Raw genomic sequence first — 56399 nt, 5'->3', positions numbered from 1 at the left:
ACGCGGGCAAGGGTTTTACCTTTGTCGGTCCGGACATCAACGATGTGAAGTACTTCGGTGCGGGCGCCGGTATCGCCGTGCGCAAGGGCGACAAGGCGCTGGCTGACAAGCTCAATGCCGCCATCGCTGCCATCCGCGCCAATGGTAAGTACAAGGAAGTGCAGGACAAGTACTTCAAGTTCGACGTCTACGGCGAGTAATCGCTTTTCCCTGAAAGTGGCACGGGCTCATTCCTGCGCTTTGTGCCACTTTTTCGTTGTGACGGTGCCTCTGGTCTTTTGGCTTGGGCGTGCCGCATGAGCCCGCAGAGCCTATCCTTGAATGATTCCTGCCTGTGCCGGATGGTTTTTTGCGCAGGGCAAGAAAGAAGGAGAGAAGTTTGATTACTCCATATGAGCCCATCCCTGGCGGCGCTCCATGCGTTGTCGCAGGGTTTGCCAAGGGCATCAGCATCACCGGCGTCTCGCGCCTGGTCCGGACTGTTTCCGGGCAGCCAAGCGAGTCGGAACTATTCGACCATGGGTTCATATCATGCTGAACGGCTACGGCTCGACCATTCTCGACGGTGCCTGGCTCACCTTGTCGCTGGCCCTGACCTCCATGACGCTGGCTTGCGTGCTGGGGTTGCTGGGGGCGGCGTTTCGTCTTTCGCCGATCAGGTGGCTGTCGCTGCTCGGCGAAGCTTACGCCACGGTGATTCGTGGCATTCCCGATCTGGTGCTGATCCTGTTGATTTTCTATGGCGGTCAGGATGTGGTGAACCGTGTCGCGCCGCTGCTGGGTTATGAGGATTACATCGACCTCAACCCCTTCTCCACGGGGGTGTTCACCATGGGTTTTATCTTCGGGGCCTATCTCTCCGAGACGTTCCGCGGTGCCTTCATGGCCATCCCCAAGGGCCAGGCCGAGGCGGGCGCGGCTTATGGCATGAGTGGCCTGCAGGTGTTTTTCCGGGTGCTGGTGCCGCAGATGATTCGTTTCGCCATTCCCGGCTTCACCAACAACTGGCTGGTATTGACCAAGGCGACGGCGCTGATCTCGGTGGTCGGGCTGCAGGACATGATGTTCAAGGCCAAGAGCGCGGCGGATGCCACGCATCAGCCGTTCACCTTCTACCTCACGGTAGCGGCGCTGTATCTGGTGTTGACCAGCGTTTCCCTGCTGCTATTGCGGGCTCTGGAAAAACGCTACTCGGTAGGCATGAAGGTGGCTGAACTATGATCTTCGACTTCGCTCCCATCTGGGACAACCTGCCGCTGTACTTCGGTGGCGTGTTGGTGACCCTGAAAATTCTGCTGATTTCCCTGGCGCTGGGGCTGCTGGCCGCCATTCCGCTGGGCCTGATGCGCGTCTCGCGCCAGCCGTTGGTCAACTTTCCGGCCTGGCTCTACACCTATGTGATTCGCGGCACACCGATGCTGGTGCAGCTGTTTTTGATCTACTACGGCTTGGCGCAATTCGCGGCGGTGCGCGAGAGTTTCCTCTGGCCCTATCTATCCAGCGCCACCTTCTGCGCTTGCCTGGCCTTTGCCATCAACACCAGCGCCTACAGTGCGGAAATTCTCGCCGGTAGCCTCAAGTCCACGCCGCATGGCGAGATCGAGGCGGCCAAGGCCATGGGCATGTCGCGCTTCAAGCTCTACCGGCGGATCCTGCTGCCTTCGGCATTGCGCCGCGCGCTGCCGCAGTACAGCAACGAGGTGATCATGATGCTGCACACCACCAGTCTGGCGTCGATCGTGACCCTGATCGACATCACGGGTGCGGCGAAAACCATCAACTCGCAGTTCTATCTGCCGTTCGAGGCCTATATCACTGCGGGCGCGATCTACCTGTGCCTGACCTTCGTCCTGGTGCGCCTGTTCAAGTTGGCCGAGCGCCGCTGGCTGGTCTACCTGGCGCCGCGTAAGGCTTAGGGAGACGAACATGCAACGTATCGAGCATGTATTGCCGTGGGGTTGCCCGGGTACCGAGCGGCGCCTGACGCTGTTCAGGTTTGGCAGCGGCCCGTGCAAAGCCTATATCCAGGCTTCCTTGCATGCCGATGAGCTGCCGGGCATGCGCGTTGCCGTCGAGCTCAAGCGCCGGCTCAGCGAACTGGAAGCCCAGGGGCGTCTGACCGGAGTGATCGAGTTGGTGCCGGTGGCTAACCCGATTGGCCTGGGGCAGCTGTTCCAGGCGACTCAGCAGGGCCGTTTCGAGTTCGGCAGCGGCAAGAATTTCAACCGGGATTTCTTCGAGTTGGCCGAGGTGATTGCACCGGCGCTGGAAGGTTTTCTCGGTGGCGATGGGCCGACCAATGTGCGGCTGATCCGGGCGGCGATGCGCGAAGCGCTGGATGCGCTGCCGACGGCTGGTTCGGAGTTGGAAGGCCTGCAGCGGCTATTGCTGCGCCACGCTTGCGATGCGGATGTGGTGCTCGACCTGCACTGTGATTTCGAGGCGGCGGTGCATTTTTACGCGATCCCGCAGCAGTGGTCGCAGTGGCGCTCTCTGGCGGCGCGGTTGAAGGCTGGCGCAGTGCTGCTGGCCGAGGCGTCCGGCGGTAACTCTTTCGATGAGGCCTGCTCAATGCCCTGGCTGAACCTGGCGCGGCATTTTCCGCAGGCGGCGATTCCGCTGGCCTGCCTGGCGACCACCCTGGAGCTGGGTGGCATGGCGGATACCGAGAGGGCTCAGGCCGAAGCCAGCGCCGAAGGCATTCTGGCGTTTCTCGCCGAGCAGGGTTTGATTGCCGGGGACTGGCCGGCTGCGCCGCAGGCGTGCTGCGAGGCCACGCCTTTCGAGGGCGCTGAATATGTTTATCCACCGCACGCCGGCGTGGTGAGTTTTCTTCAGCCGGTGGGTGCGCAGGTTGAGGCGGGTGATCCGCTGTTCGAGGTGATCGATCCGCTGGACGATCGCCACACCACCGTTCGTGCGACTACGACGGGTGTGCTTTACGCGCGTGAGCGCATGCGCTTTGCGCAGCCCGGCCTGTGGCTGGCCAAGGTGGCCGGCCGTGAACCCATCCGCACGGGACGTCTGCTCAGCGACTGATTCCACTGCATTCGAGAGTCGAAACCATGTACAAACTTGAAGTTCAAGACCTGCACAAACGTTATGGCACTCACGAAGTGCTCAAGGGCGTGTCCCTGGCGGCCAAGGCTGGTGACGTGATCAGCATCATCGGCTCCAGTGGCTCGGGCAAAAGCACCTTCCTGCGCTGCATCAACCTGCTGGAACAGCCCCACGGCGGCAAAATCCTGCTCAATGGCGAAGAGCTCAAGCTGGTGCCGAACAAGGAAGGCGCGCTCAAGGCCGCTGATCCAAAACAGCTGCAGCGCATGCGTTCGCGCCTGTCCATGGTGTTCCAGCACTTCAACCTGTGGTCGCACATGAGCGCCCTGGAAAACGTCATGGAAGCTCCGGTGCATGTGCTCGGCATGTCGAAGAAAGACGCGCTGGAAAAGGCCGAGCATTACCTGGCCAAGGTCGGCGTGGCACATCGCAAGGACGCCTACCCGGCGCACATGTCCGGTGGCGAGCAGCAGCGCGTGGCGATTGCCCGTGCGCTGGCGATGGAGCCGGAAGTGATGCTGTTCGACGAGCCGACCTCGGCGCTCGACCCGGAGCTGGTGGGCGAGGTGCTCAAGGTCATGCAGGACCTGGCGCTGGAAGGCCGGACCATGGTGGTGGTGACCCACGAGATGGGCTTTGCCCGCGAAGTCTCGAACCAGTTGGTGTTCCTGCACAAAGGCGTGGTCGAAGAGCGCGGTTGCCCGAAAGAAGTACTGGTCAATCCGCAGTCCGACCGTCTCAAGCAGTTCCTTTCCGGTAGCTTGAAGTAACCCCGGGCACTGAAAATACACTGATGACGCCCCATTTGGGCGCACACGGCATGTTCATCACTGCCAACAGAGCCTAGCCATGACTGCTCACCGAATTGGTTTTCTCCTCTGGCCCAACACCAAGGCAATGACTTTGGCGTTGGCGGAGGAGGCGTTGCGTGTCGCCCAGCGTGTCCATCCCGACGTGGTTTACGAGCTGCTTTTCCTGCAGGCCGAGCCGATGCCGGAGGGTGCCTGGCGCCTGCCCGGCGAGCCCTGGGCTGGCAAGCTGGAGGGCTGTCAGAAGCTCTTTCTGTTGGCCGATGAGCCGCCGACCCATCTCGCTCCAGCCTTGTCCAGTGCGCTCAAGCAGCTGGTGCGGGCGGGTTGTGTGATTGGCGCGATCTCGGCCGGGGTCTATCCGTTGGCCCAGCTCGGCTTGCTCGATGGTTATCGGGCCGCGGTGCACTGGCGCTGGCAGGACGACTTTACCGAGCGCTTTCCCAAGGTGATCGCCACCAGCCATTTGTTCGACTGGGACCGTGATCGCCTGACGGCCTGCGGCGGCCTGGCGGTGCTCGATCTGTTGCTGGCGGTGCTGGCCCGCGATCACGGGGCTGAGTTGGCCGGTGCGGTGTCGGAAGAGCTGGTGGTCGAGCGCATTCGTGAAGGCGGTGAACGCCAGCGCATTCCCCTGCAGAACCGCCTGGGTTCCAGCCATCCGAAGCTGACCCAGGCCGTGCTGCTGATGGAAGCGAATATCGAAGAACCGTTGACCACCGATGAAATCGCCCAGCATGTCTGCGTTTCGCGCCGCCAGCTGGAGCGCATCTTCAAGCAGTACCTCAATCGCGTGCCCAGCCAGTACTACCTGGAACTGCGCCTGAACAAGGCGCGCCAGCTGCTGATGCAGACCAGCAAGTCGATCATCCAGATCGGCCTGTCCTGCGGTTTTTCCTCTGGTCCGCACTTCTCCAGCGCCTACCGCAACTTCTTCGGCGCCACCCCCCGCGAAGATCGCAACCAGCGCCGCAGCAGCAGCCCCTTCGAGCTCACCTCCATGCCGGTCGAGCGCGGCTAGGAGCGGGCCATGGCCGCGAAAGGTATATCGCGGCCATGGCTCGCTCCTGCGGGTTTTGCGTTTTTCCAATGCGTGCCGTGCAACGGCTAACTCAGGCTATTGGCGAATTTTCTCTGGCCCTGCCTAACTGTGCCGAACAGCGTTTAAACTGCCGCTTCCAGCTCGTGTGAAAACTACGGCAAGTTTTACTCGCAGCGCTCTCGCGCAGTCTGATCGCGATGCTTTCTGTCGCATTTCCATAAGCGCTGGAATTCCCCGGGTTGGCGCTATAAGAAGTTGTCGCATGACGGCAATGCCCACTCCAATTCAGTCCCTACAATTCATTTCATCGCCAGCCGTTCAGGCCGGCGGTTCTTGTCAGGAGAGCTTCGATGTCCGTTGAGCATGTACAGGTAGAACGCGCCGATTTCGATAAGGTGATGGTTCCCAACTACGCCCCTGCAGCCTTCATCCCGGTGCGCGGCGAGGGTTCCCGCGTCTGGGATCAGAGCGGTCGCGAACTGATCGACTTCGCCGGCGGCATCGCCGTGACGTCCCTGGGACATGCGCATCCGGTATTGGTCAAAGCCTTGACTGAACAGGCGCAGCAGCTCTGGCACGTCTCCAACGCCTTCACCAACGAGCCGGCCCTGCGTCTGGCGCACAAGCTGGTCGACGCCACATTCGCCGAGCGCGTGTTCCTCGCCAACTCCGGGGCCGAGGCCAACGAAGCGGCCTTCAAGCTGGCGCGCCGCTACGCCCATGACGTTTACGGTCCGCAGAAGTTCGAGATCATCGCCGCCAGCAACAGCTTTCACGGTCGTACCCTGTTCACCGTCAACGTCGGTGGCCAGCCGAAGTATTCCGATGGTTTCGGGCCGAAGATCGCCGGCATCACCCATGTGCCGTTCAACGACCTGGAGGCACTGAAAGCCGCCATTTCCGACAAAACCTGTGCCGTGGTGCTCGAGCCGGTGCAAGGCGAGGGCGGCGTACTGCCGGCCGACAAGGCTTACCTGGAAGGCGTGCGCAAGCTGTGCGACGAGCACAACGCATTGCTGGTCTTCGACGAAGTACAAAGTGGCATGGGCCGCAGCGGCGAACTGTTCGCCTATATGCATTACGGCGTGACGCCGGACATCCTCTCCAGCGCCAAGAGCCTGGGCGGCGGTTTCCCGATTGGCGCGATGCTGACCACCAGCAAGATCGCCCTGCATTTGGCCGTCGGCACCCACGGCACCACCTACGGCGGCAACCCGCTGGCGACCGCGGTGGCCGGTGCGGCGCTGGATTTGATCAATACCCCGGCGGTGCTCAATGGCGTCAAGGCCAAGCACGAGCGTTTCAAGGTGCGCCTGGATCGTATCGGCGCGCAGTACGGCATCTTCAGCGAAGTGCGCGGCCTCGGCCTGCTGATCGGTGCGGCCTTGACTGATACCTGGAAGGGTAAGGCCAAGGACGTGCTCAACGCTGCCGAGAAGGAAGGCGTCATGGTGCTGCAGGCTGGCCCGGACGTGGTGCGGTTTGCCCCGAGCCTGGTGATTCCGGATGCGGATATCGACGAAGGCCTGGATCGTTTCGAGCGTGCCGTAGCCAAGTTGACCCAGGCCTGACGGCTGTACCGGGACGCTGAAGCTTCTTCCGTTGTTGAGGGAGGGGCTTTAGCCGCGAGCTCTTGATCTTGAAGAGCTCGCGGCTAAAGCCGCTCCTACAGGGTTGTAGTGTCGGCGCTCCATTTTTCCAATACCGAATTTTTTAAGGAGTAACACCATGCTGGTGATGCGCCCTGCGCAAATGGCTGATCTGGCCGACGTGCAACGTCTGGCCGCGGACAGCCCGGTTGGTGTTACTTCGCTGCCGGACGATGCCGAGCGCCTGAGCGACAAGATCGTCGCTTCCGAGGCCTCGTTCGCGGCCGAGGTCAGCTTCAATGGCGAGGAGAGCTACTTCTTCGTCCTCGAAGACACCGAGAGCGGGCGCCTGGTCGGCTGCTCCGGCATCGTTGCATCGGCCGGTTATTCCGAGCCGTTCTACAGCTTTCGCAACGAAACCTTCGTGCATGCCTCGCGCTCGCTGTCGATCCACAACAAGATCCACGTGCTTTCGCTCTGCCACGACCTGACCGGCAACAGCTTGCTGACCAGCTTCTACGTCGAACCGTCGTTGGTGAACTCACCCTGGGCCGAGCTCAACTCCCGTGGCCGCCTGCTGTTCGTCGGCAGCCACCCGGAGCGCTTCGCCGATGCGGTGGTGGTGGAGATAGTCGGGCACAGCGATGAAAACGGCGATTCGCCGTTCTGGGACGCGGTGGGGCGCAACTTCTTCGACCTCAATTACGCCGAGGCCGAGCGCCTTTGCGGCCTGAAAAGCCGCACCTTCCTCGCGGAACTGATGCCGCATTACCCGATCTACGTGCCGTTGTTGCCGGACGCCGCCCAGGAAGCCATGGGCCAGGTCCATCCGCGAGCGCAGATCACCTTCGACATCCTCATGCGTGAAGGTTTCGAGACCGATCATTACATCGACATTTTCGACGGCGGGCCGACCCTGCATGCGCGCACCTCGGGCATTCGCTCGATCGCCCAGAGCCGTGTCGTACCGGTACGGATCGGCGACCCCGGCAAAGGCGGGCGCCCCTACCTGGTGGCCAACGGCCAATTGCAGGACTTCCGTGCGATTGTCGTCGAGCTGGATTGGGTGCCGGGCAAACCGGTCACCCTGAGTCTTGAAGCCGCCGAGGCCTTGGGCGTCGGCGAGGGTGCCAGCGTGCGCCTGGTTGCGGTTTAAGAGGATTTCCTATGATCGTTCGTCCAGTCCGCAGTGCCGATTTACCGGCCCTCATCACTCTCGCGCGCAGCACCGGCGCCGGCCTGACCACGTTGCCGGCCAACGAAGAGCGCCTGGCGCACCGCGTCGGCTGGGCGGAGAAAGCCTTCCGTGGCGAGGCCGAACGCGCCGATGCCGACTACCTGTTCGTCCTCGAGGATGACGACGGCCAGGTGGTCGGCATCTCGGCGGTCGCCGGCGCCGTCGGCCTGCGCGAGCCTTGGTACAACTATCGCCTGGGGCTGACTGTCAGCGCCTCGCAGGAACTGAATATCTACCGCGAGATCCCCACGCTGTTCCTCGCCAACGACCTGACCGGCAATTCCGAGCTGTGCTCGCTGTTCCTGCAGGCGGACCATCGCACCGGGCTGAACGGTCGCCTGCTGTCGAAGGCACGCTTTCTGTTCATCGCCGAGTTCCCGCAGCTGTTCGGCAGCAAGGTGATCGCCGAGATGCGCGGCATGTCCGATGAGAATGGCCGTTCGCCATTCTGGGAAAGCCTCGGCCGGCACTTCTTCAAGATGGAGTTCTCCCGCGCCGATTACCTGACCGGGGTCGGCAACAAGGCCTTCATCGCCGAGTTGATGCCGAAGTTTCCGCTCTACACCTGCTTCCTCTCGGAAGAGGCACGCAACATTATTGGCCGTGTCCATCCCGATACCGAGCCGGCGCTGGCCATGCTCAAGACCGAAGGTTTCAGCTACCAGGGTTATGTCGATATCTTCGATGCCGGCCCGGCCATCGAAGCCGAGACCGCGAAGATCCGCGCCGTGCGCGACAGCCAGGCGCTGGTGCTGGCGATCGGCACGCCCGGCGATGACGCCACGCCGTTTCTGATCCATAACCGCAAGCGCGAGAACTGCCGCATCACCGCCGCCCCGGCGCGAATGGCGGCCGGCACTCTGGTGGTCGACCCTTTGACCGCCAAGCGCCTGCAACTCACCGCCGGCGAGCAAGTGCGTGCGGTGCCGCTGTCGGCCTCGGCGCCAGCGAACAAGGAGCTGATCTGATGAATACCCATTACATTGCCGGCACCTGGCAAGCTGGTCAGGGCGAGGCGCTGAAGTCGTTGAACCCGGTGACCCAGGCCGAGGTCTGGGCTGGCCTGGCGGCCACGGCGGCGCAAGTGGAGGCGGCGGTACAAGCCGCTCGCGCGGCGTTCCCGGCCTGGGCCAAGTGCTCGCTGGAAGAGCGCATCGCCGTGCTGGAGCGCTTTGCTGCTGCACTCAAGGCGCGCGGCGAGGAGCTGGCCCATACCATCGGCGAGGAAACCGGCAAGCCGCTGTGGGAATCCGCGACCGAAGTGACCAGTATGGTCAACAAAGTGGCCATCTCGATTCAGAGCTACCGCGAACGCACCGGCGAAAAGAGCGGCCCGCTGGCCGACGCCACGGCGATATTGCGGCACAAGCCGCATGGCGTGGTCGCGGTGTTCGGCCCCTATAACTTTCCCGGTCACCTGCCCAATGGCCATATCGTGCCGGCATTGCTGGCCGGTAACGCGGTGATCTTCAAACCCAGCGAGCTGACCCCGAAGGTCGCCGAGCTGACGGTCCAGTGCTGGATCGAAGCCGGCCTGCCGGCAGGCGTGCTCAACTTGCTGCAAGGCGCCCGCGACACGGGCGTGGCCCTGGCCGGCAACCCGGGTATCGATGGGCTGTTCTTCACCGGTTCGAGCCGCACCGGCAACCTGCTGCATCAACAGTTCGCCGGCCGCCCGGACAAGATCCTGGCGCTGGAAATGGGTGGCAATAACCCGCTGATCGTCGATCAGGTCAGGGACCTCGATGCGGCGGTCTATACCATCATCCAGTCGGCCTTCATTTCCGCCGGCCAGCGCTGCACCTGTGCCCGCCGCCTGCTGGTGCCGCAGGGCGCCTGGGGCGACATGCTGCTGGCGCGCCTGGTGGCGGTGGCCGCGAGCATTCAGGTCGGCGCCTTCGATGCGCAACCGGCACCCTTCATGGGTTCGGTGATTTCGCTGGATGCCGCGCGGCATCTGCTCAAGGCTCAGGAGCATCTGCTGGCTCAGGGGGCCACGCCCTTGCTGGCGATGACTCAGCCTCTGGACACTGCAGCCTTGCTGACGCCGGGCATCCTGGATGTCACCGCCGTGGGCGAGCGCCCCGACGAAGAGTTCTTCGGCCCGCTGCTGCAAGTGATCCGCTACGCTGATTTCGACGGCGCGATTCGCGAAGCCAACGCCACTCAATATGGCCTGGCGGCTGGCTTGCTGTCGGATTCGCGCGAGCGCTACCAACAGTTCTGGGTCGAGAGCCGTGCCGGCATCGTCAACTGGAATAAACAGCTGACGGGCGCCGCCAGCACCGCACCTTTCGGTGGCGTCGGCGCCTCCGGCAACCATCGCGCCAGCGCCTACTATGCGGCCGATTACTGCGCTTATCCGGTGGCCTCGCTGGAAAGCGAAAGCCTCAGCCTGCCTGCAACCCTGACCCCGGGAGTCAGCCTATGACTGTCAAGAATGCCTATGAAGTCAACTTCGACGGTCTAGTCGGGCCGACTCACAACTACGGTGGCCTGTCCTATGGCAACGTTGCCTCGCAGGGCAACAGCCAGCAGCTCTCCAGCCCTAAGGAAGCTGCCAAGCAAGGCCTGGCGAAGATGAAGGCGCTGATGGAGATGGGCTTCAAGCAGGGCGTGCTGGCCCCGCAGGAGCGCCCGGATGTTGCCGCGCTGCGCAGCCTGGGGTTCGGCGGTACGGATGCGCAGGTGATCGAGCAGGCGGCGAAAGACGCCATGCCATTGCTGGTTGCCAGCTGCTCGGCCTCGAGCATGTGGACCGCCAACGCGGCGACCGTCAGCCCGAGTGCCGACACCGCCGATGGCCGTGTGCATTTCACCGCCGCCAACCTCAATTGCAAATACCATCGCAGCCTTGAGCATCCGACCACCAGTCGTATTCTCGGCGCCATGTTCGCCAACCCGCAGCATTTCGCCCATCACGCGGCGCTGCCGGCGGTGGCGCAGTTCGGCGACGAAGGCGCGGCCAACCACACGCGCTTCTGCAAGAGCTACGGTGAGGCCGGCGTGGAGTTCTTCGTGTTCGGCCGCAGCGCCTTCGATAGCCGTTTCCCGGCGCCGCAGCGTTACCCGGCGCGGCAAACCCTGGAAGCCAGCCAGGCGGTCGCGCGCCTGCATGGCCTGGGCGAAGACGGCGTGGTCTACGCCCAGCAGAACCCGGCGGTGATCGATCAGGGCGTATTCCACAACGACGTGATCGCCGTGGGTAACGGCGAAGTGCTGTTCCACCACGAAGATGCCTTCCTCGACACTCAGAAGGTATTGGCCGAGCTGCACGACAAACTCGGTCGACGCGGCGGGCGTTTCAGCGCCGTGTGCGTGCCGCGCGAGGCGGTCAGCGTCGAAGACGCCGTGCACTCCTACCTGTTCAACAGCCAGCTGCTGTCGCGTGCCGACGGTTCGATGCTGTTGATCGTGCCGGAGGAGTGCCGCAACAACGAGCGCGTCTGGAATTACCTGTCGCGCCTGACCGCCGAAGATGGCCCGATCCGCGAGGTGAAGGTTTTCGATCTCAAGCAGAGCATGCAGAACGGCGGTGGCCCGGCTTGCCTGCGCCTGCGGGTGGCGCTCAACGAGGGCGAGCTGAACGCGGTGAATCCGGGTGTGATCATGACCCCGACGCTGTATGACACCCTCAACGTCTGGGTCGACAAGCACTACCGTGACCGTCTGGCCGAAACCGACCTGGCCGACCCGCAATTGCTGGTCGAATGCCGTTCGGCATTGGATGAACTGACGCAGATCCTTAAACTAGGCTCTGTGTATCCATTCCAGATCAATTAAGAGTCCTGCAACCATGTCCGATAGCCTGCAACTGATCCTCGAAGACACCGACGGCACCCAGCTGGAAACTTCCTGCACACGCTTTGCCGTGATCTGGCAGGGCAAGGAAGTCTGGATTCAACAGGATGGTCGCGGCCAGTTGATCATCGGCGTGGATGTCGAGGAGGGCGACGCCGAGTACGCCAACCTGCTGCTGCGTCCGCTGGCGACCAATCTGGTCAGCCTGGAGCTGGAAATGGAGCCGGCAGACGGTGGCGACGAGCATGTGCACGGTCCGGACTGCGGCCACGATCACTAAGCCATAACCAGTAGCGGGAAGCATCCTATGTTAGCCCTTGGCAAGTTGCTTGAACTGACCCTGGCGGGCCACGAGCCCGCTGCCAAGATTCAACTGACCGCCGAGGGTGCACGTTTGCGCTGGCTGGCCGAAGGCGCACTGGAAGTAACGCCGCCCGGCGCCACCGACAGTGGCCTGGACCTGCTGCTCTCGGCCGGCGTGCATGGCAATGAAACCGCGCCGATCGAACTGCTCGATCGCCTGCTGCAAGGTATCGCTCGCGGCGAGCTGAAACCGCGGGCTCGGATTCTGTTCCTGTTCGGCAATCCCGAGGCCATGCGCCGTGGCGAGCGCTACATCGAGCAGGACATCAACCGCCTGTTCAATGGCCGGCACGAGCTCTCCAGCGGTTTCGAAGCGCTGCGCGCTGGCGAGCTGGAGCGCCTGAGTGCGACCTTCTTCAGCAAGCCGCAACGCAGCCGCCTGCATTACGACCTGCACACCGCCATCCGTGGCTCGAAAATCGAACAGTTCGCCCTCTATCCCTGGCGCGAAGGCTGCACCCACTCGCGGCTGGAGTTGGCTCGCCTGCGGGCTGCGGGGATCGCTGCGGTACTGTTGCAGAGCAAGGGCTCGATCACCTTCAGCTCCTACACCTACGCCAAGCTGGATGCCGAGGCCTTCACCCTGGAACTGGGCAAGGCGCGGCCCTTCGGGCAGAACCAGCAGGTCAACCTCGATCAACTGGAAGTGCGCTTGCAATGCCTGATCGAGGGCCGCGAGCCGCCATTGGAGGGGGCTGACCTGGACGGTTTGCAGCTGTTCGCGGTGGCCCGCGAGGTGATCAAGCGCAGCGACAGGTTTACCCTGCATCTGCCGGCGGACATCGAGAACTTCAGCGAACTGCCGCAGGGCTATCTGCTGGCCGAGGATGTGGCCGGCACACGCTGGATAGTCGAGGAGGAGGGCGCGCGCATCATCTTCCCTAATCCGAAAGTGAAGAATGGCCTGCGCGCCGCGATTCTGGTGGTGCCGACTAGCGCCGATAGCTTGGCGTAGGCTGGGTTAGCGGCGTAAGCAAATCCGCAACAACCCACGCGAGTGCAAACGCCGCGTAACCCAGCATTGCGAGGGCATCGGCATTGGCGTATCGCTGGGTTACGGCGCGTCAGAGATTGCCGAACGGCTACGAGTCGGGGTGCGCCTAACCCAGCCTATCCTTGTCTGTCCCCTTGGGGCGCTTTAGCATCAGGCTTTTCGCCCATTCAGGAGCCCGCCCCATGTCTGTTATCGATCTGCGCAGCGACACCGTCACCCAGCCCAGCGCTGGCATGCGGCAGGCGATGCTGAGCGCGGAGGTTGGCGACGATGTGTATGGCGAAGATCCGACGGTCAATCGCCTGGAGCAGTACCTGGCTGGCCGCCTGGGCTTCGCCGCAGGCCTGTTCGTACCCACTGGCACCATGAGCAACCTGCTTGGCTTGATGGCGCACTGCGAGCGTGGCGATGAGTACATCGTCGGGCAGGAAGCACATACCTATAAATACGAGGGCGGCGGCGCGGCCGTGCTCGGGTCGATCCAGCCGCAGCCGTTGGTGGCCGAGGTCGATGGCACGCTCGACCTGGCCCGTGTGGCGGCGGCGATCAAGCCGGACGACTTCCATTTCGCCCGCACCCGCTTGCTGGCCTTGGAAAACACCATGCAGAGCAAGGTGTTGCCCTTGGCGTACCTGGCTGCCGCCCGGCAACTCACCCTTGAGCATGGCCTGGCCTTGCATCTGGACGGTGCCCGGCTGTACAACGCGGCGGTCAAGCTGGGGGTGGATGCGCGGCAGATCACCCAGCACTTCGATTCGGTTTCGGTCTGTCTCTCCAAGGGCCTGGGCGCGCCAATCGGTTCGGTGCTGTGCGGCAGCACGGAGCTGATCGGCAAGGCGCGGCGCTTGCGCAAAATGGTCGGTGGTGGCATGCGTCAATCCGGCATCCTCGCGGCGGCGGGCTTGTACGCCTTGCAGCATCAGGTCGAGCGCCTGGCCGATGACCACGCCAATGCCGCCACCCTGGCGGGCGGGCTGCAGGAGCTGGGGTATACAGTCGAGCCGGTGCAGACCAATATGGTCTACGTGCGGGTCGGTCCGCAGGCACAGGCTCTCAAGGCCTTTCTGGCCGAGCGCGGGATCAAGGTCAGCGCTGCCGAGCGTCTGCGCCTGGTGACGCACCTGGATGTTTCCAGCGCCGACATTCATCAAGTGGTCGAGGCATTCGCCGCCTTTCGTCAGCACTGAGCGGCAAACCCGTTCAATAGCGGCTAACTATCGTACAAAGACACTGTACCGAACCCTCTGGGCCGATATAATGCGGCCCTTTGCCGGCAATCCGTTGAAAACTACTGAGCCTCGGTGATGCTGGGTTAAAAACAGGGGCGGAATGCTCATTGACTGCAGTCAACTCCGCTTTCTCGCCCTGTTTTTGCCTCGCCTGACCTGCGCTCGCTACGTTTTCAATAGAGCATAAATAATCTGATCGCCGCCTTTCCCGTGGAAGAACCTATGAAAAGCGCAGAAATCCGTGAAGCCTTCCTCCGCTTCTTCGAAGAGCAGGGTCACACCCGAGTCGCCTCCAGCTCTCTGATCCCGGGCAACGACCCGACCCTGCTGTTCACCAACGCGGGGATGAACCAGTTCAAGGACTGCTTCCTGGGCCAGGAAAAGCGCGCCTACACCCGCGCCGTCAGCAGCCAGAAGTGCGTTCGCGCCGGCGGCAAGCACAACGACCTGGAAAACGTCGGTTACACCGCGCGCCACCACACGTTCTTCGAAATGTTGGGCAACTTCAGCTTCGGCGACTATTTCAAGCGCGATGCGATCAACTACGCCTGGCAGTTCCTGACTTCCGACAAGTGGCTGAACCTGCCCAAGGACAAGCTGTGGGTGACGGTCTACGCCAGCGATGACGAGGCCTACGACATCTGGACCAAGGAAGTCGGCGTGCCGGCTGAGCGCATGGTGCGGATTGGCGACAACAAAGGCGCACCGTACGCTTCCGACAACTTCTGGACCATGGGCGATACCGGCCCGTGCGGGCCTTGCACCGAGATTTTCTACGATCACGGCGCCGATATCTGGGGCGGCCCACCCGGCTCGCCGGAAGAAGACGGCGATCGTTATATCGAGATATGGAACAACGTTTTCATGCAGTTCAACCGTACCGCGGACGGCGTGCTGCACCCGCTACCGGCGCCGTCGGTGGACACCGGCATGGGCCTGGAGCGGATCAGCGCCGTGCTGCAACACGTGCATTCGAACTACGAGATCGACTTGTTCCAGAGCCTGCTGAGCGCCTGCGCCAAGGCCATTGGCTGCAGTAACGACGCCCAGCCGTCGCTGAAAGTGGTCGCCGACCACATCCGTTCCTGTGGCTTCCTGATCGCCGATGGTGTGACGCCGTCCAACGAAGGCCGTGGTTATGTGCTGCGCCGCATCGTCCGGCGCGCCTGCCGCCACGGTAACAAGCTGGGCGCCAAGGGCAGCTTCTTCTATCAGATCGTCGCCGCACTGGTGGCGGAGATGGGTGAGGCGTTCCCAGAGCTCAAGCAGCAGCAAGCGCATATCGAGCGCGTGCTGAAAACCGAAGAAGAGCAATTCGCCAAGACCCTGGAGCAGGGCCTGAAGATTCTCGAGCAGGATCTGGCCGAGTTGCAGGGTACGGTGATTCCGGGCGAAGTGATCTTCAAGCTGTATGACACCTTCGGCTTCCCGATGGACCTGACCGGTGACATCGCCCGCGAGCGCGAGCTGACCCTGGATGAAGCTGGCTTCGAGCGCGAGATGGAAGCCCAGCGCGTGCGTGCGCGCTCGGCCAGCGCCTTTGGCATGGATTACAACAGCCTGGTCAAGGTCGACAGCGAAACCCGCTTCACCGGCTACGAAGGTACTTCGGGTGCCGGCCAGATCGTTGCGCTGTTCAAGGCCGGCCAGGCCGTCGAACAACTGAACGAGGGCGAAGAGGGCGTGGTCGTTCTCGATCAAACGCCGTTCTACGCCGAGTCCGGTGGTCAGGTTGGCGATAGCGGCTACTTGCACGCCGCTGGCGTGCGTTTCGACGTGCGTGACACCACCAAAGCCGGCGGTGCCTTCCTGCATCACGGCATCGTCGCCCGGGGCGGTCTCAAGGTTGATGCGCCGCTGAGTGCGGAGGTCGACGCCGGCGTGCGTCAGGCCACCGCGTTGAATCACTCGGCCACCCACCTGCTGCACGCGGCTTTGCGCCAGGTGCTCGGCGAGCATGTGCAGCAGAAAGGCTCGTTGGTCGACAGCCAGCGCTTGCGCTTCGACTTCAGCCACTTCGAGGCGATCAAGCCCGAACAGTTGAAGGCGCTGGAAGACATCGTCAACGCCGAGATTCGCAGGAATTCCGCGGTCGAGACCGAGGAAACCGACATCGAAACCGCCAAGAACAAGGGGGCAATGGCCTTGTTTGGCGAGAAGTATGGCGACAATGTGCGCGTGCTGAGCATGGGCGGCGATTTTTCCGTCGAACTGTGCGGCGGTACCCACGTTGCCCGTACCGGTGACATCGCCCTGTTCAAGATCACCAGCGAAGGTGGTGTGGCGGCAGGCGTGCGGCGCATCGAAGCAGTCACCGGCGCGGCTGCGCTGGCGTACCTGAACGGTGCCGAAGAACAGCTGAAGGAGGCCGCGGCGCTGGTCAAGGGCAGCCGCGACAACTTGCTGGATAAGCTGGCTGGCCTGGTCGAGCGCAATCGCCAGTTGGAGAAAGAGTTGGAGCAACTGAAGGCCAAGGCTGCCAGTGCGGCCGGCGACGACATGTCCAGTTCGGCCATCGAGATCAAGGGTGTGAAAGTCCTGGCTGCGCGCCTGGACGGTCTGGACGGCAAGGCACTGTTGGCGCTGGTCGATCAACTGAAGAATAAACTCGGTCGGGCGGTGATCCTGCTCGGCGGCGTGTTGGATGACAAGGTTGTGCTGGTCGCGGGCGTCACCCAGGATCTGACCGCCCAGTTGAAAGCCGGTGAGCTGATGAAACAGGCCGCTGCGGCGGTCGGCGGCAAGGGCGGCGGTCGTCCGGACATGGCGCAGGGCGGTGGCGTTGATGCCGCGGCACTGGATGCTGCGCTGGCCTTGACCGTGCCTTTCGTCGAACAAGGTCTTTAACCGTTGGCTCGCGTGGCCCGCCCGACGCCCGGCGGGCCTTGGCGCTGAGCCGAGTTGAATGTTTAATGGGCGCCCTTCATGGGCTGAGGCGGCTTTGAAATGGCTTTGATCGTACAGAAGTTTGGAGGCACCTCCGTCGGCACCGTCGAGCGTATCGAGCAGGTGGCCGAGAAGGTCAAGAAATTCCGCGAAGCGGGCGATGATCTGGTGATTGTGTTATCCGCCATGAGTGGCGAAACCAATCGCCTGATCGACCTGGCCAAGCAGATCAGCGAACAACCGGTGCCGCGTGAGCTGGACGTGATGGTCTCCACCGGTGAGCAGGTGACCATTGCCTTGCTGACCATGGCGCTGATCAAGCGTGGCGTGCCGGCCGTTTCCTACACCGGGAACCAGGTGCGCATCCTGACGGACAGCGCGCACAACAAAGCGCGTATCCTGCAGATCGACGACCAGAAAATCCGTGCCGACCTCAAGGCCGGCCGTGTCGTGGTGGTTGCGGGTTTCCAGGGGGTGGATGAGCACGGCAATATCACCACCCTCGGGCGTGGTGGTTCAGACACCACCGGTGTGGCCCTGGCGGCCGCGCTGAAGGCCGATGAATGCCAGATCTACACCGATGTGGATGGCGTCTACACCACCGACCCGCGCGTCGTGCCGCAGGCTCAGCGTCTGGACAAGATCACCTTCGAGGAAATGCTGGAAATGGCCAGCCTCGGCTCCAAGGTGCTGCAGATCCGCTCGGTGGAGTTCGCCGGCAAGTACAACGTCCCGCTGCGCGTGCTGCACAGCTTCCAAGAGGGGCCGGGCACCCTCATTACTATTGATGAAGAGGAATCCATGGAACAGCCGATCATCTCCGGCATCGCCTTCAACCGCGACGAAGCCAAGCTGACCATCCGTGGCGTGCCGGATATCCCTGGCGTGGCCTTCAAGATCCTCGGCCCGATCAGTGCCGCGAATATCGAAGTGGACATGATCGTGCAGAATGTCGCGCACGATAACACCACGGACTTCACTTTCACCGTACACCGCAACGACTACCAGAGCGCCCAGCAGGTGCTCGAGCAGACCGCACGCGAGATCAATGCGCGGGAAGTCAGCGGCGACTTGAAGATCGCCAAGGTTTCCATTGTCGGCGTCGGTATGCGCTCCCACGCGGGCGTGGCCAGTCGCATGTTCGAAGCCTTGGCCAAGGAGAGCATCAATATCCAGATGATCTCCACCTCGGAAATCAAGGTGTCGGTGGTGATCGAAGAGAAATACCTGGAGTTGGCAGTGCGTGCATTGCACACCGCTTTTGAATTGGACGCCCCAGCCCGACAGGGTGAGTGAGGCGTTGCCCGAAAGGCGCGGTTGATCCCGCGCCTTTTGTCATTTTGGCGTAGGTAGCGGAACTTTTTTTCTGTCTACACTAGTCAATACTTGGGTGAAGGTCCCCAGCGCTTGATATTCGCGGGGGCTGCCACCATTTTAATTTTGCAGACTGTTTGTTGTCCTGAACTGTAATCCGTAAGGAGAAAGGGAATGCTGATTCTGACTCGACGGGTCGGAGAGACCCTGATGGTGGGTGACGATGTCACTGTCACCGTGCTGGGCGTGAAAGGTAATCAGGTGCGTATTGGTGTGAATGCGCCCAAGGAGGTCGCTGTACACCGCGAGGAAATCTACCAGCGCATCCAGAAAGAGAAAGACCAAGAACCAAGCCACTAATTTTTATCAATTTTTGGCTTTGCAAACGGGGAAAACATGGATATCATGCGCCCCGTGTTGCGGAGAGGTGGCCGAGTGGCCGAAGGCGCTCCCCTGCTAAGGGAGTACATCTCAAAAGGGTGTCGGGGGTTCGAATCCCCCCTTCTCCGCCATTATTCATGCCGAAGTTGATGTTTTGGTTTTTGCGGTAAGTGATTGAATTTACTGAAAAAATTAGTTGACCGTCAGATTCGAAGCTTTATAATTTAAGCAACTTTTGCACTCATAGCTCAGCTGGATAGAGTACTCGGCTACGAACCGAGCGGTCGGAGGTTCGAATCCTCCTGAGTGCACCATATTCAACGGGTGGTTTACAGCGATGTAGGTCATTCTGCTTTACCCGAGAGATGCCTAGGCGCTCTTGGGATGTTGTAACAATGCACTCATAGCTCAGCTGGATAGAGTACTCGGCTACGAACCGAGCGGTCGGAGGTTCGAATCCTCCTGAGTGCACCAAATTGAAAGGGCCTGCAGCGATGCAGGCCCTTTTTATTTGTCTAGCGTTTGCCTTTTACGCAGCCATCCTCGTCAAAGCTGACTCGGCGACTGCGGCCTTCGTTGTCGCTGTATTGGTAGCGCAGTTGGCCATTCTGGCTGCTGATTTTGTCCGGCTTGCCCAGGGCGCTCTCTACATCCGCACGGGTCATGCCGGCACGCACTTCCTTCTGGATCATCGCCGTGCGGCGGGCGTTGCCCGTAACGCGGTTGCCACAACCATCCTGTCGTTCACCCACTATCACCAGTTCGCTGTCCTTGGCTTTCTTGCCGGTTTTACCCATGCGCGTGCCCTTGGCGGTTTTTGCCAGGGGCACGGGCGCGTCGCTGCCGGGTGTTGGGTTTTCGGCGCTCTGCAGTTGCTGGGTGTGCTCGGCTGGGCAGCCGTGCAGAGTGAAGGTGATATGGCCGTTGTCGTCTTCGCAGCGGAACACGGTCGAGGCCAGCAGTAGTGGGGAAGGGCAAAGCAAAGTGGCGCAGAGCCCTGCGCTTAGCAGTCTGTGCATGTTGACGTCCTCCTTGACGGTCACCAGGCAAGCTTAGCGCGGGGTTATTTTCTGGCCAGTAGTGCCCTGCTGAATTTGCCTTGTGTCGCAGTAACAGGATTCAAAAAGTGCTGAACTATGTGATGCAAGCGCTTGTTCTTGCCAAGATTTTGTAACGTGCAAAGCTATTGAGCGGTGTTATCATTTCTCCTGTCAGCCCCGCCGGGGCTTATGGACTGCAACCATGGACTTACCCAGTAGTAACTCAGAACCTCGATTGTCCAATCATGAACTGACTGATTGACCCCTTAGCGCACTCTGCTGCTGGGGGTGGAGTGCGCTATGACTGAAGTAGAAGCAAGAAAGCCGCAAGAAAGCCTGCAGGATCGCCTGGCTCAAGTCGTTGAGCTGCTGCATCGCCACAAACTGGTCGAAGACCTGACGCATCGTCAGGAAGGCCAGCATCAGGATCGGGTGGAAAACCTGGTTCACCGGCAGAATCTCGCCGAGCTGCAACGCAAGCTCGATGACCTGCACTCAGCCGACGTTGCCCATATCCTCGAAGCTTTGCCGCTGGTGGACCGACTGACCGTCTGGCAGTTGGTCAAGGCCGAGCGCGATGGCGACATCCTCCTCGAAGTTTCGGATTCGGTACGGGAAACGCTGATCGCCGACATGGACGATCACGAGATTCTGGCGGCCGCTCGCGAGATGGACGCCGACGAGTTGGCGGACCTGGCGCCGGAACTGCCTCGCGACGTCGTCCACGAATTGATGGAGACGCTCGATGCGCAGCAGCGCGAGCGCGTGCGTTCGGCATTGTCCTATGAGGAGGACCAGGTCGGTGCCCTGATGGACTTCGAGATGGTCACCATCCGCGAAGATGTCAGCCTGGAAGTGGTGCTGCGCTACCTGCGGCGCCTGAAAGAGTTGCCCGGGCATACCGACAAGCTGTTCGTGGTCGATTACGACGGGGTGCTCAAGGGGGTGTTGCCGATCAAGCGCCTGCTGGTCAACGATCCGGATAAGCAGGTGGCTGAGGTTATGGCTGACGATCCGGTGAGTTTCCACCCGGATGAAGATGGCTACGATGCCGCCCAGGCTTTCGAGCGCTATGACTTGATTTCCGCACCGGTGGTGGACAAGAACGGCAAGCTGATCGGCCGTCTCACCATCGACGAAATGGTCGACCTGATCCGTGAGGAAAGTGAAGCCGAAGTACTGAACATGGCCGGTCTGCGCGAAGAAGAAGACATCTTCGCTTCGGTATGGAAGTCGTTGCGCAACCGCTGGGCCTGGCTGGCGATCAACCTGATCACCGCCTTTATCGCTTCGCGGGTGATTGGCTTGTTCGAGGGCTCGATCGAGAAACTGGTGGCATTGGCTGCACTGATGCCCATCGTTGCCGGTATCGGCGGCAACTCCGGCAACCAGACGATCACCATGATCGTGCGAGCAATGGCGCTGGATCAGGTAAGTACCGGTAATACCTCGCGTCTGATGCGCAAGGAGTTGGCGGTGTCGTTGTTCAATGGCGTGGTCTGGGGTGGGGTCATCGGTGTTGTTGCCTACATGCTCTACGGCAGTTGGTCGTTGGGGGTGGTTATGACTGGCGCGATGATCCTGAACCTACTGTTGGCGGCATTGATGGGCGTTTTGATCCCGATGACGCTGGTGCGCATGGGGCGCGATCCGGCGTTGGGTTCCAGTGTGATGATTACCGCAGTGACCGACAGCGGTGGTTTCTTCATCTTTCTCGGGTTGGCGACACTTTTCCTGCTTTGAATGAAATGGGTAGCCGATAAAAAACCGCCTCTGGGCGGTTTTTTATCGGCTATGTCTAACTTGCTCGCAAAAAAGCCAGCACTTGGCTGGCCTTTTTGTACCTTGGCGCTTGATTAAGCTTCTTCTGCGCTCAATTCCGCGTCATGGGCGATCAGGGCAACCAGGGCATTCTGCTGGCGCCGCGACAGTTGGCGGAAGCGTTGCAGCAGTTCGCGTTCATGCAGGGACAGTTCGGGCCTGTCCAGGCGCATGCTGAGGTCTTCATCCAGCGAGCCTTCCTGAAGCATGCTCTGCTCAAGGCGCGCAATGATCTCGGAGTTCATGCTGCGGTGGTGGTTGCGTGCGACATCGGCGATGCGTTCACGCATGCCGTCGGGCAAGCGAACGACGAACTTGTCAGCCGTACGGCTGGAGTAAATAGCCTGTTTCATAGGACGCATACATTTAAACCGGTTAGTTCAGGGGAGCGATGCTGGCACTTAGCTGCATGATTGTCACCGGTTTGACCATCATTAGCACTAGCCGTTCAACCAAGATCACTGTTTATGCTTCTACGACCGCACGATCATGTGTAGCAATTATTTGACGCCAATTCTGTGTCGTATTTTCGCCCTGATACCGGCTTTTTGCCAGTACCTGTTGTCAGAAATGCGCGCTACTGTGCAAAGCCAGTTTTCCAGTGTGCCTGCTGCATGAAAATTCAAGCGGCCGGTCAGCTTGGCGTCACGCCCAATCAATACCGCTGACACCGGCTTTGCTTGCCATGATGAGCGACAGCACCCTCTGCAAGGGTAGCCCATGAACGCAATGCCCTGCGTCGAGAGCCTGAACAATAGGTCCGGTTGCAGGATTTGCCGTTGTGCGGGCCGTCGGGTGTGCTGGGTTTCGCTCCCCGGCGGGGCCTAGGGGTATGATTTACTGAGGCTATTGGCGTCGACAGTTGGGGGTGGCCCGCTGGACCATGGCGAGACTCGCATCGGCCTGCGGGTGGGACTGCTGCAGGCTGGGAGAGGCTGGCGGGGCGGTGCTGATCCAGCAGGTTAGGCCTCAAGGCAAAAGGGTGTTCTGAGCATGGGCAAGCTGATTTATTTGATCGGCCCTTCGGGGGCAGGCAAGGACAGCCTGCTGCAGGCTGCCCGCGCGACGCTTGAGGCGCGCGGCTGTCGGATCGTGCGGCGGGTGATCACCCGCTCGGCCGAAGCGGTTGGCGAAGAGGCCGAGGCCGTGACGCCCGAGCAGTTCGATCGATTGGAGGCTGAGGGCGCGTTTGCCATGAGCTGGCGCGCCAATGGCCTGGCGTATGGCATCCCCAGGCAGATCGACGATTGGCTGGCGGCCGGGCATGACGTGCTGGTCAACGGCTCGCGGGCTTATCTGCCGCAGGCGCGCCAGCTCTACCCGGATTTACTCGCGATCCTGCTCCGCGTGGATAGCGCGGTGTTGCGTCAGCGCTTGCTGGCGCGGGGGCGCGAGGCCGTCGAAGAGATCGAGGCCCGGTTGGCTCGTAACGCGCAATTCGAAGCCGGTGCGAACTCGCAAGACGAGGGCTGTGGTCAGCTGCATGTCCTCGACAACTCCGAGCACTTTGAGCAAACCGTGGCAAGCCTGCTCGATCTGATCGGCGCGAGCCGCGTATGCGCCTGACCCTGCTCGGCACTGGCGATGCGTGCCTGGAATGCGCTTAGGGTTGTCACTGTCTAGTGTGCGACCGGGCCATGGTTTCTCTGCAGCACCGTCGCAGGCCTTGGTGGCGCTGGAGTCGTTCTGGCTGAATCTAGGTTGCTGAGTGCCGCGCAGCGCCGATCTTTTGCGCTTTGCGGCGGCTTAATCCAGCGGCAGCTCAGTGGTGCGCTTGACCTCGCTCATGGCGATGTTCGAGTGCGCTTCCTGCACGTGCGGGCGTTGCAGCAACTGGTCGCGCAGAAAGCGTTCATAGCCCGCGATGTCCTTGGCCACCACTTTGAGCAGGTAGTCCGAGCCGCCGGCCATGGTGTAACACTCCAGCACCTCGGGGTAGCCGACGATGGCCTGCTCGAATTCCTCCAGGTTGCTGCGACCATGGGCAGACAGCTTGATGTTGACGAACACCGTGATGCTGAAGCCGAGCAGTTTGGGATTGAGCAGCGCGACCTTGCGTTCGATCAGGCCATCTTGCTGCATGCGATGAATCCGCCGCCAGCAGGGTGATTGGGACAGTTCTACCCGTTCCGCGACCTCGGCCGCCGAGAGGTCGGCGTTGTGTTGCAGCAGGCGGAGAATCTTGCGGTCGATGGGGCTTAATGGGTTTTGCATGAATGATTCCCATATTTTGTTTTTATTGGAAGGTTCATGTGCAGTATTGGTGTTTGAGGCCCAAATTAGAAATAAAAAATCCATCCCGAACCGTCATATTCTTAGCCAGCCGTCCCGCGCAGCGATCCTGTGCGGGGCCAAATAACGATGGCATTAACCGTTGCCATCCGAGGTCGCCAAAACAATAAAAGGAGCGCCCACATGTCACTGGCCGAGATCCGCCTGGATGACAAGTACCGACTCGCAACCGGTCATCTTTACCTCACCGGCACCCAGGCACTGACTCGCCTGCCGATGCTGCAAAAGCAGCGTGACACGGCCCACGGGCTGAACACCGCCTGCTTCATTTCCGGTTATCGCGGCTCGCCCCTGGGCAACCTCGACAAGAGCCTCTGGGAGGCCAAGCCCTTCCTTCAGGAAAACGCCATCCACTTCCAGCCCGGGGTCAACGAAGAGCTCGCCGCCACCGCCGTGTGGGGCAGCCAGCAGACCAGCCTGTTCCCTGGGGCGCGCTATGACGGCGTGTTCTCCATGTGGTACGGCAAGGGCCCTGGCGTGGACCGCTGCGGCGACGTGTTCAAGCATGGCAACTCCGCCGGTGTGTCGGCCCATGGCGGCGTCTTGCTATTGGCCGGTGACGACCACGGCTGCAAATCCTCGAGCATCGCCAACCAGAGCGAGCACGCCTTCATTGCTGCGTCGATTCCGGTGCTGAACCCGTCCAACGTCCAGGAAATCCTCGACTACGGCATCATCGGCTGGGAGTTGTCGCGTTACAGCGGTTGCTGGGTGGCGCTGAAGACGATCGCCGAGAATGTCGATTCCTCCGCTGTGGTCGATGTCGATCCGCTGCGCGTCGAGGTGAAGATTCCCGAAGACTTCGAGCTGCCGGAAGACGGTGTGCACATCCGTTGGCCGGATCCGCCGCTGGCCCAGGAAAAGCGCCTCAACATCTACAAGATCTATGCCGCCCGCGCCTTCGCCCGCGCCAACAACCTGAACCAGGTGATGCTCGACTCGCCCAGTCCGCGCCTGGGTATCATCACCACTGGCAAGTCTTACCTCGACGTGCGCCAGGCACTGGTCGATCTCGGCCTGGACGATGCACTGTGCGCCCAGGTCGGCCTGCGTGTACTCAAGGTCGGCATGAGCTGGCCGCTGGAGCCGGTCTCGGTGCATGAGTTCGCCGAGGGCCTGGATGAAATCCTCGTCGTCGAAGAAAAACGCAGCATCATTGAAGACCAGCTAACCGGTCAGCTGTACAACTGGCCGGTGGGCAAGCGTCCACGGGTGGTCGGTGAGTTCGACGAAACCGGCGTTTCGCTGCTGCCGAACCTCAGTGAGCTGACTCCGGCGATGATTGCCCGCGCCATCGCCAAGCGTCTGGCGCCGATCTACAGCAGCGAGCAGATCGAGTCGCGTCTGGCCTTTCTTGCCGCCAAGGAAAAAGCCTTGGCCGCGCCCAAGCACACCACCGTGCGCACGCCGCATTTCTGTTCCGGTTGCCCGCACAACACTTCGACCAAACTGCCGGAAGGCAGCCGTGCCCAGGGTGGCATCGGTTGCCACTACATGACCCAGTGGATGGACCGTAACACCGACACGTTCACCCAGATGGGCGGCGAGGGCGCGACCTGGATCGGCCAGGCACCGTTCACCGACACCCCGCATATCTTCCAGAACCTCGGTGACGGCACTTACTTCCATTCCGGCCAGTTGGCCCTGCGTGCGGCGGTCGCTTCCGGGGTGAATATCACCTACAAGATCCTCTACAACGATGCGGTGGCCATGACCGGCGGCCAGCCGATCGACGGCGAACTGCGCGTCGATCAGCTCAGCCAGCAGGTGTTCGCCGAGGGTGTGAAGCGGATTGCGGTGGTCACCGATGAGCCGGAGAAGTACCCGACCCGCGATACCTTTGCGCCGATCGTCAGTTTTCACCATCGCCGTGAGTTGGATGCCGTGCAGCGTGAGCTGCGCGAGTTCAAGGGCGCCTCGGTGATCATCTACGACCAGACCTGCGCCACCGAGAAGCGCCGTCGGCGCAAGCGCGGCAAGCTGGTCGATCCGGCCAAGCGTGCCTTCATCAATCCGGCGGTGTGCGAGGGCTGCGGCGATTGCAGCGTGAAGTCCAACTGCCTGTCGGTGCTGCCGTTGGAGACCGAGCTCGGGCGCAAGCGCGAGATCGATCAGAACTCCTGCAACAAGGATTTCAGCTGCGTCGATGGCTTCTGCCCGAGCTTCGTCACCGTGCATGGCGGCAGCCTGCGCAAGCCGGAAGCGGTAGGGGTTGGTGCAGTATTCGCGGCACTGCCGGAGCCGACCCAGCCCACCCTTGAGCGGCCGTGGAATATTCTCCTGCCGGGTGTCGGCGGCAGCGGCGTGACCACTGTCGGCGCGCTGCTGGGCATGGCCGCGCACATCGAAGGCAAAGGCTGCAGCGTGCTCGACCAAGCCGGTCTGGCGCAGAAGTTCGGTCCGGTGATTACCCACATCCGTATTGCCGCCAAGCAGGACGACATCTTCGCCGTGCGCATCGCCGCCGGCGAGACCGACCTGCTGCTCGGCTGCGACCTGGTGGTAGCCGCCAGTGAAGAAGCGCTGGCCAAGCTCAACGAGCGCATCGCCACCGCCGTGGTGAACAGCCATGAGGCGGCTACCGCCGAGTTCACCCGCAACCCAGATGCCCAAGTGCCGGGGCAGGCCATGCAGGAGGCGCTGATCGAGGCGGTGGGCCGTGACAAGACCCACTTCATCGATGCCACGCGCCTGGCCACGCGCCTGCTCGGCGACAGCATCGCCACCAACCTGTTCATGCTTGGCTACGCCTATCAGCGTGGACTGGTGCCGGTATCCGCCGCCGCCATCGAACAGGCCATCACGCTCAACGGCGTGGCGGTGAAACTCAACTGCGAGGCCTTCCTCTGGGGGCGCCGCGCCGCCCATGACCTGTCCGGGGTGGAAAAACTGGCCGCCCCGGCGGAGCCGCTTGCGCCGAGTTGCGAGAGCCTGGAGGAAGTCATCCAGTTCCGCATCGACTACCTCACCGCCTACCAGGACGCCGCCTACGCCAAGCGCTACAGCGAGCTGGTCGAGCGCGTGCGGCGGGTCGACAGCGATGCCGATCGGCAACTGACCGAGGCCGTGGCGCGTTACTACTTCAAAGTGCTGGCCTACAAGGACGAGTACGAAGTGGCGCGGCTCTACAGCAACGGTGATTTCCGCAAGCAACTGCAAGCGCAGTTCAGCGGTGACTACCACCTGGAGTTCCACCTGGCGCCGTCCTGGCTGGCCAAGCGCGATCCGCTTACCGGCGAGCCGCGCAAGCGCCAGTTCGGCCCTTGGATGCTGAGCGCCTTCGGCCTGTTGGCGAAGTTCAAGTTCCTGCGTGGCGGCGTCTTTGACGTGTTCGCCTACAGTGAAGAGCGTCGTCAGGAGCGCGAGCTGATCGGCCGCTACGAGGACAGCATCGAAGCGCTGCTTGCCCATCTGCGTGCCGACAACTACCAGACAGCGGTAGCTATCGCCGAGCTGCCCGAGCAGATCCGCGGCTACGGCCACGTCAAGGAGCGCGCCATGGCCAAGGCTCGCGAGCATGAAGCGCAGCTGCGTACCCGGCTGCTGGCCGGTGAGCTCAAGGTCGTGCAGCTCTACGAGTCAGCCGCCTGACGTTCAAGCAACCCCATTACCTGCAAGCCTCTCTCCCGTTTACGGGGGAGAGCTGGGGAGAGGGCATCCGCCGTTCCCCACTTCAACCCTGACAAGAAACCCCGAGGTACCCGCATGTCCGTTTTCTCCCACGTTGAATTCGCTGGTCACGAGCAGGTCGTCTACGGCCACGACAAGGCTTCCGGCCTGAAAGCCATCATTGCCATTCATAACACCAATCTTGGCCCGGCCCTCGGCGGTTGCCGCATGTGGCCCTACACCAATGACGAACAGGCCCTGCGCGACGTGCTGCGCCTGTCCCGTGGCATGACCTACAAGTCGGCCCTGGCCAACCTGCCATTGGGCGGCGGCAAAGCAGTGATCATCGGCGACCCGCATACCGGCAAGAGCGAGGCGCTGTTCCAGGCCATGGGCGATTTCGTCGACAGCCTGGGCGGACGCTACATCACCGCCGCCGACTCCGGCACGGGCGTGGCGGAAATGCAGATCATGGCCGAGCGCTCCCGCCATGTGGCCGGCGCTGGGCAACGCGAAGCTTTCGATGGCGGTATCCGTAATGGCGATCCGTCGCCGTCTACCGCCTACGGTGTGTTCATCGGCATTCAGGTGGCGGTGAAGCATCGCCTGCACCGCGATGACCTGCGTGGCCTCAAAGTGGCGATCCAGGGCGTCGGTCAGGTCGGCTTCAGCCTTGCCCGGCACCTGAAAGAGGCCGGTGCCGAGCTGTGGGTGACCGATATCGTCGATGCCAACGTGCGCCGCGCGGTTGAGCAACTGGGCGCCAAAGCGGTGAGCCAGAACGAAATCTACGGGCTGGATGTGGACGTCTTCGCGCCTTGCGCCATGGGCGGCATCATCAATCTGCACACCCTCGAAGCGCTGCGTGCGCCGATCATCGCCGGGGCGGCGAACAATCAACTGGCCGACGCACAACTGGCCGAGGAGCTGAAACGCAACGGCTGCCTGTATGCGCCGGACTACGCGATCAACGCCGGCGGCATCATCGATGTGTATTTCGAGCGCAGTGGCGGCAGCGCCGCCGAGCTGAAGGCGCATATCGAAGGCATCGGCAATACCCTGCAGCAGATCTTCGTTCGCGCCGATCAGGAAGGCCGCACCACCACGGCCGTGGCCGATCGCCTGGCCGAGGAGCGCTTCGGTTTGAAGTAAGGGTCAATCCAGGGATAGTGCCAAGCTGATGCCGTGCGGCTGAAAGCCCAGCGTCGCGTAAAAACGATGCGCGGCCTCGCGGTTCTGGCTGGTGGATAGCACCAGCTTGTAACAACCCCAGGCGCGGGCGCGCTCGGTGGCTTTTGCGATCAGCGCCTGACCGATGCCGAGGCCGCGCAGCTGGCTGTCCACCACCACGTCTTCGAGCACCGCCGAGCGCGCGAAGTTGTGCGCCAGGTGCTCGATCAGGTTGAGCGTGCAGGTGCCAAGCAGCAACCCGTCGCGTTCGGCCACCAGCACTTCGCGGCTGGCCGGCAGCTCGGCCAGGCGCAAGGCCAGCAGGGTCGGGTCCGGGCGTGGGTCATCGCTGCCCAGTTGTTGCAACAGGTTGGCGAGCTTGGCGGCGTCCGCGCTGCAGGCGGCACGCAGGCTGAAGGTGGCGAACGGCGAGTCGGGTAACTGAGCGGCTTTGGGGGCGTTTGACATGGCGGCGCTCCTGCGAGGTTCAGTTGAGTATGGGTAACGCGGATTGCTACGGCATGACAAAAATCTCGCCGGCCGTTAACATGCCGCCCGGTTGTCCTGTCGCGCACTGCTTAGCACGATAGTCGGCAGATTTCCGTTGCTCAACTGGATGGAGCAACTCTGTGATGGGAAGGGTGGATGGTTCTACTGGACATCCCTCTACCGCACATTGGAAACGGGTAGAATCCGCCTCGGTTTCACCGCTTGTCTCCACCGCTTGTCTCCTTAGTTCAATGGATAGAATAAGCCCCTCCTAAGGGCTAGATGCTGGTTCGACTCCAGCAGGGGACACCATCATTTCTGGCTTCTTCGTCATGCTGAAGTCGCCACTGGACCTTATCGGCCCGTTCGTGTGTGCCTTGGTTCGAACTGACAGACAACTCGTCAGGCGGTCCCTCTCCCAATCGTTCTTCCACCGGGCTTCTCATGCCCGAATGACGCCTACCGCATGGCCCTGTCATTAATCAGTTGCTTGTCCGGCCGCGGATGCCCGAGCGGGTGCGGTTCGATCATATGTAGGGATTTACTACATATGCGTTAATCCGTATATTCGATTTCTCATATGTAAGCGAAGGCATTTGCCATGGCCGATCACTTGACACCCACGACCGTATTCAAATGCCTGGCTGATGAAACCCGCGTGCGTTTGATGCTGCTGGTCGCCCGCGAGCAAGAATTGTGCGTTTGCGAGCTGACCTGCGCCCTGGATGAGAGCCAGCCCAAGGTTTCCCGCCACCTGGCGCAACTGCGCAATTGCGGGTTGCTGGCGGACCGTAGGCAAGGGCAGTGGGTGTACTACCGCCTGCACCCCGACTTGCCGGACTGGGTGCGCGTCATCCTGGCGACCGTGCTCGATGCCAACAAGCACTGGCTCAGCCCAAGCTCGAAACGCCTCGACACCATGGGTGATCGGCCGGAACGGCTTGCCACCTGCTGCTGAGCCGTTCGCGCATGTTTCGCATCCGGCCCAGGCCGGGTCGGCCAACCTCTCAACTAAAAGCAGACTCAAGAGAACGAGTACATGTCCATCAAAGTAGGCATCAACGGTTTCGGCCGCATCGGTCGCCTGGCCCTGCGCGCCGCCTGGGGCTGGCCGGAATTCGAGTTCGTGCAGATCAACGATCCGGCCGGCGATGCGGCAACCCACGCGCATCTGCTGAACTTCGATTCGGTGCATGGCCGCTGGCAGCATGAGGCTAGCGCCGAAGGCGACTGCGTGGTGATCGGCGGCAAGCGGGTCAGGGTCACGGCGAACAAGGTGATTGCCGATACCGATTGGTCGGGTTGCGATCTGGTGATCGAGGCCAGCGGCAAGATGAAAACCGTCGCCGTGCTGCAGGGCTATCTGGATCAGGGGGTGAAGCGCGTGGTGGTCAGCGCCCCGGTGAAGGAGGAGGGCGCGCTGAACGTGGTCATGGGGGTCAACCAGCAGTTGTTCGATCCGGCTCGGCACCGGATCGTCACGGCGGCATCCTGCACCACCAATTGCCTGGCGCCGGTGGTCAAGGTGATCCACGAAAACCTCGGCATCCGTCATGGCTCGATCACCACCATCCACGACCTGACCAACACCCAGAGCATCCTCGACCAGCCGCACAAGGACCTGCGCCGTGCCCGCGCCTCGGGCATGAGCCTGATCCCGACCAGCACCGGCTCGGCCACCGCCATTGCGGAAATATTCCCCGAGTTGCGCGGGCGCTTGAACGGCCACGCCGTGCGTGTGCCGCTGGCCAACGCCTCACTGACCGACTGCGTGTTCGAGGTGGAGCGTGCAACCACGCTGGAAGAGGTCAACCAACTGCTCAAGGCCGCCGCCGAAGGCGAGCTGGCGGGCATTCTCGGTTATGAGGAGCGACCGCTGGTGTCCATCGATTACCGCACAGATCCACGTTCTTCGATCATCGATGCGCTATCGACCCTGGTCATCAACGGCACCCAGGTGAAGCTCTATGCCTGGTACGACAACGAGTGGGGCTACGCCAACCGCACTGTCGAATTGGCCCGATTGGTCGGCCTGGCTGGTTGAGATCCCGGCTGTAGGCGCGGGCCATGCCCGCGACCAACCCCCGCACGGCGGCCGAGCGGGTGCCTTCGCGGCCCTGGGCCGCTCCTACGGATGTAGTAACGGGCTCTGCACGCGTATAGCACCCCGATGAAGACAGGAAGCGCTGATGCAAGCCCTGACCCGCCTGGCCCCGCCAGTCCGCCAATATCTACTGGTGACCGGCAACTATTGGGCATTCACCCTCACCGACGGCGCGCTGCGCATGTTGGTGGTGTTGCACTTTCATGCATTGGGCTACAGCCCGTTGCAGATTGCGGCGCTGTTTCTGTTCTACGAAGTTTTCGGCGTCATCACCAACCTGATTGGCGGCTACCTCGGCGCCCGACTGGGCTTGAACCGCACCATGAATATCGGCCTGGGCCTGCAGGTCCTGGCCCTGCTGATGCTCACGCTGCCGGCGGCCTGGCTGAGCATTGCGTGGGTGATGGGCGCCCAGGCGCTGTCGGGCATCGCCAAGGACCTGAACAAAATGAGTGCCAAGAGCTCGATCAAGCTCCTGGTGCCGGATAACCAGCAGAGCACGTTGTATCGCTGGGTGGCGATCCTCACCGGCTCGAAGAATGCCCTCAAGGGTGTTGGCTTCTTCCTCGGCGGTGCCTTGCTCGCACTGCTGGGTTTCAGCGGCGCGGTGCTGGCCATGGCGGCGGTCTTGGCGCTGGTCTGGCTGAGCAGCCTGTTGCTGCTGAAAAAGGACCTCGGCAAGGCCAAAGCCAAGCCAAAATTCCGCGACATCCTGTCCAAGAGCCGGGCGATCAATATCCTTTCGGCGGCCCGGATGTTTCTCTTCGGCGCCCGTGATGTCTGGTTCGTGGTGGCGCTACCGGTGTACCTCTCCAGCGTGTTCGGTTGGGACTTCTGGCGAGTGGGCGGCTTCCTGGCCGTCTGGGTCATCGGTTACGGTATCGTCCAGTCCCTCGCGCCGGCCATCACCGGCAAGCGGCGCGGGCGGGTGCCCGACGGTCGCGCGGCATTCGTCTGGGCGCTGCTGCTGGCGGGTCTGCCGGCCGCTATTGCGCTGGGTTTGCATGCAGGGCTGAACGCGCACTGGGTGCTGTTGGGTGGTTTGCTGCTGTTCGGTGCGTTGTTTGCGATCAACTCGTCGCTGCACAGTTACCTGATCGTTTCCTACGCCAAGGAAGACGGTGTATCGCTGGATGTGGGCTTCTACTACATGTCCAATGCCATGGGTCGGCTGATCGGCACCCTGCTGTCCGGCTGGATTTACCAGGCGTATGGGTTGCTCGCTTGTCTGTGGATATCGACAGCCTTCGTATCGCTGGCCGCATTGATTTCCATCGCCTTGCCCAGGCATGCGGCGACTCTGGGCGAGCCGCCTGCCAGTCCTTGAGACTCAGTCCAGAATGTCGTGCAACACTTCATAGATAAGGCCCGTGGCAATCGCCACAAGGACGACATCGCGACCGACTTGCTGCCACTCATAGCCATCGTAGTGCGGCAGCTTGCCCTGTAGGCGGCTGTCGAATCGTTTGGCAATGCCGGGCGGCAGTGGCTTGCCGCGAGCCAGGTTTTTTTGGATTCCTGGCGGCAACCCTTGTACGGGGCCGATCAGGTTGCGGTTATCCCCGAGGATGATGCGTACCCGGCCGATGTCTATCTGCGGGCCGTTGAGGTTGATGGTCACGTCGTTGTCGTCGTAGCTGCCACCGCCGCCATGGTTGTCTGGCTTGCCGTGACCGTTTTTCGGGGCGGCCAGCAGTGCTGGAGCGCTCAGTGCCAGAGCCAGGCTGGTGAAGATCAACAGAGCTGAACGTGGTAGGGGCATGTCATGAGACTCCTCGGTGTTGGTAATTGGGGCAAGCCCGGACAGCGGGGCTGGTGCAAACGCCTATGCCCGTTTATACGGGATTTGACGCAGGCTTGGTATGCTCGTTCAGCGCAGATCCGTTCCTGTTCGCTGCAACTCCAGCATGCGTGGGCGATGCTTGCAGATTGCTTGCTAGATCTGATCTTGGCGGAGCACCCGGGTTCAGCCCTGGCGCTTCGGCTTCAGCCGTCGGCGATTGTCTATGCTCTGAAGAAGCCCGGTGTTCGAGGTCCGAGCCTCAAACTCGTGGGCAGCCGAGGAGACACGACTATGTTCAAGCATTCGTTTCTGCGTAGATTGGCTGCCAGTCTGGCAGTTATTCATCTGCTGTTGATCGCTCAGGTGCCTGTGGCGCAGGCAACCATGCTGGGTACTGCCGAGATTCTGGCCGAGCAGCAACAGCAAGTCGATCGGGAGCAGCTACTGGCGATGCTCGACGATCAGGGGGTGGAAAAGAAGCTGGTTGCGTTGGGGGTCGAGCGGGCTCAGGTCGCGGATCGGATCAACAGCCTGACCAATGCCGAACTGATCCAGTTCAACCAGCAGTTGGATGAAGCGCCGGCCGGCGGGATCATCGGTATCATCGTGCTGTTCCTGGTGATTTTCATCATCACGGACCTGCTCTGCGCTACCGACCTGTTCACCTTCGTCAAGTGCATCAATCGTTGAAGGCTTGGCGCCTTCTTCCATTGGCCCTGTTTGCGTTACTGGCGGCATGTGCGCGCTCACCGCTGCTGCCGCCTGAGAGTGGGTTGCTGCCGGAGCGGGTGGAGCTCACGCAGGTGCCGTTTTTCCCGCAGCGTGACTACCAGTGCGGGCCTGCTGCATTGGCAACGATGCTCACTCAGCGGGGTGTCGTCACCGATACTGATTTGCTCAAGGAGCGAGTCTTCATCCCCGGCCGTGAAGGCAGCCTGCAGGTCGAGCTGGTGGCTGCTGCGCGTGCGCATGAGCTGCTGGTCTATCCACTGCAACCGCAGCTGCAGGATTTGCTGCGGGAGGTGGCTGCGGGCAATCCAGTGCTGGTGCTGCAGAACTTGGCCTTTGACTGGTACCCGCGTTGGCATTTTGCCGTGTTGGTCGGCTACGACCGCCGCGATAGCAGCTTGATCCTGCGCTCGGGCACCACCCGGCGTTGGCTGACTGACTTCGCCAGTTTCGACGCCACCTGGGCGCGCAGCGGACGCTGGGCCGTGGTGACCCTGCCGAGTGATCGGTTGCCGGCAGGTGCACAGTTTCTGCCCTGGCTGCAGGCAGCCAGCGACCTGGAAGAAACCGGGCATGGCCTGGCCGCTCGGCAGGCCTATCTGGTTGCCACCGCGCAGTGGCCGGAAGAGTCGCTGGGTTGGTTCGCCTTGGCCAACAGTCGATATGCGGGGGGCGATAAGCCGGGGGCCGAAAAGGCTCTGCGTGAAAGTATCGCGCGTACGCCGAACTTCGCCGCCGGTTGGTTCAATCTGGCGCAGGTGCTGGCCGAGCGGGGCTGTGCGGTGGCGGCGCTACAGGTTGGGACCTGTGCTCAGCGCCTGGCTCCGGCCGACAAGCGCTTTACGCCGGTGACGGCCAAGGCGAACCAGGCGTCCGAGCGGTGTTCGCCGCCACCGGTGTGCCCGCAGCCTTGATGGGCTCGCCGCCGCAGTTCTGGCACGTACTGGCTGCCACCAAGGCGGCTCCGCGATTATCTTTGTCTGCCTTGCTTGAAATTTTGAACGGGTGATGCGTATTTTGTACATGTACACCGCTAGAGTGCGGCATGGGCACTAATCAAGGATAAGAAGTGATGACGACTGACGGCCGCAGTTCACTTGCTGAGCGATTGTCTGGTGTGGACGAAATTGAGTGTGTAACCCCTGACTTGAACGGGGTACCGCGTGGCAAGGTGATGACCGCCGCAGGCTTTCTGGAAGGACGGCGTTTGCAGTTGGCGCGTGGCGTGCTGCTGCAATGCATCATGGGCGGCTATCCGCCCGCGGCCTACTACGGCAGCGACGACGGCGACCTGGCGTTGAACGCTGACCCGACCCAGATTCATCGGCTGCCCTGGAGCGACACACCGCGCGCCCTGGCCATCTGCGATGCGGATGAGCTGAGTGGCGGCAGTTCCGGCCTGTCCACTCGCGGCCTGCTCAAGCGCGTGATCGCCCGTTACGCCGAACGTGGCCTGGCGCCGGTGGTGGCGACCGAGTTGGAGTTCTTTGTCTTCGCCCCGAATGCCGATGCGCAGCAGCCATTCCAGCCGCCGGTTGGCTTGGATGGGCGACGTGAGGACGGTTGCTCGGCGTTTGGCGTGTCTTCAAATAATGGCCTGCGACCGTTCTTCAATGAGGTTTATCGGTGCATGACGGCGCTCGGCCTGCCGCGCGACACCTTCATGCATGAGATGGGCGTCAGTCAGTTCGAGATCAATCTGCTGCACGGCGATCCGCTGCTGCTGGCGGATCAGACCTTTCTGTTCAAGCACCTGCTCAAGGAAGTCGCGCTCAAGCACGGCCTGACCGTGGTCTGCATGGCCAAGCCGTTGGCGCATACCCCGGGCAGCTCCATGCATATTCACCAAAGCGTGGTGGAGCAGGGCAACGGGCGGAATATCTTCAGCGATGAGTTTGGCGCGCCCACCGCGGCGTTCTACCATTTCATTGGCGGTCAGCAGGCGGCTTTGGCTGAGTTCACCCTGTTGTTCGCGCCGAACGTCAATTCCTATCAGCGCTTGTGCCATCCCTATGCTTCACCGAACAATGCCTGCTGGTCGCACGATAACCGCGCGGCGGGTTTGCGTATCCCGGCCAGTGCGCCGGTTGCGCGGCGGGTGGAGAATCGCCTGCCGGGCGCCGATGCCAACCCCTATCTGGCGCTTGCCGCGAGCTTGGCGGCGGGTCTGTACGGGCTTGAGCATGGGTTGCAGCCGAGCGAGCCGATCCAGGGTGAGTTCGCGGTACCTGAAACGTTGAGCCTGCCGTGTACCATGCATGCGGCGATCGAGCGCTTGAAGCGCAGCGAGTTGGCGCGGGAACTGTTCGGCAACGAGTTCATCGAAGGCTACATTGCTACCAAGACGATGGAACTGACCAGTTTCTTCGACGAGATCACGCCTTGGGAACGCCGCGTTCTGGCCGCCCAGGCTTAAGCTACTGCCTCTCCGGGCGCGTTGTTTTCAGCCGTCCGGTATTTACTCAAGGAGCCGCTCGGAAAGCCGATGCGTCGAATCTGGAAGTCTTTTCGAGCACTATATTTCGCCAGTCTGCTGATGCTGATTGGCTCGGGTCTGTTGAGCACTTACCTGGGGCTGCGTCTGGCCGCGGACAAGACCGATAGTCTGTGGGTTGGCGCCTTGATGGCGGCCAACTACTTTGGCCTGGTGCTGGGCGGCAAGGTCGGCCACCGCTTGATCGCGCGGGTCGGGCATATCCGTGCCTATGTCACCTGTGCGGGCGTGGTGACTGCCGCGGTGCTTGGCCACGGCTTGATCGACTGGCTGCCGGCCTGGATCGTGCTGCGGGTCATTGTCGGCCTGGGCATGATGTGCCAGTACATGGTGATCGAGAGCTGGCTCAACGAGCAGGCCGATGCCAGTCAGCGCGGCCTGGTTTTCTCCGGTTACATGATCGCCTCCTACCTCGGCCTGGTGCTGGGCCAATTGGTGCTGGTCATGCACCCGGCCCTCGGGCTCGAACTGTTGATGCTGGTGGCATTGTGTTTTGCCCTGTGCCTGGTGCCGGTGGCGGTAACCCGCAAGATTCACCCGGCGCCGATGCACCCCGCGCCTCTGGAGCCGCGCTTTTTCATTCAGCGGGTGCCGCAGTCGTTGACCACAACCTTGGTGTCCGGGCTGGTGATCGGCTCGTTTTATGGCCTTGCGCCGTTGTATGCCACACGGTTGGGGTTGAGTAACGAGCAAGTCGGTTTGTTCATGGGTTGCTGCATCCTTGCCGGGTTGTTGGTGCAGTGGCCGTTGGGCTGGTTGTCCGATCGCTACGACCGTGCCCGTTTGATCCGTGGCTGCGCCTTCCTGCTGGTGCTGGCGGCCTTGCCGTTGGCGACGATGCCTGTAGTGCCACTGGAGCTGTTGTTCCCCATGGGCTTTCTGCTCAGCTTGCTGCAGTTCAGCCTTTACCCGTTGGCAGTCGCTTTTTCCAACGACCATATCGAGGGCGAACGTCGGGTGTCGCTGACGGCGATCCTGCTGGTCACCTTCGGTATTGGCGCCTGTGTGGGCCCACTGGTGGCCGGGCTGCTGATGCGCCAGTTGGGCGCCAATATGCTCTTTGCCTTTGTCTGTTTCTGCGCTTTTATCCTGGTCTGGCGGATCCGCCCGGATGCGGTAACCAACCTGCATCAGGTCGAAGATGCACCGCTGCATCACGTCGCCATGCCCGACAACATGACCAGCTCACCGTTGGTGGCGGCGCTCGATCCACGGGTCGATGAAAAGATCGTGCACGATCAGATGCAGAACCAACCAGAAGCCTCGGCACCTCCAACGAGCTCGCCTGCCGCGCCGGTCGACGAAGGTTTGCGCTGACGGCGCGAGCCTGCTCAGCGGGGCTTGGCTATTGGCTTGCCCGCTGGCTTGGTGCCGTTGCCATGCGCACTTGTCGGGTACTGGCCCATCGCTACGCTTTGTCGGCAGCATGCTCAGCCAGCGCTTGGGGCTGGCGTAAGGCTGACGCTGATCGAAGCCTCTTCGTGGCATGCAGTCTGTTCTAAGCCCCTGGTGGTTGTGCCGAACGGTTGCCATTGGCGACTGGACAATCTGGCGTTGGCGCGACACCCTAATTGCTTGACCCGCTACTACGCCGCCGGCCTCTGAAGCCGCCGCGACCGTATTACGGAGGACCGCCATTATGAGCCTGTCCATCTCCCTGCACCTGTTGGCGCATACGCCTGAGCTCGGTCGGGTCAAAACCCGGTTGATCCCCGCGCTGGGCGAAGAAGGGGCCAGCGATTTGCAGCGTTTGCTCGTCGAGCGTGCGCTGGCACTTCCCGCCCAGGGCTTCACTGAGCGCTTCTTGTGGCTGGATGAGGGGCCGGATGAAGAGCTGAAAGCCCTGGCCGAGTCGCTTGAGTGGACGGTAATCGGGCAGCCCGCGGGCGATCTTGGCGAGCGGATGCGGCGAATCGCGACCCTCGGCTTGGCGGAGAGCGATGCGGTCGTGCTGATCGGCAATGACTGCCCGGCATTGAATGGCGAATACCTGGGCGCGGCCTGCCAGGCCTTGGCGACGCAGGAGGCGGTGTTGGGGCCTGCGGAAGACGGTGGCTATGTGCTGCTGGGATTGCGCCGGTTTGATCCGCTGCTGTTCGAGGCCATGCCGTGGGGCACGGACCAGTTACTGGCGCTGACCCGTGAGCGTCTGCAGCAGTTGGGGTGGCAGCATGAACTGCTGTCGGTGCTCTGGGATGTCGAGCGCCCGGAAGACCTGCCGCGCTTGGCTGAGCTGGGGATCCGTCTACGGGTGGTCTAGTGGCCTGTGTGGCTGGTTCAATTAGTCAAGTTCGGCGCCTGAAGCCCTGATACGGCGTTGCCGCTCCTCGCCATGGCCCGCTATGACTCGTCGCGGCGCCTTGTCTCAGGGCCACCAGGCATCTGAACTTGAATTAGCCAACTCGCCGTACAGGCCGCTCACTTGGCGATCGAGGCGGGCTCTGCGCTTGAACGGGCCCGCGTGCCAGTGCGGAGCCGCTCAGAACCGGCCGTCATCGTCCTCGCGGCGCGCTTCGCGCTGCAACTGGTAGACGAAGCGTTCGATTTGTCGCTGTTCAAGGCCGCTCAAGCGATGGAAACGCATGCCTGCGAAGCTGGTATCGAGCTTTTCTTCATACTGCAGATGGCGTAGCTCGACCGAGGTCGTCATGGCGCCAAAGGGCAGGTGCGCGGTAAAACGCTCGTATACCTGGCCTGTTTGCAGGCGCTTGGTGATATCGCCGGGAAAGCGCAATTTGCAGCCGGTGGCGGAAATATCCAGCAGTTGCCCTTTGATTGCGGCCGTCAGCTTGGCGCCTGCCAGTTCGATATTGACCAGTTGCGTCTGCTTGATCGGTGCGCGAAAGGCATTGCGGCGCTGGTGGTAGAGGACTTCTGTCGGCAGCGCGCTCCAGTAGCAGCGCGCGCCTTCGAGTTCGCCGATCTGTACCTGCTGCTCGGACTCCCAGACGATCCTGACGCCTTCGCGGAAACCCTCGACACGGAAGGCTTCGCCACTTTTGAGGAAGCGTTCGCCATCGTTTGGAATCATTTCATCCAGGGCCAATATCCCGCGCTCGCGGTCGACCTGAACCAGGTAGCTCTGAAAGCGCTGCGTGCGCTCATGGAACGTGATCACCAGTGGGTCGTGGTTTTCTTGCAGCTGACGGAGGGTGGCAAAAACTTCCAATGGCGCTTTGAGCACCTTGGGTGGCTGTGGGCCATCTTCTGCGATGAAGGCGTTGGACACGGTCCAGAATTCTCCGAGCAAAATACTGCGGCACCAGCATACTGGCATTGTGCCGGCATGTCCCCTGTGCCTTGTTATAAGTGTTTGTCAGGCCTGGCTGAGTGGCCGCTGCTGAGCGATTTTAGCGGCACCACCACGGCTGTCATAGAGCCCGGGGGTCTCGTTACCGCGAAGAATGCCAAGCAAGCCGCCAACTGATACTTGATTGGCGCGAATCAGTCGACCATTGCGCACATTGGCTGTTTGGCAGCGCTCGAGCAGTGCGCTCAGTTCATCGGCGCGGGCGAGCAGTTCGGTGCCGTTGGATGAGCGTTCGGCCAAGGTGCTCAGGCCGGCGCGATCGGCACTCAACTGTAGGCTGGCAAGTAGCTGGCTGCGGTCGCCGCCGTGCTGTCCCAGTTGTGCGAGCAAGGGCTGCTTATCCGCCAGGATGGTCTCCAGCCGGGGAAGTTCGCGAGCGCTGAGGGCTTCGAACTCGGCGTCGATCAGCTCAAGCAACTGCTGAGCCGTGCCGATATCGTCTTTGAACAGTTGGAGCAGAGTGATGGCGTGCATGGCGGGCTCTGGGAGTTAGGCGTCCAACACCCCCAACGCAGCCCTGAGACTAGCGCTGGGATTCGAAATTGAGCAGTTTACCGGCAATACGCTGGCTGTCGACTTGATAACTGCCGTCGGCAATCGCCTGCTTCAGGCGCGCGACACGCTCTTTATCCACCACCGGCTGCTCGCTGAGCTTGTCAGTGGTTTTCTGCAGTAGCTGAGCTTCCTGGCTCAGTTGCACGGATTCGCCAGTTTTGCTCGGTGCTTGTTCAGCAGAAACCGATGGGGCAGGCGAATTGCTGCTAACGGCTTCGTTGCGGTCGCCAGACTGGGTGGCGCTGGCACGTCCAGTGTTGGTGGGGGCAGCGGCACTGTTGGGCCGGTTGAAGTCAATAACCATGATGCAAAACCTCGGACGGTGTTTGGACGCTTGCCAGGCTTATCGGCCACATTTAGGAAAACTTTAGGGCTTTTAAGTTCTGCGTCATGCAGCTGTCTAAGTAAGCCCCCAGTGTAGAAAATCGCCAGCTAAATTGCGCTACAAAAATCAACCTACATCGCGACTTCAACCTGACCTGGGCCCATCACGCGGGCTCTGATCACCCGTTTCGAGCTGAGGTTACGGACTTTTATCTGCTCGCCCAGTGCGCCGTCGGAGAGGGCTTCACCCGGCATGCGTACATTTATTGTACTGTTGCGCGCACTGATCACAACTTGATCGTTTTTGCGCACCACCTCTGACAGCTGCAGATGCAGCGGCGCCAGGACCTGGTCGGGTTGTACGGTTCGCGTCAGCTTTTTGCCGAGTGCCTGTTCCAGCGAAGGGATATAGCCTTGATTGAGCAAGCCTACATCGCGCTCGACCAGTGACAGGTCGGCCTCGCCGAGCACGCTTTCACGCTTGAGTGGCCGGGTGGCGATCACCACATCACGGAAGATGCGCACCTGGGCCGGGACGAACACGGTCCAGGGCGAGGTACCTTCACAGCGGATTTTGACGGTGACCCGGCCAATGGGTTGGGCGGGGCTCTCCAGGGAGGCGGTCAGATCATTGTCGCAAAGTGGCAGGCGCAGGCGCGGGTCGAGTGGGTTGATGTGTATTTCATGGCGCCCCGGGATTTCGCTACGCTCCAAATAGTCTTCGACGGTGACCTCAAGAAAGCCTTGGGTAGCGCCGATAAGCTGTTCAGGCAAAGTCACTTCGTCCGCGACAGCAATAATGTTGCAGCCGAGCCAGAGTAAAGCGAACAGAGCCCCAAGTAGGGGGCGTCGCTTGGCTGTCGAGTGTCGGAATACTGTCGTTTTCACGTTCATAGTCGCTACAAAGCAAGCCCCGTGCCGCCCGCTACGCTAACGTAGCGCGTCCGGGGACAAAATTAAGGGGGTCGGGCATGGCCGGTGTAATGGATTCGGTTAACCAGCGCACGCAGTTGGTTGGACAGAACCGACTGGAATTGCTGCTATTTCGTCTGGATGGCAAGCAGCTGTACGGAATCAATGTGTTCAAGGTGAAGGAGGTGCTGCAATGCCCCAAGCTCACCATCATGCCTAAATCCAGCCCGGTGGTACGTGGGGTCGCCAATATCCGTGGCGGTACCATTCCGATTCTCGACCTGGCGATGGCTACTGGCAGGCCCGGGCTGGATGACTTGAAGAGCAGCTTCGTCATCATCACGGAATACAACACCAAGGTTCAGGGCTTTCTGGTGCGTTCGGTCGAACGCATCGTCAACATGAACTGGGAAGAGATCCATCCGCCACCCAAGGGCACTGGGCGCGACCACTATCTGACTGCGGTGACGCATTTGGATCAGCAATTGGTGGAAATCATCGATGTGGAGAAAATCCTCGCGGAGGTTGCTCCGACCTCGGAGGCTATTTCCGTCGGCGTGATCAATCAGGAAACCCAGAACAAAGCCGTCACCAAGCATGTCTTGATCGTCGACGACTCGTCCGTGGCGCGCAAACAGGTGACGCGCTGCCTGCAGTCGGTCGGGGTCGAGGTCACGGCCTTGAACGATGGGCGGCAAGCGCTGGACTATCTGCGTCAGTTGGCCGATGACGGCAAACGCCCGGAAAAAGAGTTGCTGATGCTGATTTCCGACATCGAGATGCCGGAAATGGATGGCTATACCTTAACGGCGGAGATCCGTGCCGATCCGCGCATGCAGAAACTGCACATCCTCCTGCATACTTCGCTTTCCGGCGTGTTCAATCAGGCGATGGTGAAAAAAGTTGGCGCGGATGATTTTCTCGCCAAGTTCCGGCCCGATGACTTGGCTTCGCGCGTGATCGAGCGCATCAATATAGCGGATGAGGGCTGAGAGCGTAGCTCCCAGCGGTATATGGATTCGGTGAGGCGGCGCTAGTGTCTTCAGGTGATTTGGATTTTGAGCAGTTCCGGACGTTCCTGGAAAAAGCCTGCGGTATCCTTTTGGGTAGCAATAAGCAGTACCTGGTATCCAGTCGGCTGAACAAGCTGATGGAGCAGAATGGCATCAAAACCCTGGGTGAGTTGGTGCAGCGCATGCAGGGGCTGCCACGCAGCGGCCTGCGTGAGCAGGTAGTGGATGCCATGACCACCAACGAAACCCTCTGGTTTCGCGATACCTATCCGTTCGAAGTGCTGAAGAATCGGGTTCTGCCCGAAATCCTCAAAGCCAATCCCGTGCAGCGTTTGCGCATCTGGTCGGCGGCGTCTTCGTCGGGTCAGGAGCCCTATTCGTTGTCGATGGCGATCGACGAGTTCGAGCGCAGCAACCTTGGCCAACTCAAGGCTGGCGTGCAGATTGTCGCCACCGACTTGTCCAGTTCGATGTTGTTGGCGTGCAAGTCCGGCGAGTACGACAGCCTGGCGCTGGGGCGTGGCCTGTCGCAGGAACGCTTGCAGCGTTATTTCGACCCGAAACAGGCCGGGCGCTGGGCGGTCAAGCCCGCGATCAAGAGTCGAGTCGAGTTTCGCGCTTTGAATCTGCTGGATAGCTACGCCGGCCTGGGCAAATTCGATATCGTGTTTTGCCGCAACGTATTGATCTACTTCTCCGCCGAGGTGAAGAAGGACATCCTGCTGCGCATTCATAGCACCTTGAAGCCCGGTGGTTACTTGTTCCTCGGTGCCTCCGAGGCGCTCAACGGCCTGCCTGAGCATTATCAGATGGTGCAGTGCAGCCCGGGGATCATCTATAAAGTGAAATAAGGTCGTGGGTAACAGGCAGAGCGGGCGCGAAGTGTCCTGTGATGCTTCGCCACGCGGTGCGTGAGGGTGATCCAGCGGATCGTGCGGTAAACGGGGAGGCCACTGGCCTCCCTTTTTGTTTCTGGCGGGTGGCAATGGGCGGGGAGGGGTTGCCGCTCGCCTTGCCAGGCAGCGGAAAGGCTTTGCCGCTTTAGGCCTTTCGTGTTGTTGTAAAGTTAATAAGTAATTGATTTATATGTGAAAAATAAATTGGCATGCACCTTGCTAAGTGTCTGATACGGAAAACCAGACACGCCAATCGGCAAAGGTTCGTTGACCATGAGCATCAGTTTCGACACAGCCCTCGGCATTCATGAAAAAGCGCTTGGCTTCCGCGCCCAGCGTGCCGAAGTTCTGGCCAACAACATTGCCAACGCCGACACGCCCAACTACAAGGCGCGTGATCTGGATTTCGCCTCGGTGCTCGCCGAGCAAAGCGCCAAGATTCAGCGCAGCCCGGTTGGGCTGAACCGCACTGACAGCCGGCATATCTCTGCCGAAGGGCTGGCCATGGCCGATGCCTCTGTGCAGTACCGCACCCCCATGCAGCCTTCGATCGACCAGAACACGGTCGATGCGCAGCTGGAGCAATCCAGCTATGCGGAAAACGCTGTGCAGTTCCAGGCCAGCTTCACTTTGCTCAACAGTAAGTTCAAAGGGCTGATCGGCGCCCTGCGCGGCGAATAACGGAGACCCATGCCATGTCACTAGCCAGTGTTTTCAATATTGCCGGAACCGGCATGAGTGCTCAGACCACTCGCCTGAACACCATCTCCAGCAATATCGCCAACGCCGAGACGGTGTCCTCGAGCGTCGACCAGACCTACCGTGCTCGTCACCCGGTGTTCGCCACCATGTTCCAGAGCCAGCAGGCGTTGAGCGGCGACCGCGGCTCGCTGTTCGCCGACCAGGACGAACCTGGCAGCGGCGTGCAGGTGCTGGGCGTGGTCGAGGATCAGAGCAGCCTGACCCCACGCTATGAGCCGAACCACCCAGCGGCGGATGCCGATGGTTACGTCTACTACCCCAATGTCAACGTGGTCGAAGAAATGGCGGACATGATCTCCGCCAGCCGTGCCTTCCAGACCAACGCTGAAATGATGAATACCGCCAAACAAATGATGCAGAAAGTACTGACCCTGGGTCAGTGAGGCAGTGAGGGAAGCACATGAGCATTGATACGAGCACGACTACCAGTTCTGTGCTGGACCAATACCAGGTCAAGAGCCAGACCACGAATACCAGCGGCACCAGCAACCTGGGCAAAGACCAGTTTCTTCAACTGTTGGTGGCGCAAATGAACAACCAGAACCCTCTGGACCCGCAGAGCAACAGTGAATTCGTGGCGCAGCTCGCGCAGTTCAGTACGGTTGAAGGGCTCGACAACCTCAACACCAGTGTCGACAGCATCCTGTCCAGCACCCAGTCCTCCCAGGCGCTGCAGGCTTCGTCGCTGGTCGGGCGCAAGGTCATCGTCACCACCAATCAGGCGGTGGTGGATACCAGCGAAACCTTCAAGGGCAGCGTCAACCTGACCAATGCCACCAACAATCTGTACGTGAACGTGCTCGACAGCAAGGGCACCCAGGTCAACCGCATCAATCTGGGCGATCAGGCTTCCGGCCAGGTCAGCTTCATGTGGGACGGCAAGGATTCCAGCGGCAACGTGACGTCGCCTGGCACTTACACATTCGAGGCGCAGGCCGCGGTCGACGGAAAAACGCTGGCCATGAGCACCAACCTGCCGGCCAACGTGGACAGCGTGACCCTGGGGCAGAACGGCGCAGAAATGACGCTCAATCTGGCCGGGCTCGGCAGCATCGCTCTTTCCAAGGTTCAGGTAATCGGTCAATAACTGCCGGCAGGCTCGGCGTTTGAGGAGCATTCCATGTCTTTCAATATCGGACTCAGCGGCATCAAGGCCGCATCCAGTGACCTTAATATCACTGGCAACAATATTGCCAACGCCGGCACCGTGGGCTTCAAGCAGTCGCGTGGCGAATTCCAGGATATCTATTCGGCCTCAGTGCTGGGCTCGGGCAGCAACTCGGTAGGCAGCGGTGTGCTGATGAGCAACGTCGCCCAGCTGCATAACCAAGGCACCATCGATTACACCGAAAATGCCCTGGATATGGCGGTCAATGGCAACGGCTTCTTCGTCACCAGTAACAACGGCGCCATCAGCTATACCCGCGCCGGGTACTTCGGCACGGATAAAGCGGGCTTTATCGTCGACAACAACGGCTATCGCCTGCAGGGCTATTCGGTGGATGCCAACGGTCAGCTGCAGAACGGCGTGGTCGGTGACCTGACGATCCAGACCGCGAATCAGGCGCCGCAGGCCACCTCCGCGATCGCCCAGACCTTCAACCTGAACTCGACCAACACCGTTCCGACCACGACACCCTTCGACCCGAGCGATCCAACCACCTACAACTCGTCGACGTCGGTGAACATCTATGACTCCCAGGGCAACGCGCATGTCATGACGCAGTATTTCGTCAAGACCGCAGCCAACACCTGGAACATGAATGTGCTGGTCGACGGGCGCAACCCGACCGCTCCTGGTTCGACCGCGCCCTTGAGTACCGTGGTCGGCTTCACCAGTGCGGGCCAGATTGACACCAGTACCTTCACCACTACCGGTGGTTTCTCGGTGACCAACGGGGTTCTGGGCCTGGACAATTGGGTGCCGGCTCAGTCCAACGGCGCCACGCCGGCGGTCTGGAGTGCCAACGGCGCGAGCGCGACGGCCAGCATCGGTATCGATCTGCGCGGCTCGACCCAATTTTCCAGCAGCTTCGCGGTCAACAGCGTCAGTCAGGACGGTTACACCACCGGCCAGCTGTCGGGCCTGGAGATCGACGATGAGGGCAACATCTTTGCCCGCTACACCAACGGTCAGTCGAAGGCCCAGGGCCAGGTCGTGTTGGCCAACTTCGCCAACGTCCAGGGTTTGACGCCGGTCGGCAAGACGTCCTGGGTGCAGTCGGCCGACTCGGGCGAGCCGGTGGTCGGGACCCCGCGTTCGGGCACCCTGGGGGCCATGCAGTCGGGAGCGCTGGAGGCATCGAACGTCGACATTTCCACGGAGCTGGTCGACCTGATCGTGGCGCAGCGTAACTACCAGGCCAACGCCAAGACCATCGAAACGGAAAACGCGGTCACCCAGACAATCATCAACCTGCGTTGAGTCGCGCCTTGCCGCCCGCGGCGTCGGGCGGCAAGCGCATTGCCGCGGACGGCAGCCACTCGCCGTTCGCGTTGCTCAAAGACCCCGAAAGGGGTTTTTTTATATATAAAATTTGTTTTATTTCAACTGCTTACGTTTTTATTTCGAGAGTGGCATAGCGCTTGCTTTGTAGTAGCTGACAGAGCAGCAGGCGGCAAGCGCCTATCTCGGAGATAAACATGGACAAGATGCTGTACGTCGCCATGACGGGCGCCAGCCAGAACACCCTGGCCCAGCGCGCGCACGCCAACAACTTGGCGAACATCTCGACCAACGGCTTTCGTCGTGACTTCGAGCTGGCGCGCTCGATGCAGGTGTTCGGTGAGAGTTTCCCGTCACGGGTCTACGCCATGAGCGAGCGCCCGGGCACGGACTTCACCCCCGGCACCCTGCAGGAAACCGGTAACGGCATGGACGTCGCCGTCAGTGGCGACGGTTGGCTGGCGGTGCAGGCGCCGGATGGCGGCGAGGCCTATGTGCGGACCGCGAGCCTGAAGATCGATTCCCTCGGCCAGCTGCGCACCGGCAATGGTTTGCCGGTGATGGGCAATGGCGGGCCGATTGCCGTGCCGCCGGAGCAAAAGGTCGAGATCGGCGATGACGGCACCATCACCATTCGGGCCTTGGGCGAGGCGCCCAATGTCTTGGCCGAGGTGGATCGCCTCAAGCTGGTCAATCCGGATCTCAAGCAAATGGAGAAGGGCAGCGACGGCATGATCCGCTTCAAGGGCCAAGGCGCTCTGCAGGCGGACACCGAAGTCCGGGTGACCTCCGGCTTTCTGGAAACCAGCAACGTGAATGCCGTGGAGGAGATGACGGCGATCCTCTCCTTGTCCCGCCAATTCGAGCTGCAAGTGAAGATGATGCGCACTGCCGAGGACGATGCGTCGGCCATGGCGCGTGTTTTGCAGATGAGCTAACTATCAGTACGTGGCCGCCGTGAAACCGGCGCCCGAGGAGAATGACCATGCTACCGGCTCTGTGGGTCAGTAAAACCGGTTTGTCCGCCCAGGACATGAACCTGACCACCATTTCCAACAACCTGGCCAACGTGTCGACCACGGGGTTCAAGCGTGATCGCGCCGAATTCCAGGACCTGCTCTATCAGATCCGCCGTCAGCCCGGTGGCCAGACCAGCCAGGACAGCCAACTGCCGTCCGGCCTGCAGCTGGGTACCGGTGTGCGCATCGTCGGCACGCAGAAGGTCTTCACCGCCGGCAGCCTGCAGACCACCGAACAACCGCTGGACATGGCCGTCAACGGCCGGGGTTTCTTCCAGATCCTGATGCCCGACGGCACCGTGGGCTATACCCGTGACGGCAGCTTTCACCTGAACTCCGACGGCCAGGTGGTGACCTCCAGCGGTTATCCCCTGGAGCCCGCCATTGTCCTGCCGAACGAAGTCAAAACCTTCACCGTGGGCGAAGACGGCACGGCCTCGGTGACCACCGCCGGCAACCCGCAACCGCAGGTGCTGGGCAACATTCAGACCGCTGACTTCATCAACCCGGCGGGTCTGGAAGCGATTGGCGGCAACCTGTTCCTGGAAACCGCCGCCAGTGGCGCCCCGCAGGTCGGTACCCCGGGCTTGACCGGCTTGGGCACGGTGCAACAGAACACCCTGGAAAACTCCAACGTCAGCGTGGTCGAGGAAATGGTCAACATGATCACCACCCAACGGGCCTACGAGATGAACTCCAAGGTCATTTCCACCGCCGACCAGATGCTGTCGTTCATTAGCCAGAATCTTTGATGAAATCTAGGGCCCGTCAGCCCTGGCTGTAATGTGTTCACGCTGCGAGGTGCGTTGTAATGAGCCAGTTCCATGTTCTGCCACTGCTGGCCATTGCGGTTCTGGCAGGTTGCGTCAGCCCGCCGCCAAAGCCGAATGACCCCTATTACTCCCCGGTCCTGCCGCGTACGCCGCTGCCCGCGTCGCAGAGCAACGGCTCCATCTACCAGGCCGGGTTCGAGACCAATCTTTACGACGACCGCAAGGCTTACCGGGTTGGCGACATCATCACCATCACCCTCAATGAGCGCACCCAGGCGAGCAAGAACGCCAACTCGCAACTGCAGAAAGACAGCACGGCGAACATCGGCCTGGCGTCGCTGTTCGGTGGCGGCGTTTCGCTGAACAACCCGAACGGCAGCCTCAACCCGTTGCAGACCGATGACCTCAGCCTGGACGTCGGTTACAGCGGTTCCCGCGACACCAAAGGCGACAGCAAGGCCGGGCAAAGCAACAGCCTGACCGGTTCGATCACCGTGACCGTCTCCGAAGTGCTGCCCAACCGCATTCTGGCGGTACGCGGTGAGAAATGGATGACCCTCAATACCGGTGACGAGCTGGTCCGAATTGCCGGTCTGGTCCGTTCCGACGACATCGCCACCGACAACTCCGTGTCCTCGACCCGCGTGGCCGACGCCCGCATCACCTACTCGGGCACCGGCGCGTTTGCCGATGCCAGTCAGCCGGGCTGGTTCGATCGTTTCTTCATAAGCCCGCTGTGGCCCTTCTAAGCAGGTGCGCGTGAGCATGAAACGATTGATCTCAGCCCTGTGCCTGTTGCTCGCTGCCAGCGCCGCGCAAGCCGAGCGGCTCAAGGACCTGGCCAGCATCCAGGGCGTGCGCAGCAACCAGTTGATCGGCTATGGCCTGGTCGTTGGCCTCAATGGCAGTGGCGACCAGACCACACAGACGCCGTTCACCCTGCAAACCTTCAACAACATGCTGGCGCAGTTCGGTATCAAGGTGCCGACTGGCGGCGGCAACGTGCAGCTGAAGAACGTCGCGGCGGTGTCGATCCATGCCGACCTGCCGGCGTTCGCCAAGCCGGGCCAGACCATCGACGTGACCATTTCCTCGATCGGCAACGCCAAGAGCCTGCGTGGCGGCAGCCTGCTGATGGCGCCGCTGAAAGGCATCGACGGCAACGTTTACGCCATCGCCCAGGGCAATCTTGTAGTCGGTGGCTTCGATGCCGAAGGCGGCGACGGCTCGAAAATCACCGTCAACGTGCCCTCGGCCGGGCGCATTCCCAGCGGTGCGACGGTCGAGCGGCCGGTGCCGACCGGGTTCGATCAGGGCAATAGCCTGACGCTCAACCTCAATCGCCCGGACTTCACCACGGCGAAGAACATCGTCGACCAGATCAACGAACTGCTCGGCCCGGGCGTGGCCCAGGCGTTGGACGGTGGCTCGGTGCGCGTCAGTGCCCCGCTGGACCCGAGCCAGCGGGTCGACTACCTGTCCGTGCTGGAAAACATCGAAGTGAATGCCGGGCAGGCGGTGGCCAAAGTCATCATCAACTCGCGCACCGGCACCATCGTCATCGGTCAGAACGTGCGCGTGCAGCCCGCCGCCGTGACCCACGGCAGCCTGACCGTGAGCATCACCGAAGACCCCATCGTCAGCCAGCCGGGCGCCTTCTCCAACGGCCAGACCGCCGTGGTGCCGCGCTCGAAGGTGGATGCGACGCAGGAAACCAAGCCGATGTTCAAGTTCGGTCCGGGTACCACGCTGGATGAAATCGTCCGCGCGGTGAACGAGGTGGGCGCATCGCCCTCCGACCTGATGGCCATCCTCGAGGCGCTCAAGCAAGCCGGCGCTCTCCAGGCTGACCTGATTGTGATCTAGGGAGGCTACGATGGATTCACGACTGTTTTCCGGCGTTTCCGGTAGCGTAGATTCCGGTGCCTACAACGACCTCAATCGCCTTAGCCAGTTGAAGGTCGGCAAGGACCGCGACGGCGAAGCCAACGTGCGCAAGGTCGCCCAAGAGTTCGAGTCGCTGTTCCTCAGTGAAATGCTCAAGTCGATGCGCTCGGCCAACGATGTGCTTGCCGAAGGCAACTTCCTCAACAGCGAAACCGCCAAGCAATACCAGAGCATGTACGACCAGCAACTGTCGGTGTCCCTGTCACGGCAGGCGAACGGCATCGGCTTGGCGGATATGCTGGTGGAGCAGATGGCGAAGCTGCAGAGCGGTGGTCGCAGCGGCGACCGCAACCCCTTTGCCCACACGGCCGATACGGGCGTGCAGAGCGCCGCAGCTGCGTCATCCGGCAGCGCGTTGAGCGCAAGCGGCAAAGCTTTGCCGGTGCCGGAGGTCGGGCGCGACGACGCCACGTTGCTCAATCAGCGCCGGCTGGCGTTGCCGAGCAAGCTGACCAATCGTTTGCTTGCCGGTATCGTCTCCACGCCCGCGGACACTGCGCAGGCACTGACGTCCACGACTGGCGCCAGCAAGGGTGAGCTGGCCCAGGGTGACTGGCTGCCCGCCAAGAGCCCGGCATCGGTCGCGCGTTCGGCGCTGAGCCTGGACAACAGTGATGCCATCAGTGGTCGACGGATTGCTCAGCCGCCGCTGGCGCCGGGTAAGTCGGCGTTCGCGTCGAAGGACGAATTCATCGCCACCATGCTGCCCATGGCGGAACAGGCTTCCCAGCGTATCGGCGTCGATCCGCGTTATCTGGTGGCCCAGGCGGCCCTGGAGACCGGTTGGGGTAAATCGATCATTCGCCAGCAGGATGGCTCCAGCAGCCACAACCTGTTCGGCATCAAGGCGCATGGCGGCTGGGAAGGGGAGTCGGCACGGGTTCTGACCACCGAATACAAAGGTGGCGCCGCGGTTAAAGAGTCGGCGTCCTTCCGTGCTTACGACTCCTACCAGCAGAGCTTCAATGACTTCGTGAGCTTCCTGCAGGGCAATGGTCGTTACGACGAGGCGCTGGATGCCACGGACAATCCGAAGCAGTTCGTTCGCGAGCTGCAAGAGGCCGGCTACGCCACCGACCCGCAATACGCGCGCAAGGTGATGCAAATCGCCCAGCAGATGCAGACGTACCAGACCATAGCGGCGAGCGACAGCGCTCCCCGTTCGTGAGGATGAAAAATGGCTGATTTGTTATCCATCGGACTGTCGGGGCTGCGTTCTTCGCAGACCTCCCTGGCGGTGACCGGACATAACATCAGTAACGTGAACACGGCCGGCTTCTCGCGGCAGGAATCCGTGCAGCAGACCAACATCTCCCAGTTCACCGGGGGTGGCTACATCGGCTCCGGCAGCCAGGTCGTCGATGTGCGCCGGCTCGCCAGTGAGTTCCTCACGGGCCAGTTGCGCACGGCTACCAGCCAGAACAGCGAGTTGCAGTCGTTCAAGAGCCAGATCGAACAGCTCGACTCGCTGCTGTCCAACAGCACCACGGGTATCAGCCCGGCGCTGAAAAGCTTTTTCACCTCGTTGCAGACGGCTTCGCAGGATCCGTCCTCGCTCGCCGCGCGCGAATCGGTGCTGTCTCAGGCTAAAGGGCTGTCGGATTCGTTCAACAGCCTTTACGACCAGTTGGACAAGCAGAACAGCCTGATCAATCAGCAGTTGGGCGCCCTCAGCACCCAGGTGAACTCGCTGGCGTCCAGCGTGGCCAGCTACAACGATGCGATTGCCAAGTCGCGGGCCAGCGGTGCCGAGCCGAACGATTTGCTCGATGCGCGTGACGAGGCCATTCGCCAGATATCCGAGATGATCGGCGTGCAGGCCGTCGACCAGAGCGATGGCAGTGTCAGCCTCTTCGTTGGCACCGGCCAGCCGCTGGTGGTGGGCAATAGCGCTTCGACCCTGCGTGCGGTCGTCGGCAGCGACGACCCTTCGCGCTTTCAGATGCAGTTGATGAATGGCGGCGTTTCCCAGACCATCACCGCGCAAATCTCCGGTGGGGAAATCGGCGGCCTCCTGGCCTATCGGGACACGGCGCTCGATCAGTCCTACAACAGCCTCGGGCAACTGGCGCTGACCCTCTCCGACACCATCAACAAACAGTTGGGGCAGGGCTTGGATCTTTCCGGGCGCGCCGGCAGCAGCCTGTTTGCCGATATCAACGATCCTCAGGCGGCCTCGTTACGGGTGCTGTCGCAGTCGACCAACAGCGGTTCGGCGACCGGGCTGCTGAATATCACCGACACCAGCAAGCTGAGCACCAGCGATTACCGGCTCGATTACGACGGCACCAACTTCACTGCCCGGCGCCTGAGCGATGGTGCCGCCATGACGGTCACAGTGTCCGGTGCCGGGCCTTATACCCTGGCGTTCGCGGATGCTTCCGGTGTCGATCAGGGCTTCGAGGTCGAGCTGGACAGCCTGCCGGCCGCGAATGACCGCTTCACCCTGCAACCGACCCGGCGCGGCGCCAACGATATCGAGAGCATCCTCAAGCAGTCCGACCAACTGGCTTTTGCCGGTTCGGCGCGGGCCGAGGCGACCACCAACAACCGCGGCACCGGCACCATTGGCCAGCCGACGCTGGTCAGCGGCCCGTCGCCTATCGACGTCAGCGACCTGCAGGACCTGTTCGGCACCGGCCGTGCGCTGACCTTCGATTCGACGAGCAATACCTTTACCGGCACGCTGCCGGCGGGTGCGACCCTGAGTTATGTCTCGCCGTCGACCACCGCGCTGACACCGGGACAAAGCAACACCCTGCGCCTGGACTACACGGACCCGTCGACCAATAACACCTACTCCTACGAATTCAGTGTCAACGGTCTGCCGCAAAGTGGCGACAGTTTCAGCCTGAGTTTCAACAGCAAGGGTGTGTCGGACAACCGTAATGCCCTCAGCCTGATCGCCCTGCAGACCCAGCAGGTGGTCGGCAACGGCGTGACCGGCGCGACCTACAGCGACGCTTACGGCGGATTGGTGGAGCGCGTGGGTGCCCTGACCGCGCAGGTGAGGGTCAACAGTGACGCCACCGAAGCCGTACTCACTCAGGCGCAAAACAACCGCGACTCTCTTTCCGGAGCCAACATGGACGAAGAAGCGGCCAATCTGATCCAGTTCCAGCAGTACTACAATGCTTCCGCCCAAGTGATTCAAGTTGCGCGCGCATTGTTCGATACGCTGATAGGCGCATTCAACTGAGGCTGATGTGGTATGCGAATTTCTACGATTCAGGCGTTCAATAACTCCGTCAGCGGCTTGCAGAAAAACTATGCGAACCTGACCCGCACCCAGGAGCAGATCAGCACCGGCAAGCGCCTGCTTACGCCGGCGGATGATCCCGTGGCATCCGTGCGCCTGCTGCAGTTGAGTCAGGAAGAAGCGCTGAACACCCAGTACAAGTCGAATATCACGGCGGCGAAGAACAGCCTGAACTCCGAGGAAAGCATCCTCACCTCCGTCGGCAACGTCATGCAGCGCATCCGCGAAATTGCCGTGCAAGCCGGTAATGGTGCGTTGGACACCACCGATAGAGCGTCCTTGGCCACCGAGTTGCAACAGCGCGAAGACGAACTGCTGAGCCTGCTCAACAGTAAGGACGCCAGCGGCAAGTACCTGTTCGCCGGCTCGCAGGCCGATACCCAGCCCTTCGTCCGCAATGCCGATGGCACTTACAGCTACCAGGGTGACGAGGGGCAGCGCGATGTGCAGGTTGCCAGCAGCACCTTCCTCGCGCTCGGGGATAACGGCAAGGACCTGTTCGAGAACGTTTTCAATGCCAATCGCGTGGCCACGGCGCAGTCCGCCGTCGGTGTCGGCGCGGATGGCACCGCCAGCACCGGGCGGATTTCCCTCGGGCTGGTGACCGACAAGCAGGCCTACGATGCCACATTTCCGGCGAGCAACCCGCCTGTGGCAACCGATGGCATCGGCATCCACTTTCTCAACAAGCAGGACTATGTGGTCTATGACCAGGCCACGTTGCCGGTCGGTTTCAACTGGGCCACTTACGACCCGACCACGCCGCCGGCCGGTCAGTTGGCCACCGGAAGCCTCGATACCAACACGCAGACTTCGGATTTCATCGCCTATGGTGGTGTGAAGGTGCAGATCGACGGCGTGCCGCAGGCGGGCGACGACTTCAGCATCAATCGCGAACCGACCGAGGAGAAGCGCAGCCTGCTCAACGTCGTCTCCGATTTGCGCAAGGCCTTGCAGGCCTCGACCGACAGCAACGAAAGCAACCTGCAAGTGCGTGACGCGGTTGCCGTGGCGATCTCCAACCTCGATGCGGTAAACACCAAGGTGCTGGCCGTACAAGGTTCGGTCGGTGCGCGCCTGAACACCCTGGACTCCACGGAAACCTTCATCACCGACGTCAGCCTGGTCAACAAGGCGGTGCAGTCCGACCTTGAGGATCTCGACTACGCCGATGCGGTTTCCCGCCTCTCGTTGCAGACCACCATCCTCGAAGCTGCCCAGCAGAGCTACGTGAAAATCAGCGGCCTGAGCCTGTTCAATTTCCTCAATTGAGTCCGGGCGTCGTGCCCGCTGCGGCACGACGCCAGCTTCCGCACTCCATTTCCCCGTCGTCATCGGTGCTTGTATTTCAGGTGGTTGGCACCATGCTTGCTTCGGTGACTCAGCCTTGAAAGTGAGCGCCATAAAACTGTCAGCGATGAAGACAGCGCGTTCAAATAACGTAATGTCGCCTGACAACGGCAGGGGGAGCGCAGCATGTTCGATGGCAAGTCCGTTTTCATATCCGGTGGCACCGGCTCGTTTGGCCGTGCCTTCGTTCGCGAACTGCTGAGCCGCTACCAGCCGAAGCGGGTGGTGGTGTTTTCTCGCGACGAGCTCAAGCAGTACGAGATGCACCAGGAGTTCAACGCGCCCTGCATGCGTTATTTCCTCGGCGATGTGCGCGATGCCGAGCGGCTGCAGCAAGCCATGCGCGGTATCGACTTCGTAGTCCATGCCGCGGCGCTGAAGCAGGTGCCAGCCGCCGAATACAACCCCACCGAATTCATCCGCACCAACGTCAGTGGCGCCGAGCACATCATCAATGCGGCGCTGGCCAACGGCGTGCAGAAGGTCATCGCGCTGTCCACCGACAAGGCCTCCAGCCCGATCAATCTGTATGGCGCGACCAAGCTGCTCAGCGACAAGCTGTTCATCGCCGCCAATAACATCACCGGCGACCACAGCACCCGCTTCGCCGTGGTTCGTTACGGCAACGTGGTCGGCTCGCGCGGCTCGGTGCTGCCGTTCTTCCGCAAGCTGATTGCCGGCGGCGCCCGTGATCTGCCGATTACCGATCCGCGCATGACGCGCTTCTGGATCACCCTCGACGAGGGGGTCGACTTCGTGATGAAGAGCTTCCAGCGCATGCATGGCGGCGAGTTGTTCGTGCCGAAAATCCCTTCGGCGCGGATCGTCGATCTGGCCAGTGCGCTGGCGCCCGAGACGCCACACCGGCTGGTGGGCATTCGCCCGGGCGAAAAACTGCATGAAATGATGATCTCCCGTGACGACAGCAACCACGCCTTCGAGTTTTCCAGGCACTTCGTCATCGCCCCTTCGATCACCTTCAATGTGCAGAGCGATTATCGCTGCGACGCGCTCGGCGAGGAGGGCATGCGGGTCGCCGAAGGCTTCGAGTATGTGTCCGACAGCAACCCTCACTACCTGAGCATCGACGAATTGCGTCGGCTCGGTGATGTCTGGTCCTGAACGGATGATTCCCTACGGCCGGCAGAGCATCTCGCAGGACGACATCGACGCGGTAGTCGCGGTGCTGCGCTCCGATTGGCTCACCCAGGGGCCGACGGTCGAACGCTTCGAAGTAGCACTGGCGGAACGTTGCCAGGCCGCCCACGGCATTGCAGTGAGCAGTGCTACCGCCGCCCTGCACATTGCCTGCCTGGCACTCGACCTGGGATCGGGCGACTGGCTCTGGACCAGCCCGAATACCTTCGTCGCCAGTGCCAATTGCGCCCGCTATTGCGGTGCCGGGGTCGACTTCGTCGATATCGACCCGCTGACGCTGAACCTGGATGTGCTCAAGCTGGAGGCCAAGCTCAAAGCGGCCGCCGCTGTTGGCCGCCTGCCCAAGATCCTGGTGCCGGTCGCCTTCGCCGGGCAGAGCTGCGACATGGCGCGGATCCGCGAACTGTCCGGCGAATACGGCTTCAGCGTGATCGAAGAC

General features: G+C 61.5%; 53 protein-coding genes and 4 tRNA genes (2 of these 57 running past the window's edge). 48 read left to right on the top strand and 9 right to left on the bottom strand.

Translation table 11 applies throughout. From position 1 onward, the window contains the following. From AC3IYG_RS14430 to AC3IYG_RS14335, 20 genes are all read left to right on the top strand, one after another. Positions 1–200, top strand: partial view of an ABC transporter substrate-binding protein gene (locus tag AC3IYG_RS14430; protein WP_489309476.1) — the 3' end only. Its footprint begins 580 nt before the window's first position; the window shows 200 of its 780 coding nt (coding positions 581–780); its start codon lies off the left edge, out of view; its stop codon occupies positions 198–200. A gap of 331 nt (positions 201–531) precedes the next feature. Next, positions 532–1221 carry an ABC transporter permease gene (locus AC3IYG_RS14425; RefSeq protein WP_489309474.1) on the top strand — a complete coding sequence of 230 codons (690 nt, stop codon included), beginning with the start codon at positions 532–534 and terminating at the stop codon, positions 1219–1221. Further along, positions 1218–1916, top strand: coding sequence for an ABC transporter permease (locus AC3IYG_RS14420; protein WP_489309472.1), 699 nt, complete (start codon positions 1218–1220; stop codon positions 1914–1916). Before AC3IYG_RS14425 ends, AC3IYG_RS14420 begins: the two co-directional genes overlap by 4 nt. A 10-nt stretch (positions 1917–1926) precedes the next feature. Then, positions 1927–3039 (top strand): succinylglutamate desuccinylase/aspartoacylase family protein, encoded by a 1113-nt coding sequence (locus AC3IYG_RS14415; protein WP_489309470.1) that lies wholly within the window; start codon positions 1927–1929, stop codon positions 3037–3039. Between the two features lie 26 nt (positions 3040–3065). Beyond that, complete coding sequence (locus tag AC3IYG_RS14410) at positions 3066–3830, top strand: ABC transporter ATP-binding protein (protein WP_489309468.1); 765 nt, start codon at positions 3066–3068, stop codon at positions 3828–3830. Positions 3831–3909: 79 nt separating this feature from the next. Beyond that, on the top strand, positions 3910–4890 hold the full coding sequence (argR, locus tag AC3IYG_RS14405) for a transcriptional regulator ArgR (RefSeq protein WP_489309466.1): 981 nt from the start codon (positions 3910–3912) through the stop codon (positions 4888–4890). A 371-nt stretch (positions 4891–5261) separates the two neighbouring features. Continuing rightward, positions 5262–6482 carry an aspartate aminotransferase family protein gene (locus tag AC3IYG_RS14400; protein ID WP_489309464.1) on the top strand — a complete coding sequence of 407 codons (1221 nt, stop codon included), beginning with the start codon at positions 5262–5264 and terminating at the stop codon, positions 6480–6482. Between the two features lie 157 nt (positions 6483–6639). Continuing rightward, positions 6640–7656 carry an arginine/ornithine succinyltransferase subunit alpha gene (aruF, locus tag AC3IYG_RS14395; protein ID WP_489309462.1) on the top strand — a complete coding sequence of 339 codons (1017 nt, stop codon included), beginning with the start codon at positions 6640–6642 and terminating at the stop codon, positions 7654–7656. 11 nt (positions 7657–7667) lie between these two features. Continuing rightward, positions 7668–8705 carry an arginine N-succinyltransferase gene (gene astA / locus AC3IYG_RS14390; protein WP_489309460.1) on the top strand — a complete coding sequence of 346 codons (1038 nt, stop codon included), beginning with the start codon at positions 7668–7670 and terminating at the stop codon, positions 8703–8705. Beyond that, positions 8702–10168 (top strand): succinylglutamate-semialdehyde dehydrogenase, encoded by a 1467-nt coding sequence (astD, locus tag AC3IYG_RS14385; RefSeq protein ID WP_489313918.1) that lies wholly within the window; start codon positions 8702–8704, stop codon positions 10166–10168. Before astA ends, astD begins: the two co-directional genes overlap by 4 nt. Continuing rightward, positions 10165–11520 (top strand): N-succinylarginine dihydrolase, encoded by a 1356-nt coding sequence (gene astB, locus AC3IYG_RS14380; RefSeq protein WP_489309458.1) that lies wholly within the window; start codon positions 10165–10167, stop codon positions 11518–11520. Before astD ends, astB begins: the two co-directional genes overlap by 4 nt. 13 nt (positions 11521–11533) lie before the next feature. Further along, complete coding sequence (locus AC3IYG_RS14375; RefSeq protein ID WP_489309456.1) at positions 11534–11818, top strand: topoisomerase II; 285 nt, start codon at positions 11534–11536, stop codon at positions 11816–11818. 27 nt (positions 11819–11845) lie between these two features. After that, positions 11846–12856, top strand: coding sequence for a succinylglutamate desuccinylase (gene astE / locus AC3IYG_RS14370; RefSeq protein WP_489309454.1), 1011 nt, complete (start codon positions 11846–11848; stop codon positions 12854–12856). Between the two features lie 221 nt (positions 12857–13077). Next, the gene (gene ltaE, locus AC3IYG_RS14365; RefSeq protein WP_489309452.1) at positions 13078–14082 is read left to right on the top strand and encodes a low-specificity L-threonine aldolase; all 1005 of its coding nucleotides are present in this window, start codon (positions 13078–13080) and stop codon (positions 14080–14082) included. 264 nt (positions 14083–14346) lie between these two features. Continuing rightward, positions 14347–16971, top strand: a complete 2625-nt coding sequence (gene alaS, locus AC3IYG_RS14360) for an alanine--tRNA ligase (RefSeq protein ID WP_489309450.1) — start codon at positions 14347–14349, stop codon at positions 16969–16971. A gap of 99 nt (positions 16972–17070) precedes the next feature. Then, a complete protein-coding gene (locus tag AC3IYG_RS14355; RefSeq protein ID WP_489309448.1) occupies positions 17071–18306 on the top strand; it encodes an aspartate kinase in 1236 nt (411 codons plus the stop codon). Between the two features lie 192 nt (positions 18307–18498). Further along, positions 18499–18684, top strand: a complete 186-nt coding sequence (gene csrA, locus AC3IYG_RS14350; RefSeq protein WP_003283978.1) for a carbon storage regulator CsrA — start codon at positions 18499–18501, stop codon at positions 18682–18684. A gap of 61 nt (positions 18685–18745) precedes the next feature. Then, positions 18746–18836 (top strand) — tRNA-Ser (locus AC3IYG_RS14345). A gap of 106 nt (positions 18837–18942) precedes the next feature. Continuing rightward, positions 18943–19019 (top strand) — tRNA-Arg (locus AC3IYG_RS14340). An 83-nt stretch (positions 19020–19102) separates the two neighbouring features. Next, a tRNA-Arg gene (locus tag AC3IYG_RS14335) sits at positions 19103–19179 on the top strand. Positions 19180–19220: 41 nt separating this feature from the next. Here the strand turns inward: AC3IYG_RS14335 and AC3IYG_RS14330 are convergent. Beyond that, on the bottom strand, positions 19221–19724 hold the full coding sequence (locus tag AC3IYG_RS14330) for a DUF4124 domain-containing protein (protein WP_489309445.1): 504 nt from the start codon (positions 19722–19724) through the stop codon (positions 19221–19223). A gap of 321 nt (positions 19725–20045) precedes the next feature. Between AC3IYG_RS14330 and mgtE the strand changes: the two genes are divergently transcribed. Beyond that, positions 20046–21488, top strand: coding sequence for a magnesium transporter (gene mgtE / locus AC3IYG_RS14325; RefSeq protein WP_489309443.1), 1443 nt, complete (start codon positions 20046–20048; stop codon positions 21486–21488). A gap of 113 nt (positions 21489–21601) precedes the next feature. On the opposite strand, the gene AC3IYG_RS14320 is transcribed toward mgtE, so the two are convergent. After that, the gene (locus AC3IYG_RS14320) at positions 21602–21928 is read right to left on the bottom strand and encodes an Arc family DNA-binding protein (RefSeq protein WP_489309441.1); all 327 of its coding nucleotides are present in this window, start codon (positions 21926–21928) and stop codon (positions 21602–21604) included. Between the two features lie 631 nt (positions 21929–22559). Between AC3IYG_RS14320 and phnN the strand changes: the two genes are divergently transcribed. Next, complete coding sequence (gene phnN / locus AC3IYG_RS14315) at positions 22560–23132, top strand: phosphonate metabolism protein/1,5-bisphosphokinase (PRPP-forming) PhnN (RefSeq protein WP_489309439.1); 573 nt, start codon at positions 22560–22562, stop codon at positions 23130–23132. A gap of 180 nt (positions 23133–23312) precedes the next feature. Here phnN and AC3IYG_RS14310 read toward each other — a convergent pair whose 3' ends face one another. Beyond that, the gene (locus AC3IYG_RS14310) at positions 23313–23780 is read right to left on the bottom strand and encodes an Lrp/AsnC family transcriptional regulator (protein ID WP_489309437.1); all 468 of its coding nucleotides are present in this window, start codon (positions 23778–23780) and stop codon (positions 23313–23315) included. A 201-nt stretch (positions 23781–23981) separates the two neighbouring features. Between AC3IYG_RS14310 and AC3IYG_RS14305 the strand changes: the two genes are divergently transcribed. Further along, complete coding sequence (locus tag AC3IYG_RS14305; protein WP_489309435.1) at positions 23982–27449, top strand: indolepyruvate ferredoxin oxidoreductase family protein; 3468 nt, start codon at positions 23982–23984, stop codon at positions 27447–27449. A gap of 114 nt (positions 27450–27563) precedes the next feature. After that, positions 27564–28619, top strand: a complete 1056-nt coding sequence (locus tag AC3IYG_RS14300) for a Glu/Leu/Phe/Val dehydrogenase dimerization domain-containing protein (protein WP_489309433.1) — start codon at positions 27564–27566, stop codon at positions 28617–28619. Between the two features lie 3 nt (positions 28620–28622). On the opposite strand, the gene AC3IYG_RS14295 is transcribed toward AC3IYG_RS14300, so the two are convergent. Beyond that, positions 28623–29105, bottom strand: a complete 483-nt coding sequence (locus AC3IYG_RS14295) for a GNAT family N-acetyltransferase (RefSeq protein WP_489309431.1) — start codon at positions 29103–29105, stop codon at positions 28623–28625. 258 nt (positions 29106–29363) lie between these two features. Between AC3IYG_RS14295 and AC3IYG_RS14290 the strand changes: the two genes are divergently transcribed. The 4 genes from AC3IYG_RS14290 (at position 29364) to arsJ (ending at position 32557) form a co-directional block, all read left to right on the top strand. Next, positions 29364–29438 (top strand) — tRNA-Arg (locus AC3IYG_RS14290). Between the two features lie 289 nt (positions 29439–29727). Continuing rightward, a complete protein-coding gene (locus AC3IYG_RS14285) occupies positions 29728–30084 on the top strand; it encodes a metalloregulator ArsR/SmtB family transcription factor (RefSeq protein WP_489309429.1) in 357 nt (118 codons plus the stop codon). Positions 30085–30165: 81 nt separating this feature from the next. After that, on the top strand, positions 30166–31170 hold the full coding sequence (locus AC3IYG_RS14280) for an ArsJ-associated glyceraldehyde-3-phosphate dehydrogenase (RefSeq protein ID WP_489309427.1): 1005 nt from the start codon (positions 30166–30168) through the stop codon (positions 31168–31170). 145 nt (positions 31171–31315) lie between these two features. After that, positions 31316–32557 (top strand): organoarsenical effux MFS transporter ArsJ, encoded by a 1242-nt coding sequence (gene arsJ, locus AC3IYG_RS14275; RefSeq protein ID WP_489309425.1) that lies wholly within the window; start codon positions 31316–31318, stop codon positions 32555–32557. Between the two features lie 3 nt (positions 32558–32560). Here the strand turns inward: arsJ and AC3IYG_RS14270 are convergent, their stop codons facing one another. Beyond that, positions 32561–32992: an anti-virulence regulator CigR family protein gene (locus AC3IYG_RS14270; RefSeq protein ID WP_489309423.1), complete on the bottom strand. Its 432-nt coding sequence runs from the start codon at positions 32990–32992 to the stop codon at positions 32561–32563. Between the two features lie 312 nt (positions 32993–33304). Here AC3IYG_RS14270 and AC3IYG_RS14265 point away from each other — a divergent pair, with 312 nt between their 5' ends. From AC3IYG_RS14265 to AC3IYG_RS14245, 5 genes are all read left to right on the top strand, one after another. After that, a complete protein-coding gene (locus AC3IYG_RS14265) occupies positions 33305–33703 on the top strand; it encodes a PA2779 family protein (protein WP_489309421.1) in 399 nt (132 codons plus the stop codon). Between the two features lie 26 nt (positions 33704–33729). Beyond that, the gene (locus AC3IYG_RS14260) at positions 33730–34656 is read left to right on the top strand and encodes a PA2778 family cysteine peptidase (protein WP_489313917.1); all 927 of its coding nucleotides are present in this window, start codon (positions 33730–33732) and stop codon (positions 34654–34656) included. Between the two features lie 260 nt (positions 34657–34916). Then, positions 34917–36158 carry a glutamine synthetase family protein gene (locus tag AC3IYG_RS14255; protein WP_489313916.1) on the top strand — a complete coding sequence of 414 codons (1242 nt, stop codon included), beginning with the start codon at positions 34917–34919 and terminating at the stop codon, positions 36156–36158. A 69-nt stretch (positions 36159–36227) separates the two neighbouring features. Further along, positions 36228–37553 carry an MFS transporter gene (locus tag AC3IYG_RS14250; protein WP_489309419.1) on the top strand — a complete coding sequence of 442 codons (1326 nt, stop codon included), beginning with the start codon at positions 36228–36230 and terminating at the stop codon, positions 37551–37553. A gap of 322 nt (positions 37554–37875) precedes the next feature. Next, positions 37876–38496, top strand: a complete 621-nt coding sequence (locus tag AC3IYG_RS14245; RefSeq protein ID WP_489309417.1) for a TIGR04282 family arsenosugar biosynthesis glycosyltransferase — start codon at positions 37876–37878, stop codon at positions 38494–38496. Positions 38497–38715: 219 nt separating this feature from the next. On the opposite strand, the gene AC3IYG_RS14240 is transcribed toward AC3IYG_RS14245, so the two are convergent. From AC3IYG_RS14240 to flgA, 4 genes are all read right to left on the bottom strand, one after another. Continuing rightward, positions 38716–39513 carry a flagellar brake protein gene (locus tag AC3IYG_RS14240; RefSeq protein WP_489309415.1) on the bottom strand — a complete coding sequence of 266 codons (798 nt, stop codon included), beginning with the start codon at positions 39511–39513 and terminating at the stop codon, positions 38716–38718. Between the two features lie 39 nt (positions 39514–39552). Continuing rightward, the gene (locus AC3IYG_RS14235; protein WP_489309413.1) at positions 39553–40020 is read right to left on the bottom strand and encodes a flagella synthesis protein FlgN; all 468 of its coding nucleotides are present in this window, start codon (positions 40018–40020) and stop codon (positions 39553–39555) included. Between the two features lie 49 nt (positions 40021–40069). Beyond that, positions 40070–40405, bottom strand: coding sequence for a flagellar biosynthesis anti-sigma factor FlgM (gene flgM, locus AC3IYG_RS14230; RefSeq protein ID WP_489309411.1), 336 nt, complete (start codon positions 40403–40405; stop codon positions 40070–40072). Between the two features lie 152 nt (positions 40406–40557). Continuing rightward, positions 40558–41319, bottom strand: coding sequence for a flagellar basal body P-ring formation chaperone FlgA (gene flgA / locus AC3IYG_RS14225; protein WP_489309409.1), 762 nt, complete (start codon positions 41317–41319; stop codon positions 40558–40560). Between the two features lie 77 nt (positions 41320–41396). Between flgA and AC3IYG_RS14220 the strand changes: the two genes are divergently transcribed. From AC3IYG_RS14220 to pseC, 15 genes are all read left to right on the top strand, one after another. Further along, positions 41397–42329 carry a chemotaxis protein CheV gene (locus AC3IYG_RS14220; protein WP_489309407.1) on the top strand — a complete coding sequence of 311 codons (933 nt, stop codon included), beginning with the start codon at positions 41397–41399 and terminating at the stop codon, positions 42327–42329. A 44-nt stretch (positions 42330–42373) separates the two neighbouring features. Then, on the top strand, positions 42374–43201 hold the full coding sequence (cheR, locus tag AC3IYG_RS14215; protein WP_489309405.1) for a protein-glutamate O-methyltransferase CheR: 828 nt from the start codon (positions 42374–42376) through the stop codon (positions 43199–43201). 318 nt (positions 43202–43519) lie between these two features. Then, a complete protein-coding gene (gene flgB / locus AC3IYG_RS14210) occupies positions 43520–43927 on the top strand; it encodes a flagellar basal body rod protein FlgB (protein WP_489309403.1) in 408 nt (135 codons plus the stop codon). Between the two features lie 14 nt (positions 43928–43941). Continuing rightward, positions 43942–44391 (top strand): flagellar basal body rod protein FlgC, encoded by a 450-nt coding sequence (flgC, locus tag AC3IYG_RS14205; protein WP_489309401.1) that lies wholly within the window; start codon positions 43942–43944, stop codon positions 44389–44391. Positions 44392–44408: 17 nt separating this feature from the next. Continuing rightward, entirely contained in the window at positions 44409–45095 is a 687-nt protein-coding gene (gene flgD, locus AC3IYG_RS14200) for a flagellar hook assembly protein FlgD (RefSeq protein ID WP_489309399.1), read from the top strand. 33 nt (positions 45096–45128) lie between these two features. Next, positions 45129–46433 carry a flagellar hook protein FlgE gene (gene flgE, locus AC3IYG_RS14195; protein WP_489309397.1) on the top strand — a complete coding sequence of 435 codons (1305 nt, stop codon included), beginning with the start codon at positions 45129–45131 and terminating at the stop codon, positions 46431–46433. 218 nt (positions 46434–46651) lie between these two features. Next, positions 46652–47392, top strand: coding sequence for a flagellar basal body rod protein FlgF (locus AC3IYG_RS14190; protein WP_489309395.1), 741 nt, complete (start codon positions 46652–46654; stop codon positions 47390–47392). A 47-nt stretch (positions 47393–47439) separates the two neighbouring features. Continuing rightward, the gene (flgG, locus tag AC3IYG_RS14185; protein ID WP_489309393.1) at positions 47440–48225 is read left to right on the top strand and encodes a flagellar basal-body rod protein FlgG; all 786 of its coding nucleotides are present in this window, start codon (positions 47440–47442) and stop codon (positions 48223–48225) included. A 59-nt stretch (positions 48226–48284) separates the two neighbouring features. After that, a complete protein-coding gene (gene flgH, locus AC3IYG_RS14180) occupies positions 48285–48995 on the top strand; it encodes a flagellar basal body L-ring protein FlgH (protein WP_489309391.1) in 711 nt (236 codons plus the stop codon). A gap of 16 nt (positions 48996–49011) precedes the next feature. After that, positions 49012–50112 carry a flagellar basal body P-ring protein FlgI gene (locus AC3IYG_RS14175; protein ID WP_489309389.1) on the top strand — a complete coding sequence of 367 codons (1101 nt, stop codon included), beginning with the start codon at positions 49012–49014 and terminating at the stop codon, positions 50110–50112. Between the two features lie 10 nt (positions 50113–50122). Next, a complete protein-coding gene (flgJ, locus tag AC3IYG_RS14170; protein ID WP_489309387.1) occupies positions 50123–51361 on the top strand; it encodes a flagellar assembly peptidoglycan hydrolase FlgJ in 1239 nt (412 codons plus the stop codon). A 9-nt stretch (positions 51362–51370) separates the two neighbouring features. Beyond that, entirely contained in the window at positions 51371–53392 is a 2022-nt protein-coding gene (gene flgK, locus AC3IYG_RS14165; protein ID WP_489309385.1) for a flagellar hook-associated protein FlgK, read from the top strand. 12 nt (positions 53393–53404) lie between these two features. Beyond that, positions 53405–54724 (top strand): flagellar hook-associated protein FlgL, encoded by a 1320-nt coding sequence (gene flgL / locus AC3IYG_RS14160; RefSeq protein ID WP_489309383.1) that lies wholly within the window; start codon positions 53405–53407, stop codon positions 54722–54724. 204 nt (positions 54725–54928) lie between these two features. Continuing rightward, positions 54929–55924 (top strand): UDP-N-acetylglucosamine 4,6-dehydratase (inverting), encoded by a 996-nt coding sequence (gene pseB / locus AC3IYG_RS14155; protein ID WP_489309381.1) that lies wholly within the window; start codon positions 54929–54931, stop codon positions 55922–55924. A 4-nt stretch (positions 55925–55928) separates the two neighbouring features. Next, on the top strand, positions 55929–56399 hold the 5' end (the start) of the coding sequence (gene pseC, locus AC3IYG_RS14150) for a UDP-4-amino-4,6-dideoxy-N-acetyl-beta-L-altrosamine transaminase (protein ID WP_489313915.1). The gene runs 687 nt beyond the window's last position; 471 of the gene's 1158 nt are visible here — the first part of the coding sequence; it begins with the start codon at positions 55929–55931; its stop codon lies off the right edge, out of view.

This window comes from Pseudomonas sp. KH_027, assembly GCF_057838565.1.
Note: the sequence above shows the minus strand (reverse complement) of the source record. Positions and strands in the feature narration are given on the sequence as shown.

What these genes read in the sequence shown, in the direction of transcription:
- flgE (WP_489309397.1), top strand. Translation starts at nt 45,129, where the DNA reads ATGTCTTTCAATATCGGACTCAGCGGCATCAAGGCCGCATCCAGTGAC.
- AC3IYG_RS14295 (WP_489309431.1), bottom strand. Translation starts at nt 29,105, where the DNA reads ATGTCAAACGCCCCCAAAGCCGCTCAGTTACCCGACTCGCCGTTCGCC.
- flgH (WP_489309391.1), top strand. Translation starts at nt 48,285, where the DNA reads ATGAGCCAGTTCCATGTTCTGCCACTGCTGGCCATTGCGGTTCTGGCA.
- AC3IYG_RS14400 (WP_489309464.1), top strand. Translation starts at nt 5,262, where the DNA reads ATGTCCGTTGAGCATGTACAGGTAGAACGCGCCGATTTCGATAAGGTG.
- AC3IYG_RS14330 (WP_489309445.1), bottom strand. Translation starts at nt 19,724, where the DNA reads ATGCACAGACTGCTAAGCGCAGGGCTCTGCGCCACTTTGCTTTGCCCT.
- flgG (WP_489309393.1), top strand. Translation starts at nt 47,440, where the DNA reads ATGCTACCGGCTCTGTGGGTCAGTAAAACCGGTTTGTCCGCCCAGGAC.
- arsJ (WP_489309425.1), top strand. Translation starts at nt 31,316, where the DNA reads ATGCAAGCCCTGACCCGCCTGGCCCCGCCAGTCCGCCAATATCTACTG.
- flgA (WP_489309409.1), bottom strand. Translation starts at nt 41,319, where the DNA reads ATGAACGTGAAAACGACAGTATTCCGACACTCGACAGCCAAGCGACGC.
- AC3IYG_RS14245 (WP_489309417.1), top strand. Translation starts at nt 37,876, where the DNA reads ATGAGCCTGTCCATCTCCCTGCACCTGTTGGCGCATACGCCTGAGCTC.
- flgD (WP_489309399.1), top strand. Translation starts at nt 44,409, where the DNA reads ATGAGCATTGATACGAGCACGACTACCAGTTCTGTGCTGGACCAATAC.
- flgL (WP_489309383.1), top strand. Translation starts at nt 53,405, where the DNA reads ATGCGAATTTCTACGATTCAGGCGTTCAATAACTCCGTCAGCGGCTTG.
- flgB (WP_489309403.1), top strand. Translation starts at nt 43,520, where the DNA reads ATGAGCATCAGTTTCGACACAGCCCTCGGCATTCATGAAAAAGCGCTT.
- AC3IYG_RS14305 (WP_489309435.1), top strand. Translation starts at nt 23,982, where the DNA reads ATGTCACTGGCCGAGATCCGCCTGGATGACAAGTACCGACTCGCAACC.
- pseB (WP_489309381.1), top strand. Translation starts at nt 54,929, where the DNA reads ATGTTCGATGGCAAGTCCGTTTTCATATCCGGTGGCACCGGCTCGTTT.
- AC3IYG_RS14310 (WP_489309437.1), bottom strand. Translation starts at nt 23,780, where the DNA reads ATGCAAAACCCATTAAGCCCCATCGACCGCAAGATTCTCCGCCTGCTG.
- astA (WP_489309460.1), top strand. Translation starts at nt 7,668, where the DNA reads ATGATCGTTCGTCCAGTCCGCAGTGCCGATTTACCGGCCCTCATCACT.
- aruF (WP_489309462.1), top strand. Translation starts at nt 6,640, where the DNA reads ATGCTGGTGATGCGCCCTGCGCAAATGGCTGATCTGGCCGACGTGCAA.
- AC3IYG_RS14235 (WP_489309413.1), bottom strand. Translation starts at nt 40,020, where the DNA reads ATGCACGCCATCACTCTGCTCCAACTGTTCAAAGACGATATCGGCACG.
- AC3IYG_RS14265 (WP_489309421.1), top strand. Translation starts at nt 33,305, where the DNA reads ATGTTCAAGCATTCGTTTCTGCGTAGATTGGCTGCCAGTCTGGCAGTT.
- flgC (WP_489309401.1), top strand. Translation starts at nt 43,942, where the DNA reads ATGTCACTAGCCAGTGTTTTCAATATTGCCGGAACCGGCATGAGTGCT.
- AC3IYG_RS14320 (WP_489309441.1), bottom strand. Translation starts at nt 21,928, where the DNA reads ATGCGTCCTATGAAACAGGCTATTTACTCCAGCCGTACGGCTGACAAG.
- AC3IYG_RS14280 (WP_489309427.1), top strand. Translation starts at nt 30,166, where the DNA reads ATGTCCATCAAAGTAGGCATCAACGGTTTCGGCCGCATCGGTCGCCTG.
- AC3IYG_RS14250 (WP_489309419.1), top strand. Translation starts at nt 36,228, where the DNA reads ATGCGTCGAATCTGGAAGTCTTTTCGAGCACTATATTTCGCCAGTCTG.
- AC3IYG_RS14220 (WP_489309407.1), top strand. Translation starts at nt 41,397, where the DNA reads ATGGCCGGTGTAATGGATTCGGTTAACCAGCGCACGCAGTTGGTTGGA.
- AC3IYG_RS14375 (WP_489309456.1), top strand. Translation starts at nt 11,534, where the DNA reads ATGTCCGATAGCCTGCAACTGATCCTCGAAGACACCGACGGCACCCAG.
- AC3IYG_RS14355 (WP_489309448.1), top strand. Translation starts at nt 17,071, where the DNA reads ATGGCTTTGATCGTACAGAAGTTTGGAGGCACCTCCGTCGGCACCGTC.
- flgK (WP_489309385.1), top strand. Translation starts at nt 51,371, where the DNA reads ATGGCTGATTTGTTATCCATCGGACTGTCGGGGCTGCGTTCTTCGCAG.
- AC3IYG_RS14410 (WP_489309468.1), top strand. Translation starts at nt 3,066, where the DNA reads ATGTACAAACTTGAAGTTCAAGACCTGCACAAACGTTATGGCACTCAC.
- AC3IYG_RS14270 (WP_489309423.1), bottom strand. Translation starts at nt 32,992, where the DNA reads ATGCCCCTACCACGTTCAGCTCTGTTGATCTTCACCAGCCTGGCTCTG.
- flgJ (WP_489309387.1), top strand. Translation starts at nt 50,123, where the DNA reads ATGGATTCACGACTGTTTTCCGGCGTTTCCGGTAGCGTAGATTCCGGT.
- ltaE (WP_489309452.1), top strand. Translation starts at nt 13,078, where the DNA reads ATGTCTGTTATCGATCTGCGCAGCGACACCGTCACCCAGCCCAGCGCT.
- AC3IYG_RS14255 (WP_489313916.1), top strand. Translation starts at nt 34,917, where the DNA reads ATGACCGCCGCAGGCTTTCTGGAAGGACGGCGTTTGCAGTTGGCGCGT.
- mgtE (WP_489309443.1), top strand. Translation starts at nt 20,046, where the DNA reads ATGACTGAAGTAGAAGCAAGAAAGCCGCAAGAAAGCCTGCAGGATCGC.
- AC3IYG_RS14415 (WP_489309470.1), top strand. Translation starts at nt 1,927, where the DNA reads ATGCAACGTATCGAGCATGTATTGCCGTGGGGTTGCCCGGGTACCGAG.
- alaS (WP_489309450.1), top strand. Translation starts at nt 14,347, where the DNA reads ATGAAAAGCGCAGAAATCCGTGAAGCCTTCCTCCGCTTCTTCGAAGAG.
- AC3IYG_RS14285 (WP_489309429.1), top strand. Translation starts at nt 29,728, where the DNA reads ATGGCCGATCACTTGACACCCACGACCGTATTCAAATGCCTGGCTGAT.
- astE (WP_489309454.1), top strand. Translation starts at nt 11,846, where the DNA reads ATGTTAGCCCTTGGCAAGTTGCTTGAACTGACCCTGGCGGGCCACGAG.
- argR (WP_489309466.1), top strand. Translation starts at nt 3,910, where the DNA reads ATGACTGCTCACCGAATTGGTTTTCTCCTCTGGCCCAACACCAAGGCA.
- AC3IYG_RS14190 (WP_489309395.1), top strand. Translation starts at nt 46,652, where the DNA reads ATGGACAAGATGCTGTACGTCGCCATGACGGGCGCCAGCCAGAACACC.
- AC3IYG_RS14420 (WP_489309472.1), top strand. Translation starts at nt 1,218, where the DNA reads ATGATCTTCGACTTCGCTCCCATCTGGGACAACCTGCCGCTGTACTTC.
- phnN (WP_489309439.1), top strand. Translation starts at nt 22,560, where the DNA reads ATGGGCAAGCTGATTTATTTGATCGGCCCTTCGGGGGCAGGCAAGGAC.
- AC3IYG_RS14175 (WP_489309389.1), top strand. Translation starts at nt 49,012, where the DNA reads ATGAAACGATTGATCTCAGCCCTGTGCCTGTTGCTCGCTGCCAGCGCC.
- csrA (WP_003283978.1), top strand. Translation starts at nt 18,499, where the DNA reads ATGCTGATTCTGACTCGACGGGTCGGAGAGACCCTGATGGTGGGTGAC.
- flgM (WP_489309411.1), bottom strand. Translation starts at nt 40,405, where the DNA reads ATGGTTATTGACTTCAACCGGCCCAACAGTGCCGCTGCCCCCACCAAC.
- AC3IYG_RS14425 (WP_489309474.1), top strand. Translation starts at nt 532, where the DNA reads ATGCTGAACGGCTACGGCTCGACCATTCTCGACGGTGCCTGGCTCACC.
- AC3IYG_RS14240 (WP_489309415.1), bottom strand. Translation starts at nt 39,513, where the DNA reads ATGCCAGTATGCTGGTGCCGCAGTATTTTGCTCGGAGAATTCTGGACC.
- astB (WP_489309458.1), top strand. Translation starts at nt 10,165, where the DNA reads ATGACTGTCAAGAATGCCTATGAAGTCAACTTCGACGGTCTAGTCGGG.
- AC3IYG_RS14300 (WP_489309433.1), top strand. Translation starts at nt 27,564, where the DNA reads ATGTCCGTTTTCTCCCACGTTGAATTCGCTGGTCACGAGCAGGTCGTC.